Source organism: Pseudomonas canadensis, from assembly GCF_030980095.1.
In the GTDB taxonomy this organism is placed as follows: Bacteria; Pseudomonadota; Gammaproteobacteria; order Pseudomonadales; family Pseudomonadaceae; genus Aquipseudomonas; species Aquipseudomonas canadensis.
Map to the genome: position 1 here is coordinate 634,047 of NZ_CP133298.1, position 57,274 is coordinate 691,320.

The following is a 57,274-nucleotide window of genomic DNA, read 5'->3' on the forward strand; positions in this document are numbered from 1 at the left end:
GCTGACCCCGTGGGTGATCGCCGGGTTGATGGTGTACTTGGCGATGTAGCGTTTGGCGCGGAAGTTGTCGTTGCCCGGGCCGTCACCCTTCAGCGGGCCGCGCTGCTTTTTCATCTTGTCGGCGGTCTGCCAGGTGCGCGTGATCACCTCGCCGACGCGGCCCATGGCCTGGCTGTCGGAGCTGATCATCGAGAACGCGCCGAGGTCGTGCAGGATGTCTTCGGCGGCGATGGTCTCGCGGCGGATGCGGCTTTCGGCGAAGGCCACGTCTTCGGCAATGCTCGGATCGAGGTGATGGCAGACCATCAGCATGTCGAGGTGTTCGTCGATGGTGTTGCGGGTGAACGGCCGCGTCGGGTTGGTCGAACTTGGCAGCACGTTGGCAAAACCGCAGGCCTTGATGATGTCCGGCGCGTGGCCGCCACCAGCCCCTTCGGTGTGATAGGTGTGGATGGTGCGGCCCTTGAGCGCGGCGAGGGTGGTTTCGACGAAGCCCGATTCGTTGAGGGTGTCGCTGTGGATCGCCACCTGTACGTCGTATTCATCGGCGACGCTCAGGCAGTTGTCGATACTCGCCGGGGTGGTGCCCCAATCTTCATGCAGCTTCAAACCGATGGCGCCAGCCTTGACCTGCTCTATCAACGGCTCCGGCAGACTGGCGTTGCCTTTGCCGGTGAAGCCGATGTTCATCGGGAACGAATCGCTGGCCTGGAGCATGCGTGCCAGGTGCCACGGGCCGGAGGTACAGGTGGTGGCGTTGGTGCCGGTCGCAGGTCCCGTACCGCCGCCGATCATGGTGGTGACGCCGCTGGTCAGCGCCTCTTCGATTTGCTGCGGGCAGATGAAGTGCACGTGGCTGTCGATGCCACCGGCGGTGAGGATCATGCCTTCGCCCGCGATCACTTCGGTGCTGGCGCCGATGGCCATGGTCACACCGGGCTGGATGTCCGGGTTGCCCGCTTTGCCGATGGCGTGGATGCGGCCTTTCTTCAGACCGACGTCGGCTTTGACGATGCCCCAGTGGTCGATGATCAGCGCATTGGTGATCAGCGTGTCGACCACGTCATGGGCGAGCAACTGGCTTTGGCCCTGGCCATCACGGATGACTTTACCGCCGCCGAATTTGACTTCTTCGCCGTAGACCGTGAAGTCCTGTTCGACCTCGACAAACAGTTCGGTGTCGGCCAGGCGGACCTTGTCACCGACGGTGGGGCCGTACATGTCGGCGTAGGCTTGGCGGCTGATTTTCATGTGGTTGCCCTGATAAATATATGTTGAATGTGAATCCGCTTTCGCGAGCAAGCCCGCTCCCACATTTTGAAGTGCATTCTAAGTGTGGGAGCGGGCTTGCTCGCGAAGAGGGCCTAAAGATCACCCATAACTCGACCTGCAAACCCAAATACCCGTCTCCCACCGCTCAAGTCGACCAACTCGATTTCACGACTCTGCCCCGGCTCAAACCGCACCGCCGTGCCCGCCGGAATATTCAGGCGCATGCCACGGCTTGCAGCGCGATCAAACGTCAGCGCGTCATTGGTCTCGAAAAAATGGTAATGCGAGCCCACCTGGATCGGCCGGTCGCCGCTGTTGGCCACGCTGAGGATGACAGTACGGCGGCCGACGTTCAGTTCGATGTCGCCAGGCTGGATCTGATATTCACCAGGAATCATGCAGGTTGCCCCAGGGTCTTGAAGTAGATGGCGGTCGGGCTGTAGCGCCCGTCCGGGCTTTGGCAGTAGTCAGGCAATTCGCCGATCTTGGTGTAGCGCAGCGACTGGTAGAAGGCTTCGGCGGGTGAGCCGGCTTCGGTGTCCAGGTACAACAGGCCGCGCTTGTGCTGGCGGGCGGCGAGTTCCAGGGTGTTCATCAATTGCTGGCCGAGGCCATGGCGTCGTGCGCTGCTGTGCACCAGCAGCTTCTGCACTTCGGCGCGGTTGAGGCCGTTGGCTTTCTGGCACAGTGCTAACTGCACACTGGCGATCACTTGTTCATCACGCACCACCACCCATAGCAGCAGGCTGGCGTCTTCGATGCTGGCCTGCACGCCGCGCAGATACTCGCGGGCCTGGGCCTCGTCGAAGTCGGCCATGAAACCAACAGAGGCGCCATGCTTGACCGCGTCCAGCAACAGCTCGATCAAGCCCAGACGGTAATGGGCAAAACTTTCCGCATTGACTCGACGCAGTTGCGCGGCGTTCATCGACGTCACTCCTTGGGCGGTTCGGCGCCCGGGTTCAAGGTCAGTTGCATAAAGGTCAGGTCCAGCCAGCGGCCAAACTTGATGCCCACTTGGGGCATTTGCCCGGTGGTGATGAAGCCTTGGCGTTCATGCAAGCGGATCGAGGCCTGGTTGCCACTTTCGATGGCAGCGACCATGACGTGTTTGCCACAGCCACGTGCGCGTTCGATCAGGGCTTCCATCAGGCGTGGGCCCACGCCTTTGCCGCGCTGGTCGCTGCGCACGTACACCGAGTGCTCCACGCTGTAGCGGAAGCCTTCGAACGGGCGCCAATCGCCAAACGAGGCGTAGCCGGTGACTTCACCGTTTTCCACCGAGACGAGGATCGGATAGCCCTGGGCATGCCGCGCACTGAACCAGGCCTGGCGGTTGCCCAGGTCCACCGGTTGTTCGTTCCAGATCGCCGTGGTGTTCAGCACCGCGTCGTTGTAGATATCGCGGATCGCCGGCAAATCGTTTTGGGTTGCGTCACGAATCATTATCAGACCTCACGCAATCGGTTGGTGCACGGTGACCAGCTTGGTGCCGTCGGGGAAGGTGGCTTCCACCTGGATATCCGGGATCATTTCCGGGATTCCTTCCATCACTTGTTCGCGGCTGAGCAGGGTGGTGCCGAAGTGCATCAGGTCGGCCACGGTGCGGCCATCGCGAGCGCCTTCCATCAAGGCGGCGGAGATGTAGGCGATGGTTTCCGGGTAGTTGAGCTTCACCCCGCGTGCGAGGCGGCGTTCGGCCACAAGGCCTGCGGTGAAGATCAGCAGTTTGTCTTTTTCCCGTGGGGTCAGGTCCATGGTTCAAGTGCTCCAGATTCGGGGGGGGACGGCTTCACGGCCCAGTACTGCGGGGCGTAACAGGCGCCATAAATCGATCAGCCAAGCGCGAGCATGCAGCGCCTCGCTGGCCAGGCAGCGGGCGACCAGCAAGCCCGGCAATTGGGTCAGGTCGCCGCGCACCGCGTGGGGCAGGGCGCGGCAGGTTTCGAGTAATTCAGTGTCGATATCGCCCGTCAGCAGCAACGTGGCAAACACCGGTTGCCCGTCCAGGCCGATGGGCGAATCGAGCAAACCATCGGCGCCCACAATGCGCTGGCGCTCATGCCAGAGCAACTGGCCGTCGCGGCGGATATCCAGGTGCGATTGAAAATGGCCCAGGTCGAAGCGCTCGCCGCTGGCGGGGCGACCTAGAGCGACCACGTCCCAGTAGAACAACCGTGCATCACCCTGCAGATCGATACGCGTAGTGAGTTCGGCCTGGGCCGCGCTGAACACGATGGTTTCCTGGGGCAGCCATTCCAGCGTGGCGCCGGCTTCTACTGTCAGGTCGAGCTGTTGAAAAGCCGGCCCGCTGGCGCGATACCACTTGGCGGCGCCGGGGCTGGTCAGTTGCGCCCAGGCACCGGCGCCGACGTGGGCGCTGATGTCCAGGCGATCACCGCCGGCAATGCCTCCGGGCGGGTGCACGATGATGTGCTGGCACACCTCGGGGCCTTCGGCGTACAGGTGTTTTTGCACGCGCAACGGGCCGAGGTGGCGACGCATCACCGGCCGCGTGGTGTCGCCGAAGCGCGCATAGCCGAGTTCCAGCTCGGCGTGCCAGCTGGGGGTGAACAGGGCAGGAGTAACGGGCAGGTTCATGGCAGAGTATTTATCGTTAGGAGGCTACAGATTAGATGGTTACCAAGCCGCGCACACCTTCGCTTTCCATATTTTCACCACGGCCCTGCTGCACGATTTCACCACGGGACATCACCAGGTATTGGTCGGCCAGCTCGGCGGCAAAGTCGTAAAACTGCTCTACCAGCAGGATCGCCATGTCGCCACGCTCCGCCAGCTTCTTGATCACCGCACCGATCTCCTTGATCACCGACGGCTGGATGCCTTCGGTGGGTTCATCGAGGATCAGCAGTCGCGGTCGACTGGCCAGCGCGCGGCCGATCGCAAGCTGTTGCTGCTGCCCGCCGGACAGGTCACCGCCACGCCGGTGCTTCATCTGCAGCAACACCGGGAACAGCTCGTAGATGAACTCGGGCACTTCCTTGGCTTGCGAACCGGGGAAGCGCGAGAGCCCCATCAGCAGGTTTTCTTCCACCGTCAGCCGCCCGAAAATCTCCCGGCCCTGTGGCACGTAGGCGATGCCGGCATGCACACGCTGGTGCGGCTTGAACCCGGTGATGGTTTTGCCTTCCCAATTCACTGCGCCTTCTTTGGCTGGAAGCAAACCCATCAGGCATTTGAGCAAGGTAGTCTTGCCCACGCCGTTACGTCCGAGCAGGCAGGTGACTTCGCCGATCTTCACGTCAAACGACAGCCCGCGCAGGATGTGGCTACCGCCGTAGTACTGGTGCAACTTGTCGACTTGCAGCATGTTCAGCTCTCCTCAGCGACCGAGATAGACTTCGATCACCCGCTCATTTTCCTGCACCTGTTCCAGCGACCCTTCGGCCAGCACGCTGCCCTGGTGCAACACGGTGACGTGGTCGGCAATCGCGCCGACAAACCCCATGTCGTGTTCCACCACCATCAGCGAGTGCTTGCCCGCCAGGCGCTTGAACAGCTCGGCGGTGAATTCGGTTTCGGCGTCGGTCATGCCCGCCACTGGTTCATCCAGCAGCAACAATTGCGGGTCCTGCATCAGCAGCATGCCGATTTCCAGGAACTGCTTCTGACCGTGGGACAGCAACCCGGCCTGACGCTCTGCTGAGGCTGTCAGGCGGATGGTGTCGAGCACTTCGTCGATACGGTCTTTCTGCTCGCCACTCAAGCGTGCGCGCAGGCTGGCCCACACGGACTTGTCGGTCTTCTGCGCCAGCTCCAGGTTCTCGAACACGCTCAGGGCTTCGAACACCGTGGGTTTCTGGAACTTGCGGCCGATGCCGGCTTGGGCGATCTGCACTTCGCTCAGGCGGGTCAGGTCCAGGTTTTCACCAAACCAGGCGGTGCCGTGGCTGGGCCGGGTCTTGCCGGTAATCACGTCCATCAGCGTGGTCTTGCCCGCGCCGTTGGGGCCGATGATGCAGCGCAGTTCACCGACGCCGATATAGAGGTTGAGGTTGTTGAGCGCCTTGAAGCCATCAAAGCTGACGCTGATATCTTCCAGGGTCAGGATGGTGCCATGGCGCGTGTTGAGGCCCTTGCCGGCCACTTGGCCGAGGCCGATGGCATCGCGGCCGGCGCCTGCATCGAAAATAGGTTCAAGCATGACGTTCCTCATTTCTTCAGCAGGCCGATGACGCCCTTGGGCAGGTACAGGGTGACGATGATGAACAGCGCGCCGAGAAAGAACAGCCAGTATTCCGGAAAGGCCACGGTGAACCAGCTCTTCATGCCATTGACCACGCCAGCGCCGAGCAGCGGGCCGATCAAGGTCCCGCGCCCGCCAAGAGCAACCCACACGGCGGCTTCGATGGAGTTGGTCGGTGACATTTCGCTGGGGTTGATGATGCCCACCTGCGGCACGTACAACGCACCTGCCAAACCACATAGCACCGCGCTCAGTACCCACACGAACAGCTTGAAGCCGCGCGGATCGTAGCCGCAGAACATCAGGCGGTTTTCCGCATCACGCAGGGCGGTCAGCACTCGGCCGAACTTGCTGCGCGCCAGGCGCCAGCCGATGAACAGGCTCGCCATCAACAACAGCACCGTGGCCACAAACAACACCGCCCGTGTGCCTGGCTCGGTAATGCCGAAGCCGAGAATGCTGCGGAAATTGGTGAAGCCGTTATTGCCGCCAAAGCCGGTCTCGTTGCGAAAGAACAGCAGCATCCCGGCAAAGGTCAGGGCCTGGGTCATGATCGAGAAATACACGCCCTTGATACGCGAGCGGAAGGCAAAGAAGCCGAACACCAGCGCCAGCAAGCCTGGCGCCAACACCACCAGGCACAGCGCCCAGAGGAAGTGCTGGGTGCCGACCCAATACCAGGGCAATTCGGTCCACGACAGGAAGGTCATGAACGCCGGCAACTCATCGCCGGAGGCCTGGCGCATCAGGTACATGCCCATCGCGTAGCCACCGAGGGCGAAGAACAGGCCGTGGCCGAGGGACAACATCCCGGCGTAGCCCCACACCAGATCCAGCGCCAGGGCGACGATGGCGTAGCAGAGGATCTTGCCCACCAGGGTCAGGGTGTAGGCCGACACATGCAACGGGTTTTCCGGTGACAGCAGTGAACATAATGGCAACGCCAGCAGCAGCGCGAGAATCACCACGCCCACCGCAATCGTCACCTTAGGGCCAGCCTTTTGCGTGGCCGTCAGCATCAATGGTTGGTTCATCAGTCGATCACCCGTCCTTTCAGTGCGAAGAGTCCCTGCGGGCGTTTCTGGATAAACAGAATGATCAGCGCGAGGATCAGGATCTTGCCGAGTACGGCGCCGATCTGCGGTTCCAGGATCTTGTTGGCGATGCCTAGGCCAAAGGCGGCCATGACGCTACCGGCCAACTGGCCTACACCGCCAAGTACGACCACTAGGAAGGAATCGATGATGTAGCTCTGGCCCAGGTCCGGGCCGACGTTGCCGATCTGGCTCAGCGCCACGCCGCCCAACCCGGCGATACCTGAGCCCAGGCCAAACGCGAGCATGTCCACACGCCCGGTGGGCACGCCGCAGCAGGCCGCCATGTTGCGGTTCTGGGTGACGGCACGCACGTTGAGGCCCAAGCGGGTCTTGTTCAGCAGCAGCCAGGTCAGCACCACCACACACAGCGCGAAGGCGATGATCACGATGCGGTTGTACGGCAGCACCAGGTTGGGCAGCACTTGAATGCCACCGGACAACCACTCCGGGTTGGACACTTCGACGTTCTGCGCACCGAACAGCAATCGGACAAGCTGGATCAGCATCAGGCTGATGCCCCAGGTGGCGAGCAACGTTTCCAGTGGCCGACCGTAGAGGTGGCGAATCACCGTGCGCTCAAGGGCCATACCGATGGCGGCGGTGACAAAAAACGCCACGGGCAAGGCGATCAGCGGGTAGAACTCGATGGCTTGCGGCACGTAACGCTGCATCAGCAGTTGCACCACATACGTGGAGTAGGCGCCGAGCATCAGCATCTCGCCGTGGGCCATGTTGATCACGCCGAGAAGGCCGAAGGTGATTGCCAAACCCAGGGCTGCCAGCAGCAAAATCGAACCAAGGGACATACCGCTGAAGGCTTGCCCGAGGATTTCGCCGAGCATCAGCTTGCGTTTGACTTGGGCCAGGCTGGTTTCGGCGGCGGTGTGCACGGCTGCATCGGTCTCGACGCCGGGGGCGAGCAGCGCCTCAAGACGCGTGCGCGCCAGTGGATCACCGGTGCTGCCCAACAGGCGTACGGCGGCAAGACGAACGACGGGGTCGGGGTCGACCAGTTGCAGGTTGGCCAGGGCCAGACTGAGGGCGGTGTGCACGTCCTCGTTGGTCTCGGCGGCGACCTGCTGATCGAGGAATTTCAGTTGCGCCGGTTGTGCGCTTTTTTGCAGGGTCACCGCTGCGGCCAGGCGCACCTTGGGGTCGGCGGCGAGCAGTTGCTGGCTTGCTTGGACGTTGTCGATCAGGCTGCGCAGGCGGTTGTTCAGGCGCACGGTTTTGGTTTCACCGTTGAGCGTGAGTTGGCCTTGTGCAAGGGCGTCCACCAACTCGATGCGTGCCGGGTCGGGCTGGGTGGCCCAGTCCTGGAGCAGCTTCGCTTGTTGGCTGGGGTTGGCAGCCAGGAAGTCTTCGGCATCGCTGGCGTGTGCCGCCAAAGGCAGCAACAGCAGGGCCATAAGGATGAAGCGGTAAAAGGCAGTGGGCATAACAAAATGTCCTGATCATTCACGGACGGTGTGGGAGCTGGCTTGCCAGCGATGGCGATTTCAAGGACGCCATCGCCGACAAGCCGGCTCCTACAGAGATTTAGTTGCTCTTGACGGCATAGTCCGGCTTCTTGTCATTGCCGGGGATGTACGGACTCCACGGCTGTGCCCGGATCGGCTCCTGGGTCTGCCAGACCACCGAGAACTGCCCATCGGACTGGATCTCACCAATCATCACCGGCTTGTGCAGGTGGTGGTTGGTCTTGTCCATGGTCAGGGTGAAGCCCGAAGGCGCGGCGAACGTCTGCCCGGCCAGCGCTTCACGCACTTTTTCGACGTCGGTGGACTTGGCTTTTTCCGCCGCCTGCGCCCACATGTGGATGCCGACATAGGTGGCTTCCATCGGATCGTTGGTCACAGCTTTGTCGGCGCCTGGCAGGTTGTGTTTCTTGGCGTAGGCTTTCCAGTCGGCAACGAATTTCTTGTTGACCGGGTTCTCCACCGACTGGAAGTAGTTCCAGGCGGCGAGGTTGCCCACCAGCGGCTTGGTGTCGATGCCGCGCAGTTCTTCTTCACCTACGGAGAACGCCACCACCGGTACGTCGGTGGCTTTCAGGCCTTGGTTGGCCAGTTCTTTGTAGAACGGCACGTTGGAATCGCCGTTCACGGTGGAGATCACCGCGGTCTTGCCGCCGGCCGAGAACTTCTTGATGTTGGCGACGATGGTCTGGTAATCGGCGTGGCCGAACGGGGTGTAGACCTCTTCGATATCTTTATCCGCTACGCCTTTGGCATGCAGGAACGAACGCAGGATCTTGTTGGTGGTGCGCGGGTACACGTAGTCGGTGCCAAGGAGGAAGAAGCGCTTGGCGCTGCCGCCTTCTTCGCTCATCAGGTATTCCACGGCCGGGATCGCCTGCTGGTTCGGCGCCGCACCGGTATAGAACACGTTTGGCGACATCTCTTCGCCTTCGTATTGCACCGGGTAGAACAGCAGGCCGTTGAGTTCTTCGAACACGGGCAACACGGATTTACGCGACACCGAGGTCCAGCAACCGAACACCACCGCGACTTTGTCCTGGGTCAGCAATTGCCGGCCCTTTTCCGCGAACAGCGGCCAGTTCGACGCCGGGTCGACCACCACCGGCTCAAGCATCTTGCCGTTCACACCGCCTTTGGCGTTGATCTCGTCGATGGTCATCAGCGCCATGTCTTTGAGCGAGGTTTCGGAGATCGCCATGGTGCCGGACAACGAGTGCAGGATGCCGACCTTGATGGTCTCGGCGGCCTGGATCGTCCAGGTCATGCCCATGGCGGCAATGGACGCCGAAAGAGTGAAAGCCTTGATCAAGCTGCGACGCTTCATGGTGCGATCTCCGTGAACTCAAAATTGTTATGAGGGGGACAAAGTCGAGGAGGTGATTGCAAGCGCTGTGCCTAGTCGGGAAAGGGCATGAAATAGTCGCTTTGCCGCGTGTTGCGCGCGGGTTGCGCACCATCAAATGGCAGGGCGGGGTGCCAGGTGCATCGCGATGCGCTACAACGGGGCGCAGTCAGCGCTTGCGCATCAGTCCGATGAAAAACACCCCGCCAATCGCCGCCGTGGCCACGCCGATGGGCAGGTGTTCAGGGGCGATCAGCGTGCGCGCAGCCACGTCCAGCCATACCAGGCACAGCCCGGACGCAAGGCTACAGAAGGCCTCTGTGTTGGGCATCTCGCCGGTTTCATGCTGAACCCGAGGCAGATTCACGTTGCGCAAAAAAGCGCGACAGCACCAGGCGATCCAGTGCCCACACCGCAATCAAAGACGCGCCAACAAGAGGAAAAATGATCGCCAGGGCGAGCATGATCACCATCGCGGTTTTCCACTTTGGCAGGTCATGACGCAGCGGCGGAACGCCCAGGCCGCCTTGAGGCCGACGCTTCCACCAGATGACCACGCCGCTGACGGCGCTGAGCAGGATCATCAGGCAGATCAACAGCACGATCAGCTGATTGACCCAACCGAACATCTTGCCTTCGTGCAGCATCACGCCGGTCTCGGTGGCTCGCGCGACCAGGTTGTAATGTTCCCAACGCACATCGGCCAGCACCTTGCCGGTGTATTGGTCCACGTGCAGGGTGGCGTCATTGCGTGGGTCGTTGGCGAACACCGCGACGGTGAATACACCTTCGGCGGTGGTGGGGAAGGTGATGCTGTAGCCGGGCTCGACGTGGCGTGCGTTGGCCAAGTCGACCACTTGTTGCAAGCGCAAGGTGGGCGCCGCCGGAGCTGAATGCATAGCGCCGTGGTTCATGTGTTCGGCATGGTCGCCGGACACCGGCATCGGCGTGTTTTCGATGGCCCAGGGCACGGTCTGTTGGCTGGCCGTATTGAGCACGCGCGCCTGTTGGTCCGACTGCGGCACGTTGTTCCACATCGCCGCCGGGAAGGTGTTCCACAGGTCGGCATATTGCTTGCCCCAGAAGCCGGTCCAGGTCATGCCGCTCAGCAGCATCACCAGCAACAAGGACGCGCCCCAGAAACCGGTGACCGCATGCATATCGCGCCAAAGCACCCGGCCACGACTGTTGAAACGCGGCCACAGCACACCCGCCGAGGACTTGCCGCGTGGCCACCACAGGTACAGGCCCGACACCACCAGCATCACGCCCCAACCGGCGGCGAGTTCCACCAGGCGATCGCCGACGGTGCCTATCATCAGCTCGCCGTGCAGGGCGCGGGCGATGGCTTGCAGGTTGTATTTCGAGTCCTGCTCACCGAGGACCGTGCCGCGATAGGGGTCGACGAACACGGTTACTTCGCGGCCTCTGTCGTGCATCACGAATTGCGCGCTGCTGGTGCTGTCGGCAGGGGGCAGGTATTTGCTGATCGCGGCGTTGGGGTAGGCGGTTTTGGCGCGTTGCAGTTGCTCGTCGGCGCTCAGGGCGTGCTCGGCGGTTTGGACCTTGAGCAGGTCGCCGTACATCAGTGGGTCGAGTTGGGGTTTGAACAGGTAGATGATGCCGGTCAGGGCCAGTAGCACCATGAACGGGGCGACGAAGAGGCCGGCGTAGAAGTGCCAGCGCCAGGCCAGGTTGTAGAAGGAAATCTTTTGAGTGCTCATCAGGGGCTCCGCAAGGCTTTGAATTTTTTGTGTCAGGTAGGCCGTCATCGGGGGCAAGTCGCACCGCCCCCGATGCTTTTTAGAAGCTCATATCCACCTTGGTCCACAGGGTGCGACCAGGCTCCTTGATGGCCTGCGGGTCACTGGCCGGGTAGCCGAACCCGGCATTGCCGGCCAGGTTCAAGTGCTCGGCGTAGGCCTTGCCGAACAGGTTGTCGACGCCGGTACTGACCTTGAAGTGCTTGTTGATGCGATACGCCGCGTTCAGCGAGAACACGCCAAAGCCGCCGCTCTTGTCGAAGTCCTTGCCGACCACGTTGCCCTTGTTCTGGTCGATGCGGTTTTGTGCGGCGACCACACGCCACAGCGCGCCTGCGCTCCAGTCATCCTCGCTGTAGGTCAGGCCCAGGCGTGCGTCCAGCGGGGGCATTTGCGGCAGGGCTTTGCCGTCGCTGCTGTTCTTGCCCCAGGCGTAGGCGAGGGTGGCGTCGGCTTTCCAGTTGCTCGCCAGTTTGTACGCTGCGCCCAGTTCGCCGCCCATGATGCGGGCGTCGACGTTGCGGGCCTGGGAGGTGGTGCCCATCATTCCGGGTCGGTAGTCGAACAGGATGAAGTCCTGCACCCGACCGATGTAACCCGAAGCCCAGGCTTCCATGTCTTCGGCTTTGTACTGCGCGCCGAAATCGAGCTGGGTGGTTTTCTCTGGCTTCACGCCGTCGAAGGCATTTACCGAGCCGGCGGCGCCGGTGTTGGGCGAAAACAGCTCCCAGTAGTCGGGGAAACGCTCGGAGTGGCCCAGGCCTGCGTAGAGGGTGGTGGGGCTGTCGGCCAGGTCGTGTTCATAGCGCACGAAGCCCGAGGGCAAGGTGTCCGCGCGGGTGTTGTCAGCCGTCGGATTGGGGCGCTTCATCATGCCGGAACCGGTGCTCTGCCGGAAATCCTTGGCCGAGGCGCGGTCCAGGCGCGCGCCAGTGATCAGCCGTTCGCGGTCGGCGGCGTACCAGGTCAGTTCGCCAAACACACCATAGTTGTGGAAGTTGGCGTCCTTGACCCGTGGCAGGTCCTTGTAGGTATCGATGCCCATGCTGCTGCGCTGGCGGTGTTCGTTGGTCTGCGCATCCAGGCCGCTGATCAACTGCACATCGGCCCAGCGCCAGGTGGCCTTGATGCGCGCGCCGAGGGTGCGCCGGTCGACGTTGGATGCCATCGGCCCGGCCATCATGCCGGTGCCCGAGGGCGTGCGCAGGCTGTAGTTGTCCATCACATGGTCGGCGTAGTTGTAGTAGACCTGGGCTTCGACCTTGTCGAGGACTTCGCCAATGTTGGATTTTTCGAAACGCAGCCCCAGGCTTTCGCGCAGGAACTGCGAACCATCCATGCCGCGCCCGGCGTAGCGTGCTTCGCCATCGCCACGGCCGGCAGTGAGTTCCAGCAGGGTGTCGGCGTCGGGGGTGAAACCGACGGCCACGTCGCCGTTCCATTTGTCGTAGCGCGAGGCGACGGTGTCGTTGTTGCCGTCCTTATAGTCATCAGCGTGGGCCTGGTTGCCGATCACCCGCACATAGCCCAGCGGACCCCCGGCGGCGGCATCAATCACTTTGTCGAAACGCCCGTTGGAACCGGCCAGCACGCTAGCGTTGAGCCGCGTACCCAGCTCTCCGAATTGCTCAGGCTCACGCTCGAACAGCACCGTGCCGGCCGACGCGCCAGGACCCCAGAGCACGGTCTGCGGGCCTTTGATTACGGTGAGTTTGTCGTAGGTTTCCGGTGAGATGTACGAGGTGGGCGCATCCATGCGGCCCGGGCAGGCGCCAAGCATCATGCTGCCATTGGTGAGGATATTCAGGCGCGAGCCGAACATGCCGCGCAGTACCGGGTCGCCATTCGTGCCGCCATTGCGCACCAGGGCGAAGCCGGGGATGGTCTTGAGATAATCGCCGCCATCGCTGGCGGGCACCGGTTGGCGCGGGTCTTTCGGGTTGGTGATCACGGTCAGCGGTGAGCTGGGGGCGATTGCGGTAATGACGGTAGGGCTCAATTCATTTTCGTCGGCGTGAGCCATCGGAGCCAGCAGTGCGCCGCACAGAACGGCGAACACGGGAGTACATCCCAAACGGGTGTCAGCAGAAAACCTGGACATGACAAATTCCATCAATCAATCGTAAACAACACGGCCAGCAGCCTGCGGCTGTCTGTCTAAAGTCGGCCGGGGTGAAGTAACGCTGTGAAGTGCTTACGAAGCGATGGGCGGCGCGCGGCTGCGGGCGCCGGGGAAAATGCTTTGCCGGGCATGGCCCAGGCGCGTGGCGGGGGTGAGGGCGTTGGCGGGCGGCGGACTGCTCTGGGTGAAGGTTGAAACGCCGCCGGGCAAGGCGGGGCAGCTGTAGAGCAGGTCGCAATAGCCGCATTTGGACCAGAGGGCGTGGTGTTCGTCAGGGGTTTTCTTGTGATGGGAGTCGCCGTGGTCCATCGGCATGTCCATCGACATACCGGCGTGATGGTCCATCGGCATCGCTTGGGAAATCAGCGGACCGATAAAGATCATCAGCATGGCGAACAGGCTGATCCAACCGCCGCGCCTTACGCGGGCGTGTGGGGAGAGCCTGGCGCGAGGGGCGCCCATTACGTGTCAGTCTATTGCGGGTGCTTGTGTGCGTGGCCGGCCATCGGCGGTACTTTCTGTACCGACACTTGCACCGCGACCTTGCCGGCTTTTTCGAAGGTCAGGGTCAGCGGGAATTGCTTGCCGTCGGCCAACAGGCTGCGGTCTTTGAGGCCGAGCAGCATCACGTGGTAGGCCATGGGCGCGAAGGTCAGGTCACCCTTGGCCGGTACGGCGACGCTGGGCACTTGCTGCATCTTCATCAGGTCGCCCTGCATGACGTGTTCATGCAGCTCGGCCTTTTCCGCCACTGGCGTTTCGACGCTGAGCAGGCGGTCCGGGGATTCGCCGGTGTTATGAATCACAAAATAGGCAGCGACAGTCGGCGCATTCGGCGGCAACTCCTGGGACCAGGGTTCGCTGACCACTAGGTCACCGGACTTGTAGTCCTCGGCATTGGCAGCACTGAACACCGGCAGCAGCAACGCAGCCAGAAGCAGGGAAGATTTGAGCATGGCAGTTCTCCAGAACGGTTCTAAACGCAGTTCACTTGCGAAGAAAATCAGACCGTTGGAGAGGCGCGGGGGTTGAGGCTTGGCCATTGCTGGCGCGGGGTCGGGCTTTGCAGCCGGGGCGACGGCAAGCTCTGGGAGGTACTGAATTGAGTGAGATACAACTGCGGCACATGCCCCGGCAACGCCACCAACGGCGCCGAGCCCGAGCAACACCAGCAATGCTGCATGGTGGAATGATCGTCCTGCTGCGGCGCCGGAATCTCCAGCTTGCCCAGGGCGATGGTCTTGAGCGTAGCGCCATTGGAGGAGCAGAAACTGCCCCACAGCAACTGCTGCATCGGGTCCTGGGACTGTTGCATTGCGCTGGCCATCGGCATGGCAAAGGCGTTGAACAGCACTGCGAGGCAGGCGATCCAGGCGATTGCAAAGCGTTGACGGGCCATGGCGGACAATCCGTAGGGTTAAACGATCAGGGGGGTATTTAGCCTGATCGTAGGAGATAAGTAAAAACAGGGCATGTGGTTTGGTGTCGCAGTGCCAGTGGTTGAGGATAGACGGGAACTGAGAGGTTGCCGATATCAAGGACAACGCGGTGCTAAATGTGGGAGCGGGCTTGCTCGCGAATGCGGAGTGTCAGCCAATACATCGGGTGACTGACACACCGTCTTCGCGAGCAAGCCCGCTCCCACATTTTGGATTGCGCTCGGCTCGGATATGGAGTCATTCGACAGAAATATCCGACAAGCCTTTAAGGTGCCCCTAGGAAACTCAATCCCTGGTCTCCGTACATCGCTGCAAACTCAGCGGTCGGGCGTCGCGGCCCGGATTTCTCCAGACGCCGAAGCGTCATTGTCTCCTTTCAGTTGGCGTTTTTTTATCATCTACTGTGCGGCGCTATGGCGGCTGTGCGCGGGATACCTTCGGGTATGCCGGTGTTTTGGAGAATCGGTCCGCGAACCTGCGTACAGCTGCCACCCCCATCGCGTCGCGGCGATCAGTGGCAGCTCCTTTTTACTTCTCCGGAGCTTCACCATGATCAAACCCACTCCCAATCCCCCCGTCCGTCTCTTTACCGTTACCGACGGCATCAGCACCGAAGACCTGCTGGTCAACCTCAGCGAAACCCTCGCTTCAGCCAATGCGCTCAGCTGCGATCTTGCGTTTAACCTGGAAGGCTCGAAACGAGAGGAATTGCTCGGCGTTGCGCAGTTGATCGAGTTGGCGCAGTTGCTGGCGGACCGTTTGCACGCCGCATCTGCACTGTAGGAGCCGGCTTGCCGGCGATGAGGCTCTTGAGACTTGCGGTGAATCTGTGGGCCTCATCGCTGGCAAGCCAGCTCCAGGTCTGGTGTTGCACACTTTATGCTGTGGGAACTCCGTGGACCTGCATATCAACACCCAGGGCTTTTCTAATCACCGCAAAAATCGCCGCTAGATTATCCATGCTTGGATTGCCACTGGCTGACAGCATCCGGTGCAAGCTTTTACTCGGTTTTGACGTTTCTTTAGCAAGGCCCTCAAAGCCTACTGTGGCGTTGACCAGATCACGCAGAATGACACGTGAAACTTCTGGCTCACCATTGAGAAACAGCGTGGCAGCCTCATCGAGGAGAGCCTGGGCAAATTCAGGATCGCGCTGAGCGCGTTCGGCAATGGTGTGTTTGTAGCTGCGGGTAAGCGCCATGCTGGTTACCTCTGTTGTTTCAATTTCTTGTCACGCTGATGTTCATTGATCAGCGACTTCACGACTTTGATATCGCGCTTTTGACTGGATTTGTCGCCACCACCGAACAGTATGATTAGTCGGTGGGTTTCTCGTATCAGATAGATTCGCAGGCCCGGTCCCCAGTCGATGCGGTACTCGCCCAGCCCATCGAACCACTTGATGTTGCTGGTGTTGCCCATTTCGAGTCGAACCAAAGCGGTGGAAACTCGGGTGGCTGCCGGCACACTCAAAGATGAAAACCACTCATCGAAGGGGCTGGACTGGTTATCGCGTCGGTATTCTTCAATCTCAATCATTAGCCGTCCTGAAGGTAACAAATAGGTTACTAATCAAGCAAGCGAGCGATCCTGACTTATTGAATGAAATTTGCCAACGCGATGAGTGTTTCTTCAGGCGACAAGAGTTCCCGATCTACTTGCGCCAACACCGGCCGCTTCAACACCAACACCGGCACCCCACGCTCCCGCGCCACTTCCAACTTCGGCTCCGTTGCGGTACTACCGCTGTTCTTGCTGATCAGCACATCAATCCCGCGCCTTTCGAACAACGCGCGCTCATCCTCGATCAAAAACGGCCCCCGCGCGCCAATCACGTCACACCGCGCATTCCCCGGATACACATCCAGTGCACGCAGCGTCCAGAATTGCTCCGGCGGGATTTCATCCAAATGCTGCAACGGCTCGCGGCCCAAGGTGAATAGCGGGCGTTTGAACGGCTTCAACGCTTCAATCAACGACGCCCAATCACTGACCTCACGCCAGTCATCCACCGCCTGCGCCTGCCACGCCGGTCGGCGCAAGGCCCAGCAAGGGACGCCGCTCAACTGCGCAGCCTCGGCCGCATTGCGGCTGATCTGCGCCGCATACGGATGGGTCGCGTCGAGAATCAGGCTAATACCCTCATTCCGAACAAACTGCGCCAAGCCCTCGGGCCCGCCGTAACCGCCCACCCGCACTTGGCATATCAGGTCAGTCGGCACTCGGCCCACACCGGCCAAACTGTAGATATGTTCCGGGCCCAACGTACGGGCAATGGCCAGCGCTTCAGTCACGCCGCCCAACAACAGGATGCGTTTCATAGCGGCTTGACCACTTCCAGCAACGTGATCGGCAGCGCCTGTCGCCACGTATCGAATTCGCCCAGCGGCTGGGCCTGGGCGACATGGATACGCGTCAGTTCGCCGCCATAACGCGCACGCCAGTCCATCAAGGTCATTTCGCTTTGCAGGGTCACAGCATTGGCGACCAGCCGCCCGCCCGGCCGCAGGTGTTGCCAGCAGGTCTCGAGCACGCCGTCGCGTGTGACGCCGCCGCCGATGAAGATGGCGTCCGGTGCCTCCAGGCCGCTTAAAGCCTCGGGCGCTTTGCCGCGAACCAGTTGCAGGCCCGGCACGCCCAGGGCGTCGCGGTTGTGTTCGATCAGGCCTTGGCGACCTTCATCCGCTTCAATCGCCACTGCACGGCAACTCGGATGAGCGCGCATCCATTCAATACCAATGGAGCCACTGCCCGCGCCCACGTCCCACAGCAGTTCGCCGGGCATCGGCGCGAGGCGGGCGAGGGTCATGGCGCGTACATCGCGTTTGGTCAGTTGGCCGTCATGTTTGAAGGCTGAGTCCGGCAGGCCGGCCAGACGTGACAGGCGCACAGCCTGCGGGTCAGACACGCAGTCGATGGCAACCAGATTCAAATCGGCGATTGGCGCGTGCTGCCAATCAACAGCCAGCCCGTCGATGCGCCGCTCATCCGTGCCACCCAAATGTTCAAACACGCTCAAGCGGCTCGGCCCAAACCCGCACGAAGCCAACAAAGCGGCAATCAACGCCGGACTGCGACCGTCATTGCTCAACACCAACAAGCGCACGCCACTGGCCAGATGCGCATTCAGCGCCGCCAGCGGCCGGGCGACCACGGACAGCGTCACCACTTCCTGCAACGGCCAGCCCAACCGCGCTGCCGCCAACGACACCGACGACGGTGCGGGCAAGATCAGCAACTCTTCAGCGGCCACCTGCCGTGTCAGACTCGCGCCCACGCCATAGAACATCGGGTCCCCACTGGCCAACACACACACCGGTTCGCCGCGCCGCGCCAGCAGCGGTTCCAGGGAAAACGGGCTCGGCCATAACTCCCGCTCGCCGCGAATACACACCGGCAACAGGTCCAACTGGCGCTGAGCACCTATAATCCGCGTGGCGCGCAATAGGGCATGCCGGGCATTCCTGCCCAGCCCCTTGAAGCCGTCTTCACCGATGCCTACAACCGTCAGCCAGGGCGACATAACAATTCCTTGAACGACATCCGACGGGCAGGCTTTTCATGCCGCCGGACAAAGCAGGCATAATACCGCGCCTTTACCCATCAACCGGTAGCCCCGTGAACCCAACGCCCGCTGTGAATACCTTGCGCCCCTCGGCTTGTCCGGGGTTGCTGCGTATTGTCCAGGCGTTGGATGGCGGCATTTGCCGGATCAAATTGGCCGGAGGCTCGATCCGCGCCGACCAGGCCCACGCGGTGGCGGATGCCGCCCAGGCCTATGCCGGTGGGGTGATCGAGGCGACCAACCGCGCCAATCTGCAGATTCGCGGGATCGGCACTGAAGAACGCGCGCTGATTGCGATGCTGCTGGCAGCCGACCTCGGCCCCAGCAATGCCGCCGGCGACGACGTGCGCAACCTGATGCTCAGCCCGAGCGCCGGGATCGATCCGCAGATGCTCTTCGATACGCGCCCGCTGGCCGAACAGATCCTGAATACCCTGCAAAGCCACCCGCGTTTTCATGAGCTGTCGGCCAAGTTCGCCGTACAGTTGGATGGCGGTGAGGCGTTGGCGATGCTCGAACATCACCATGACCTGTGGCTGTCGGCGTTCGTACGTGGTGGCGAGACGCTTCTCGCCTTCGGCCTGGCGGGCTGTCCTGGGCTGGATGCGCCGCTGGCCGCCGTGCCATTGGACCAGGGCCATGCACTGGTGGTGGCCGTGCTGGAAGCATTTCTGGACATCGCCACTCCCGAGCAGACCCGCATGCGGCATTTGTCTGTGGATAACTTGCTGAGTCATCTCACGCTATCGCTGCTACCAGCCGATGGCTTCAAACGACCTCCCAGCGGCGCTTTGCTGCACCTGGGCACTTATCCACAGCATCAAAATAACAAGCTTTACGTCGCCGCCATCGCACCCTTGGGTCGCCTGGATGCGACGATGCTCAAGGGCGCCGCACAACTGGCCAGCGAATACGGCGACGGCACGCTGCGTTTCACCCCCTGGCAGGGCGTACTGCTGCCCAACGTCGAAAAACCGCACGCCGTTACCGAGCACTTGGCGCAGCTCGGCTTTCTTTGTTCCATCGACCAGCCCCTGGCGCGCATGACCGCCTGCACCGGCTCCAGCGGGTGCGGCAAGGCCCTGGCCGACACCAAGGCCGACGCCGTGCAACTCGCTGCGCTGGACACAGGGCACAACGTGCATCTGTCCGGCTGCCCACGCTCCTGCGCCGCCGCACATACCGCGCCGGTGACCTTGCTGGCGGTGAGCCCCGGCCACTACGACCTCTATTTTCGCGAGGCAGCCCACCCCGATTTCGGCCGGCTGCACGCACGCAACCTTTCTATTGAAGCGACGGGCGCCTTGCTGCGCGCCCGCCCACGGAGCAACACCGATGATTGATTACATCCGCGACGGTCAGGAGATCTATCGCAACTCCTTCGCCATTATTCGCGCGGAAGCCAAGTTGGACCGCATCCCGGCTGATTTGGAGAAACTCGCGGTGCGGGTCATTCATGCCTGCGGCATGGTCGACGCCATCGACGGCCTGCAGTTCTCCGAGGGCGCGGGCAAGGCCGGGCGCGATGCGCTCGCCGCTGGCGCGCCGATCCTGTGCGATGCGCGGATGGTTTCCGAAGGTGTGACCCGCGCGCGTTTGCCGGCCAATAACCCAGTGATCTGCACCCTGCGCGACGACAGCGTGCCGGAGCTGGCGCGCGAACTGGGCAACACCCGTTCCGCTGCCGCCCTTGAACTGTGGCGTCCGCACCTGGAAGGCAGCGTGGTGGTGATCGGCAATGCGCCGACCGCGTTGTTCTATCTGCTGGAAATGCTGGATGCGGGCGCGCCGAAACCGGCGTTGATCCTCGGTTTCCCGGTCGGTTTTGTCGGCGCCGCCGAGTCCAAGGCAATGCTTGCCGCCGACAGTCGTGGTGTGCCGTTCGTGATCATGCAGGGCCGACTGGGCGGTAGTGCCATGGCCGCCGCTGCGGTAAACGCCCTGGCCACGGAGGTCGAATAATGCAGGCACGCGGACGTTTGATCGGCCTGGGTGTGGGCCCCGGTGACCCGGAACTGATCACCCTCAAGGCCCTGCGCCTGCTGCGTGAGTCGCCCGTGGTGGCGTACTTCGTGGCCAAGGGCAAGAAGGGCAACGCCTTTGGCATCATCGAAGATCACCTGGTGCCGCAACAGACGCTGATGCCGCTGGTGTACCCGGTGACCACCGAAGTGTTGCCGGCGCCGATGTCCTACGAACAGGTGATCAGCGATTTCTACGACGCCGCCAGCGTTGACGTCGCCGCACATCTGGATGCCGGCCGTGACGTGGCGGTGATCTGCGAAGGTGACCCATTCTTCTATGGCTCTTACATGTACTTGCACGACCGCCTCGCCGAGCGCTATGACGCGCAGGTGATTCCTGGCGTGTGTTCGATGCTCGGCGGTGCCTCGGTGCTGGGTGCGCCGTTGGTGTATCGCAATCAGAGCCTGTCAGTTCTTTCGGGTGTATTGCCCCATGAAGACCTCAAGCGCCGCCTGGCGGATGCCGATGCGGCCGTGATCATGAAGCTGGGTCGCAACTTCCCGAAAGTGCGTCAGGTGCTGGAAGACCTTGGCCTGGCCGGGCGCGCGCTGTACGTGGAGCGCGCCACCATGGCGAACCAGAAGATCGTGCCGCTGGATCAGGTCGACCCGTCGTCGTCGCCGTACTTCTCGCTGATCATCGTGCCCGGTGAACGGTGGCAAGGTTGATGAGCCCGGCGATTGTCATTCTGGGCCAGGGCAGCCTGGCCACTGCGCGCAAGATCCAGCAGGTCTACCCCGGTGCGTTGATCCATGGCCTGGCCGGACGGGTCGACGGCGCGGACCAGACCTACAGTGAATTCGGCGCGACCCTGCGTCTGCTCTATCAGCAAGGCACGCCGCTGATTGCGCTGTGCGCGGCGGGTATCGTCATTCGTACCCTGGCGCCGCTGCTGTTGGAAAAAGGCGAAGAACCCGCCGTGCTGGCCGTGGCCGAAGACGGCAGCGCGGTGGTGCCGTTGCTCGGCGGCCTTGGCGGTGTGAACGTGATGGCGCGCGAAATCGCCGCTGCGTTGAACGTAGCCGCTGCGATCACTACCAGTGGCGAGCTGCGTTTTGGCACCTGCCTGCTCAACCCGCCTGCGGGTTATGAACTGGCCGACCTGGAGCTGGGCAAGCGTTTCGTCTCCGACCTGCTGGCCGGCGAAAGCGTGCGCATCGAAGGCGCCGCGCCGTGGCTGGACCAGGCCAACCTGCCCCAGGACCAACAGGCACGCCTGGCGATTCATGTGGGCAGTACCGAGCGCACGCCTGCCGCCAATGAATTGCTGATCTACCCGAAGAACATCAGCGTGACCTGCAAGCCAGGTGCGCAGTTGGCTGAGCGTGTGCGCACTGAGTTGCATGAGGCGGGCATCGCCGTGCAATCCCTGGCATGCCTGTTGGCCAGTGATACACAGATGGCCGAAGCGTCGTTGCATGAGGCAGCGTTGAAGCTGGGTGTACCGCTACGGTTTGCCAGCGTCACCCAGGACGTCGATATTGTCATCAACGTTGCCGAGCAACCCCTGGACCTGTCGCAAGTCGGCCGTGTGCGTGGCCGCTTGGCCGTGATCGGCCTGGGCCCCGGCGCCGCTGAGTTGATGGTGCCAGCGGTCAAGGCTGAACTGGCGCGCTGCACCGATGTGCTGGGTTACGAAACCTACGTGCGCATGGCCGGGCCCTTTCGTGACGACCAGGTGCAGCATTGCACCGACAACCGCGAAGAAATGCAGCGTGCCCGCCACGCCTTCGAACTGGCGGCCCAAGGTCGCTCGGTGGTTGTTGTGTCGTCCGGCGACCCCGGCGTGTTCGCCATGGCCGCTGCGGTAATCGAAGCCCTGCACGAATCCAGCGATCCAGCCTGGCATCAGGTCGACCTGGAAATCCTGCCGGGCGTTTCGGCCTCGCTCGCCACCGCCGCCCAGGCGGGCGCGCCGTTGGGCCATGACTTCTGCGTGATGTCGCTGTCGGACAACCTCAAACCCTGGTCGATCATCGAAAAGCGCTTGGATTTGGCCTCCCAGGCCGACTTGGCGCTGGCGTTCTACAACCCGATCTCGCGCTCGCGGCCGTGGCAGTTGGGGCGTGCCCTGGAAATTGTCGCGCTGCATCGCACGCCTGATACGCCGGTGGTGCTAGGCCGGGATATTGGTCGGCCGGGTCAGACCCTGCGCGTCACTACGTTGGGGCAACTGACGCCGGAGCAGGTGGACATGCGCACCATGGTGCTGATCGGCTCCACCACCACCGTCACCTTCCCGCGTGCCGGTGGCGGTGAATGGGTGTACACGCCGCGTTGGTACGGCGAGAAACCTGCTTCCTGAAAATGGCCCCTCGGGTGTCTGAAAACTCCGAATGACCCAGGGATTTTCCTGGCGTTGTCCGGGGTTTTTCTTTTTTCTGCGATGAAATCCGCAAGCCCGCCAGACACCGCCCCCGTTATTGCTGGGTTGCACGGTTTGACGGGGTGCGCCAAGGGATGTTTATCGTCTGGAAAACCCTGCAGCCAGTGGACTAGGGTGGACATAAGCCCCGAGTTGGGGTGCTTGTGGAGAACCAAGATGGAGCGACATCACAGAAGGATCAACAATAAAAAAAGGCGCAAGTTGATTGCCGCCTACAAACTACCGGGGGCGCCCGGAAAACGTGCGGCTTTACCGCCGGACACCGAGGACGACTTCAACGCGGCCGTGGTCAACAACAGCGTAATTTCGTTTGCTGAAGGCCTATCGAGTCTGAATCGGGAATACGTGCGTAAAAGTTATCTGCTGGCCAGCAGCTACGTCAGCGATGTATTGAAAGTGCACCGCGGTACCGAGGATTGGTACGACGAATTCATCAAAGTGATGGTCAGCCTGGGGTGGCTGCCGGTGCGCAGCCGTTTCGAGCGGGTTTCAGGTGCGGGCAAGGGCCTGACTGTGCAGTTGGCGGCGCTGAACATTATTGCCGCCGTGTTGGCGTCGAGTACGTTGTCCGGGCCGCTGCTGACAGCGTTGCCGAAACTGGCGGCCGATGCATTGGAGGCGTTGAAGCAGACGCCTGCGTCTTTCGAGCTGTTCAAACGCAACAGCTCTGTGCACCAGGGCGCTGACTTCGGCCTGGCATCCTGTGTGCAAACAGACGGCGAACTGATGATGGTGCTGGTGACCTACAGCAGCCATGGCGTGAGCAAACAGGTGGGTCTGCCTTTCCTGGAATGGGACAGCTCCTCGTTCGAGGCCTTCAGCGGGCAGACATGCCTGGTGCTGAATACCTCGGTGGTCAACGAAAAGACGATCCAACTGATGCGCGAGAGTGCGGGTGACAAGGTGCAGTTGGCGATCGCCAAATACCGGATCTAGGGCACCAGGTAACCGCGTACACCGGTGAAGATGATTTGCGCGGCCAGGGCACACACGAACAGTCCCATCAACCGGCTGACAATCTGCAAGCCTTGGTCGCCTAAGATGCGTTCGATCCGGTTGGACAGGTACAGCACCACGCCCACCGTAAGGCTGGCCAGGGCAATGCTGAGGATGGCGGTGAGCTTGTCGTCCCAGTGTGGCTGGCTCACGCCCATCACCAACAGTGCGCCGATGGTGCCGGGGCCGACGGTAAGGGGGATGGTCAGCGGCACGATGGTCACGTCTTGCTGCACGTTGTCGGTCTGCACCGCCGACTTGCCCTGGGCCATGCCCAGGGCGGAAATGAACAGCACGCTGCCGGCGCCGATGCGGAAGGCGTCGACGGTGATGCCAAACACGCTGAAAATTACGCGGCCGAACAGGTAGAGCAGCACGCTCGATACCAGGGTCGCCAACGCCACCTTCCACGCCAGGCGGCGCCGTTCTTTGCTCGAGTAGCCACGGGTGAGGCTGATAAAGCAGGACAGCACGAAGAACGGGCTGTAGAGCACCAGCATTTTCAGGTAGACGCTGAATAACACGTGGAGCATGTGAGTGGCTCGCGGGCGGAAAAAGTGTGGGCAGTCTATCAGGCGAAACAAATCAAATGTGGGAGCTGGCTTTTGTGGTGAGCGGGCTTGCCCCGCGCTGGGCTGCGAAGCGGCCCCAATAAGTACGCCGCGTTGTGTCAGGCAGTCCGCGGCGTAGGGTTTTAGGGCTGCTTCGCAGCCCAGCGCGGGGCAAGCCCGCTCACCACAGCAAGCCCGGTCCCACATGGGGATTGTGTTTCAGGTCAGGAGGGGGCGTGTTCGGGTCGTTGTTGACGCTGCGCCACCCAGAACTCCACCAGCTCGCGCAACTGTGACAACTCCACCGGCTTGGCCATATGCCCGTCCATCCCGGCCTGTCGTGCACGCTCTTTATGTTCCGACAGAATGTGCGCCGTCAGCGCCACTACCGGTGTGCGAATACGCTGGTGGCTGACTTCCCACGCGCGCAGTTGTTGGGTCGCCGAAAAACCATCGAGGATCGGCATTTCACAGTCCATCAGCACCAGGTCATAACGTTGGGCCTTCATCGCCTCCAGCGCCTCTTCGCCATTGCTGGCGGTGTCGGGGTTGAGGTTGAGCTTGCCGAGCATGCCACGGATCACCTTGGTGGAGATGCTGTTGTCTTCGGCCACCAGGATGCGGAAATCCGTCGGCACGGTGATGGCGGCCGGGGCATTGAGGACCGGGCGGGGTGGAACGTTGCCTTTGCTGCGCTGGGTCAGTTCGTCGGCCAGGGTGGTCTTGAGCGTGTAGCCCGCCACGGGTTTGGCGAGGATGCGCTTGATCCCGCAATTGCGCGCGATGATCTTGCTCGGCGCGTTGCTGATACCGGTGAGCATGATCAACAGGATGTCGTGGTTCAGGCTTGGGTCTTCCTTGATCTTCGCCGCCAGTTGCATGCCGGTCATGCCGGGCATGTTCTGGTCAAGCAGCACCACGTCGAAGTAATCGCGCAGGTGTGCCTTGGTGCGCAGCAATGCCAGGGCTTCCTTGCCCGATGGCACCGCGCTGACGTTGAGGCCCCAGGCCGAGCATTGCTGCACCAATACTTTGCGGCAGGTGTCGTTGTCGTCCACCACCAGCACCCGCGCGCCCTTGAGTGGGCCATCGAGGTCGGAGGTCGGGTGCTCCAGGCGTTCCGGGTCCAGCGGCAGGGTCAGCCACAAGGTGCTGCCCTGATGGCTGCCGCTCTTGATACCGAACTCGCCATTCATCAGCAGGATCAATTGGCGCGCGATGACCAGGCCCAGATGGCCGTTCAGGCGGGTGGCCGAGAAGAAATTCTTGCTGTGCAGTTCGCTGTGCAGCAGGGCGTCACGTTCGGCGGCTTCCATCGGCAGGCCGCTGTCCTGCACGGCAATGCGCAGACGCGGCTTGGTGCTGCGATCATCCAGCGCGACGACGATCAGCACTTCGCCTTCGTCGGTCTTCTGCAGGGCGTTTTCCAGCAGGCTCAACATGGCCTGGCGCAGGCGCGTCGGGTCGCCGCTGATCACACGGGGCACTTGGGGCTGGATAAAGCTGATCAGTTCGACGTTTTGCTGCTCGGCCTTGGCGCGGAAGATACTCAGGCAGTCTTCGATCAGCGCGTTGAGGTCGAACTGCACGTCATCCAATTCGATCTGGCCGGATTCCAGCTTGGAAATATCGAGGATTTCGTTGATCAGCGTGAGCAGTTCATTGCCAGCACTGTGGATGGTCTGCACGTAGTCGCGCTGTTTTACCGACAGCGGCGTGCCCAGCAGCAATTCGGTCATGCCCAGCACGCCGTTCATAGGCGTGCGGATTTCGTGGCTGATCTTGGCCAGGAACTCGGCCTTGGCGGCGATCTCGGCGTTGCTTGCCGCCAGGTCACGGCTGAGGCTGAAGCGCGCTTCGACAATCGCCCGCTGGCGTTCGCCCAGCGCCAGGCTCATCAACAGACCGCTGAGACAGATAAACGCCAGCAGCGTCACGATCAGGCCCTGGGGCGAGACCATCGTCAGGCCCAACAGCGCCGGCAGGATGATCAGCGTGCCGATGTTGAACACCACCATCGCCGCCACGAACAGGCGTGCCGGGCGGTAGCCTTTCTGCCAGTGATAGGCCGAGACAAACAGCATGCTCAAGCCAGCCAATGCCACCAGGGCATAGGTGATGATGTTCAGCGGCAGGGTGTTGACGAACAACAGCAGCAGGCCGCACAGCACGATAAACAGGATGTCGGCCATCAACAGCTTGTTCAGCGGGTGTGGGCCCAGCGGCATGAAGAACCGGTAGGCAAACATCAGCCCGCACGGCGCGGTCAGCAGCAGGGCCAGGTAGGCGCCCGGCGTCTGGATCGCGTGCCAGTTTGGCAGCCAGGGGCCGATCAGGTTGAGCAGCAGTGCGAGGCTGAGCATCAGCAGGATCTCGCAAGCCGCCAGCCACAGGCTGCTGCGCGAGCGGTGGTAGGCGAAACGGGTGATGTTATGCAGGATCAGCATCAGCAGACAGCCGAACAACAGGCCGTAGATCAGTGTCTGGGTCTGGTCGGCGGCGGCGAGCACGGCCGGTTCCAGGGTGATATAGGGGCGCAGTTCATGTTCCGAGACCAGGCGCAGGTAGACCTCTAAAGGTTTCTGGCTTTGGGGCATGGGCAGCATGAAGTCACTGCTGGGTAACGGGCGCTCGGCCTGGGGCTGGCGTGTGCCGGTACTTTGTTGCTCCACCAGGGTGTCGCCGTCGAGTACATAGAGGCTCAGGTGGGATAAATCCGGGGCAAAGACCCGAAGTACTTGTTCGTGCTTGCCGGGTTGCAGCTTGAAACGCACCCACAACGCACCGTCCGGTTCGGCGGCGGTAAGGCGGTCCAGTTCGATGGGGCTGAATTGATTGGTGTAGCGCGAGGAACGGATGTCGCTCAGTTGCAGGTCGGCCTGTTCATCAAGCAATACTGCCCAGCCACTGCCTTGCGCGGCGGCCTGGGCCGGGAACAAGCAGAGCAGTGTCAGCAGACTGACAGTGAAACCTATGGCGATCCTGAGCCAGCGCACGGCGAAATCCCTTCGTAGGTTGATGCACGGTTAACTATGCGCGGGTCGGCCGGCATACGGCAAGGGCCAGAGGCCCTTGCCTAGCCGAACGGATAGCAGCTTACTGGCTCTCGCCACGCTCCCGCGCAATGGCGCGATAGCCAATGTCCTTGCGGTAGAAGCAGCCATTCCAGTCGATTTTTGCAGCCAGCTTGTAAGCCTGTTGCTGCGCGGCGTCGACGCTGGCGCCCATGGCGGTAGCGCACAACACACGGCCACCGGCGGTCACGACCTGGCCATCCTTGAGCGCAGTGCCCGCATGGAACACTTTGCCTTCCAGCGTAGCAGCCGCGTCGAGACCTTCAATCACGTCGCCCTTGGCGTAGTCAGCAGGGTAGCCACCGGCCGCCAGCACAATACCGACACTCGGACGTGGATCCCACTGGGCTTCCACCTTGTCCAGGGCCTGGGCCAGGGCAGCTTCCACCAGCAGAACCAGGCTCGATTGCAGGCGCAGCATCACCGGTTGGGTTTCCGGGTCGCCGAAGCGGCAGTTGAACTCGATGACTTTCGGGTTACCGGCTTTGTCGATCATCAGGCCGGCATACAGGAAACCGGTGTACACATTGCCTTCGTCGGCCATGCCGCGCACGGTCGGCCAGATCACCAGGTCCATGACGCGCTGGTGCACGTCGGCGGTGACCACCGGGGCAGGGGAGTAGGCACCCATGCCACCGGTGTTCGGGCCGGTGTCACCGTCGCCGACGCGTTTGTGGTCCTGGCTGGTGGCCATTGGCAAGACGTTCTTGCCGTCGACCATCACGATGAAGCTGGCTTCTTCGCCGTCGAGGAATTCCTCGATCACCACGCGTGAACCAGCGTCACCAAAAGCGTTGCCAGCGAGCATGTCGCGCACCGCGTCTTCGGCTTCCTGCAGGGTCATGGCGACGATCACGCCTTTGCCGGCGGCCAGGCCATCGGCTTTGATCACAATCGGCGCACCTTTTTCACGCAGGTAAGCCAGGGCCGGCTCGATCTCGGTGAAGTTCTGGTAGTCGGCGGTCGGGATCTTGTGGCGCGCCAGGAAGTCCTTGGTGAATGCCTTGGAACCTTCCAGCTGGGCCGCGCCAGCGGTTGGGCCGAAGCAATCCAGGCCACGGCTGCGGAACAGGTCCACCACGCCGGCAACCAATGGCACTTCCGGACCGACGATGGTCAGGGATACATTCTTTTCAGCAAAGTCTGCCAGCTGCTCAAGGGCCAGCACGTCGATAGCGACGTTCTCGCACTTGGCTTCAGTGGCGGTACCGGCGTTGCCGGGGGCCACGAACACTTTCTGGACGCGCGGGTCCTGGGCAACTTTCCAGGCCAGGGCGTGTTCACGGCCACCGCTGCCAATGATCAAAACATTCATTTCAAAAACCTCGGATGACGCTGAATTCTTGGGAACACCACATTCTGTAGAAGCCGGCTTGCTGGCGATGACGGCCTCTGAATCACTACAAGCTTCAAGGGCCTCATCGCCGGCAAGCCGGCTCCTACAGTCGTGCTTTTAGTGGCGGAAGTGGCGCATACCGGTGAAGACCATAGCGATGCCAGCTTCATCAGCGGCAGCGATGACTTCAGCATCTCGCATCGAGCCACCCGGTTGGATCACGGCGGTAACACCGGCTTTCGCGGCGTTGTCCAGGCCGTCACGGAATGGGAAGAACGCATCGGAAGCCATTACCGAACCCACGACTTGCAAGCCAGCGTGTTCAGCCTTGATCGCGGCGATACGCGCCGAGTTCACGCGGCTCATCTGGCCGGCGCCGACACCAATGGTCTGGCGGTTCTTGGCGTAGACGATGGCGTTGGATTTAACGTACTTGGCCACTTTCCAGGCGAAGATCAGGTCGTTGATCTCTTGCTCGGTCGGCGCGCGTTTGGTCACGACTTTCAGGTCTTGGCTGCCGATCATGCCGATGTCGCGGCTCTGTACCAGCAAGCCGCCGTTGACGCGCTTGTAGTCCCAGGCAGCCGCACGCTCAGCCGACCACTCACCGCAGGCCAGCAGGCGTACGTTGGCTTTGGCCGCCACGATAGCGCGGGCTTCTTCGCTGACGCTTGGGGCGATGATCACTTCAACGAACTGACGCTCGACGATCGCCTTGGCGGTCTCGGCATCCAGTTCACGGTTGAAGGCGATGATGCCGCCAAACGCGGATTCGGTGTCGGTGGCGTAGGCCAGTTCGTACGCCTGGCGGATACCGCCCTCAGCGTCCGGGCTGACCGCCACGCCGCACGGGTTGGCGTGCTTGACGATCACGCAGGCCGGCTTGACGAAGCTCTTCACACATTCCAGCGCGGCGTCAGTGTCGGCCACGTTGTTGTAGGACAGCTCTTTGCCTTGCAGCTGGGTCGCGGTGGCGATGCCCACTTCGGCAGGCTTGGCTTCTACGTAGAACGCCGCGCTCTGGTGCGGGTTCTCGCCGTAGCGCATTTCCTGGGCCTTGATGAACTGGCTGTTGAAGGTGCGCGGGAACTGGCTGCGGCCTTCGGTGGACAGTGTTTCAGCAGCCTGGTTAACAGTGCCCATGTAGTTGGCGATCATGCCGTCGTAGGCGGCGGTGTGTTCGAAGGCCTTGAGCATCAGGTCGAAGCGCTGGGCGTAGGTCAGGCCACCGGCCTTCAGGCTTTCCAGCACGTTGGCGTAATCGCTGGCGTTGACCACGATGGCCACGTCTTTGTGGTTCTTGGCCGCCGAGCGCACCATGGTCGGGCCGCCGATATCGATGTTTTCGATGGCGGTCGGCAAGTCGCAGCCTGGCTTGTTGATGGTGGCTTCGAACGGGTAGAGGTTAACGGCCACCAGGTCGATCGGCTTGATGCCGTGTTCGGCCATGATCGCGTCGTCGGTGCCGCGACGGCCGAGGATGCCGCCGTGGATTTTCGGGTGCAGGGTCTTGACCCGACCGTCCATCATTTCTGCGAAACCGGTGTAGTCCGCCACTTCTACTGCGGCCACGCCGTTGTCCTGCAGCAGTTTGAAGGTCCCGCCCGTGGAGAGGATTTCCACGCCCAGGGCTTCCAGCTCCCGGGCAAATTCGAGGATCCCGGTCTTGTCGGAGACACTGATCAAGGCGCGGCGGATCGGCAGGCGGGTAGTCTGGTCGGTCATTTCAATTTCCATCAAAAGCAAAGGAAGTCAGCAAAAAAGGCGACCGTTTTTACGCGGGCGCCTTTCTGGTTTGATTGAATGCTTACAGCAAATCGTATTGCTTGAGCTTTTTGCGCAAGGTGCCACGGTTGAGGCCCAGCAGCTCACTGGCTTTGGTCTGGTTGCCCTTGACGTAGTTCATCACGCTTTCGAGCAAGGGCGCCTCGACTTCGGAGAGCACCAGGTTGTACACGTCCGTGACGGAAGCGCCCTCAAGGTGGGCGAAATAATTGTGCAGCGCCTTCTCGACACTCCCGCGAAGGGTCTGGCCTTCTTCGCTCGGCGTGTTGAGGTGCTGTTTCAAATTGACGTTGTCGCTCACGGGTGTTGTTCCACTCACTAAAGTCTCGGTCATCATCGTCATGCGGCCACCCCCTCTCCGTCCCCTGTCCCCAGGCTCTTGTAACGCTCGCTGAAGAACTCACGAACGTTGGCGCACTGTGCTTCCGTATCATCCAAACGATTGAAGTGGGCGCGAAACTCCCTGGCGCCCGGCAGGGTTGCGAGATACCAGCCGACATGCTTGCGAGCAATGCGTACTCCCATCACGTCCCCATAGAAGGCGTGCAGGGCGGCCAGATGCTCTAGCAGAATACGTTCCACCTCGATCAGCTCCGGTGCCGGCAACACTTCGCCAGTACGCAGAAAATGCTCGATCTCACGAAAAATCCACGGCCGCCCCTGGGCAGCCCGGCCAATCAACAAGCCATCGGCACCAGTCGCGTGCAGCACACGCCGGGCTTTCTCGGCGGAGTCGATATCGCCATTGGCAAACACCGGCATCGACACCGCCTGCTTGATCGCAGCGATGGTGTCGTACTCGGCTTCACCGGTGTAAAGGTCGGCGCGGGTTCGGCCATGCACCGCCAGCGCTGTAATGCCTGCCTGTTCAGCGATCTTCGCCACTGTCAGGCCGTTCTTGTTGTCCCGGTCCCAGCCGGTACGGATCTTCAGGGTGACCGGCACATCCACTGCGGCGACAACGGCCTGCAGGATCTCGGCAACCAATTGCTCATCTTTCAACAGTGCGGAACCGGCGGCCTTGTTGCAGACCTTCTTGGCCGGGCAGCCCATGTTGATGTCGATGATCTGCGCCCCCAACTCCACGTTGGCCCGGGCCGCATCCGCCAGCATCTGTGCATCGCCACCAGCGATCTGTACCGAGCGGGGCTCGGGATCACCTTCGTGGATCATGCGCATCCGCGATTTGCGGGTGTTCCACAAGCTCATGTCGCTGGTGACCATTTCCGAGACTACTAGACCCGCGCCCAATCGCTTGCACAGCTGACGAAAGGGCTGGTCGGTAACCCCCGCCATCGGGGCGAGGATCAAGCCGTTCTGCAATGTATATGGGCCGATGCGTACCGCCGACATAGGACTTCCCTGTTGTGGGGCCGGATCATTAGAGTTCGAAAAAGGGTTGGCATGATACCCGCTCTCGATGACTGGATAAAGGCTGAATTGGATAAAATCTGAACAGTTATTTCTTTATCGCCACCGGTTTGGTCGCGCCCGGGAAAGTCAATAACCTGCCGTCAAATCTCAACCCATGCACCGATTCACTCTGGCGAGTGAAAGCTCAGGCTGTAGTTCACGGCTTTATTGCCCGGATCGAGGATATCCAGCGAGATATGGATCGGGGTCTGCGATGGCATTTCGCTTACTCCGGCCAACTCACCGCTGAGGTATTCGGCGGGTTTGAAGCGACGACTGGCAATCAGGCTGCCGTTCAAATCGGCAAACCGCAGCTCCAGCAGTGGGAAGGGCTGGGAGAAGGTCGCACGGTTGTAGATGATCGCGTCCACCACCAGTGCTCCGGCGAAATCCGGATGGCTGCGCACCACCAGGTTGCTGCTCTTGATGTGGGCGATATCGACCCGTGATGGCACCGTGCAGCCCAGTGTGGGGCACAGTTGCTGGAACCACGGGCGATAGGCGTCCTGGCGGGCCAGTTCGTCGAATTGGTAGGCGATGTACTGGCCTGCGAGACCGGCGGCGGCGATCAGTACCAGCAATAGCCAGATCAGACGACGGCCCAGGCTGGCCGGACGCTTTTGCGCGTAAAGGTGCAGCGGGTCGTCTTCGAGATCCAGCAGTTGGTCGTCTTGCACGCTCGTTTCGGCGCGCGGGCGCTTGCGACGGGCTTTGGGGCGTTCTTCGGGTTCTACGTCATCGGCCGATTGGGTCAGTGGCGTGAACGGCGGTTCGATGTCGTCATCGTCTGGCGTTGAGTGCAGCGGCGGCTCATCGTCGATATCGTCGGTGTGGAACGACATGGACGGTTCTGTGCGCTGCCTCGTCGCAGGTTCGGGTGCGTCTTCAGTGACGTCGATGCGCTCTTCAGGCGGCTCGCTGAACAAGCTCGCTGCCCATTTTTCCTCTTCGGCCTTGACCGTGTCGCGGCTGGCGCTGAAGGATTCTTCCTTTTGGCGGCGGTCGATACCGGACTGGCGACGATCTGCACCGATCGGCAACGTGTGCTGAATCTCGCGGCGTTCTAGCTTGGCCAGTTCTTCGTCCAGGTCCAGATTGTCCAGGTCCAGCTCTTCGGCAGTCCACTGCTTCTGGCTGATGGCCCGCGCTGGTTCAGGCGTCAGCTCAACCGGCACGTCTGGCTCAGGTGCGGACGCCTGGTCGCGCTGCTCCAGCAACTGACGAGCGGCATTGAACACTTGCAGGCACGAACCACAGCGCACCACGCCGCGGGCCACGCTCAATTGAGCGTGGTTGACACGAAAGCGTGCTTGGCAATGCGGGCACTGGGTGACGAAACTGTCGGTCATGCGGCCATCCGATTCAGGCAAGCGCTCATTCTAGCGCCGACGACCGCTGATGCGTACCCAGCCATCGCGGTTGGCGATCGGATCCAGCTCGAAATCCTTCGCGTAGGCAGCGGCGACGTCTTCGCCCTGCTCGGCCAGGATGCCCGACAGCGCCAGGCGCCCGCCCGCCTTGACCAGGCTCGACAGCTGCGGCGCCAGCGAAACCAGTGGCCCGGCGAGGATGTTCGCGACCAACACGTCGGCCTGCACTTGGGGCAGTTGCTCCGGCAGGTAAAGCGGGAATTTGCCTTCAGGGATGTTGTTGCGCCCGGCGTTATCGCGGGAGGCTTCCAGCGCTTGGACGTCGATGTCGGTGCCGACGGCTTCTTTGGCGCCCAAGAGCAATGCGGCAATCGCCAGGATCCCAGAGCCGCAACCGAAGTCCAGCACATGGCTGTCGGTCAGGTCCTGGCCGTCCAGCCATTCCAGGCACAGCGCGGTAGTGGGGTGGGTGCCGGTGCCAAACGCGAGGCCCGGGTCCAGCAGCAGGTTGACGGCGTCTGGTTCAGGCGCGGCGTGCCAGCTTGGCACGATCCACAGGCGCTGGCCGAAACGCATCGGCTGGAAGTTGTCCATCCAGCTGCGTTCCCAATCCTGGTCTTCGATGACCTCGCTGTGATGCTCTGGCAGCGGGCCGCCGGTGAGCAATTCCATGTGGGCCAGTACGGCGGCGGCATCGGTGCCGTCCTCGAACAGGGCCAACAAATGGGTGTGGGACCACAGCGGGGTGGTGTTGAGTTCGGGTTCGAAGATTGGCTGGTCTTCGGCGTCCATGAAGGTCACCGACACGGCGCCGACTTCGAGAAACGCGTCTTCGTAGGTTTCGGCTTGTTCTGGGCTGATGGCGAGACGGACTTGCAGCCAAGGCATGGCGGGCACCTTTGAAAAAATGAGTGTGCAGCGGGGTAGGGCTGCGAAAGCGCGCAAGTTTACGCGAGCGGCGGGAGGGGTGTACACATAACAAATGTGGGAGCGGGCTTGCTCGCGAATGCGGTGAGTCAGTGAAGAGTATTTTAGCTTATGCACCGCATTCGCGAGCAAGCCCGCTCCCACAGGGTGATGTATCCATCCAGCAAAACCCAGGGCCCAGAAACAACAAAGCCGCCCGAAGGCGGCCTTGTTGGGTGGAGCACTTACTGGTTGGCCAGCTTGTGTTCCAGGTAGTGAATGTTCACACCACCTTCGCAGAAGCCTTCATCACGGACCAGGTCCCGATGCAGCGGGATGTTGGTCTTGATGCCGTCGACCACGATTTCGTCCAGGGCGTTGCGCATACGGGCCATGGCCTCGTCGCGGGTGGCGCCCCAGGTGATCAGCTTGCCGATCAGCGAGTCGTAGTTGGACGGAACCTTGTAGCCGCTGTACAGGTGCGAATCCACACGTACGCCGTTGCCGCCGGGCGCATGGAAATGCTTGACCAGGCCAGGGCTTGGGATAAAGGTTTTCGGGTCTTCGGCGTTGATGCGGCACTCCAGGGAGTGGCCGTGCATCTTCACGTCGTCCTGGGTGAAGGACAGCGGGTTGCCGGCGGCGATGCTGAGCATCTCCTTGACGATGTCGATGCCGGTGACCATCTCCGACACCGGGTGCTCTACCTGCACACGAGTGTTCATCTCGATGAAGTAGAAACGACCGTTCTCGTACAGGAACTCGAAAGTGCCCGCGCCACGGTAGTTGATGTCGATGCACGCCTTGACGCAACGAGCCAGTACTTCCTGGCGCGCTTTTTCGTCCAGGCCCGGTGCCGGCGCTTCTTCCAGAACCTTCTGGTGACGACGTTGCAGCGAGCAATCGCGGTCGCCCAGGTGGATGGCGTGGCCTTGGCCGTCGGACAGTACTTGCACTTCCACGTGACGTGGGTTGGTCAGGTACTTCTCCAGGTAGACCATCGGGTTGCCGAACCAGGCGCCCGCTTCGGAGCGAGTCTGCTTGGCAGCTTCGATCAGGTCTTCTTCCTTGTGCACCACGCGCATGCCGCGACCACCACCGCCACCGGCGGCCTTGATGATCACGGGGTAGCCGACTTCGCGACCAATGCGCAGAGCGGTTTCCTCGTCTTCCGGCAGCGGGCCGTCGGAACCTGGAACGGTTGGCACGCCAGCCGCGATCATGGCGTCCTTGGCCGACACCTTGTCACCCATCAGGCGAATGGTTTCGGCTTTCGGGCCGATGAAGGCAAACCCGGATTTTTCCACCTGTTCGGCGAAATCGGCGTTTTCCGCGAGGAAGCCGTAGCCAGGGTGGATGCCATCAGCGCCGGTCACTTCCGCGGCCGCGATGATGTTCGAGACTTTCAGGTACGAGTTCGTGGCCAGTGGCGGGCCGATGCAGATGCTTTCGTCCGCCAGTTTCACGTGCATCAATTCGGTATCGGCCGTCGAGTAAACAGCGACGGTCTTGATGCCCTCTTCCTTACAGGCGCGCAGGATACGCAGCGCGATCTCGCCGCGGTTGGCGATCAGGACTTTTTGCAGTTTCTTCGCAGGTTTCAACATCGAAGGCGCTCCGCGGTTCAAACGATGGTGAACAGCGGCTGGTCGTACTCAACCGGCTGACCGTTTTCTACCAGGATGGATTCGATGACGCCGGCTTTTTCAGCGGTGATGTGGTTCATCATCTTCATCGCTTCAACGATGCAGATGGTGTCGCCCACTTTCACGGTTGCGCCGACTTCAACGAAGGCTGGCGAGGTCGGTGCCGGGGTGCGGTAGAACGTACCGACCATTGGCGACTTGACCACGAAACCGTTCAGCGCAGGAGCCGCTGGAGCGGCAGGTGCAGCGGCGGCAGCCGGAGCGGCGGCTGGAGCAGCAGCCGGCGCCGGTGCTTGCATCTGTGGCGCGTAGAACTGCTGGGCCGGGGTCTTGCTGTGGCGGCTGATCCGTACGGACTCTTCGCCTTCCTTGATTTCCAGCTCGTCGATACCGGATTCTTCCAGCAGTTCGATCAGTTTCTTAACTTTACGGATATCCATGAATCATCAACTCCCAAGGGTCGGTCAGGGGCGCTTGGCCGGTTGTTCAAGTTGTTCCAGGGCGGCCTCCAGGGCCAGTCGGTAACCGCTGGCGCCAAGGCCGCAGATCACACCTACCGCTACGTCGGAGAAGTAGGAGTGATGGCGGAAAGCTTCGCGTTTGTGCACGTTCGACAAATGCACTTCGATGAATGGGATGCTCACCGCCAGCAACGCGTCACGTAATGCAACGCTTGTATGTGTAAAAGCGGCGGGATTGATCAGGATAAAGTCCACCCCTTCGCCGCGCGCGGCATGGATGCGATCAATCAATTCGTACTCGGCATTGCTTTGCAGGTAGAGCAGATGGTGGCCGGCTTCACGGGCCCTGCGCTCCAGGTCGAGGTTGATCTGGTCCAGGGTGACTGCCCCGTAGACGCCCGGTTCACGGGTGCCGAGCAGGTTCAGGTTGGGTCCGTGAAGAACCAGTAAGGTCGCCATCGGCTGTTCCTTGTTATTGATGTGGGTACGGCAGAACCCGGCGACTATGCCGCAAAGCCTTTGTGACTGTCCAGTTCTATGCAGTAGGCAGCACGATTAGCGAGGATAGCGCGAAATTTGTGACTGTGAGGCCGGATTCGGTCAGTGTAGGAGCGAGCTTGCTCGCGAAAAACGTCAACGATAACGCGGGGCGTCTGGATTAAAGCAGTGCCTGCGCGTTCTTCGCGAGCAAGCTCGCTCCTACAGTGGGTGTTCAGACGCGAAAGGCCTGCACAGCAGTATTGAGCTGCCCACCTAGCACCAACAGATGCTCACCTTGGCTGCGGCCCTGGCCGATTCGCAGCAAGTTATCTTCACCCAACTGGTGAATCCGCTCGCTGTTGTCGCGAATCTCACTGACGGCGCCACTCTGCTGTGCCGTCACATCGGCGATGCGCACGGCGGTGTCGGAAATGGTCTGGATAGCCCCGACGATTTCATCCAGCGCGCCGTCCGCTGCCTGGGCTTGCTGGGCGGTCGCCTCGGCGTGTTCGACCTGGGCGCGCATGCCTTGCACCGATTGATGGGCGGCGCTTTGCAGACCGGCGATCAAGGTCTGGATTTCTGCGGTGGCGCCGGCGGTGCGCTGGGCCAGGGAGCGGACTTCGTCGGCGACCACGGCAAAGCCACGGCCGGCCTCACCGGCGCGGGCAGCCTCGATGGCGGCGTTAAGGGCGAGCAGGTTGGTCTGGTCGGCAATCGAGCGGATCACCGTCAGCACGCCGCCGATGGTGGCGGATTCTTCCGCGAGTTTTTCGATCATCTGCGCATTCTGCTGCACTTCGCCGACCAGGGCATGCAGCCCGGTCAGGCTCAGGCCGATCACACGTTGGCCTTGCTCCACCGCCTGACCGGCACTGCGACTGGCGCCTGCCGCCTGGCTGGCATCGCCTGCGACTTGCTGGATGGTCGCTTCCAGTTCACCCAGCGAATCACGGATCTGCGCGGTATCCCCGGCCTGGCGTTCGGCGCCGTCGTGCAGGCCGCTGCTCAGTTCGGCCAGCGCACGGCTACTGCCGGCGACTTCCTCGGCATTGCCGCGAATCGTACCCACCAAATCCACCAGATAGGCGCGCAGGCGGTTCAAGGAGGCTTCAATGTCGTGCAGCTCGCGGTTGGTCTTACCCAGGGCAATCGGCTGGCTGAAATCGCCCTCGGCCCAGGTCGACAAGGCGGGTGCCAGATTGGTCAGCACCCGCGCCAGGCGGCGTTGCAGGGTGTCGATCAGCAGCGCGATCAGCAGGATCAGGCCGATCATTACCCCTTGCATCAGGCGCACTTCGCTCTGGATCTTGCCGTGCTGCGCGCGCACTACGGGCTCCAGGCCGGCGATGGCTTGTTGCACGGTGTCGATCTTCTGGTGGGTCTTGGCGGCCAGGTCGGTGCGTTGCTGGATCTGTTCGCGGGTGCGCTTGAGTTCGGCGGGGTAGCGGGTCAGCAGGCTGTTGAGTTCACGTTTGAGGTCGACGCCAGTGTCCTGGGATTCGGTTTTTTCGGTGTTCTCCAGGCCCATCAGTGCGGAAAAGTCGTTGGCGCTGGATTCGGCGCTGGCCTTCACGCCCAGCAATGGCAGTTGTTCCAGCGCATCGGCTTGGCTGCGGATGTTGCTGACTTCGCGCTCCACATCATCGGCCAGTTCCGCGCGCCCGCTGCTCACCAGTTTGTCGCGGGCCAGGGACAGTTTGCCCAGGTGCTGCGACGCAGCCAGCAAAGGCGGCAGATAGCGGGCGGCGTCAGGAGTAGTCACCCCGGTGGCGTACTGACTCAATTGCTCCAGGTTCGCACCTAATTCGCGCTCGGCCTGCAGCAACAAGGCTTGCGGGTCGCCGGCCAGCTTGCCGGCCGCCAGCAGGTCAGTCTTGCTGAGCGCATCCAGGTCAACCAGGCTCGGGCGCAGGTTTTGCGCGAGGTCCGCCGGCAACTCATCCAGATGCTGCAACAGGTTTTCCAAGCTCTGGCTGGCACTGCTCAAGCGCAGGGCGTCGCCGCTGGCGAGGTAGTCGTCGATATTACGCGCCGCTTGGTTCTGGAAGGCCTGGGACAGGCCCAGGTAGCGTTCCATCAGCAAATAAGGCCGTTCCAGCGCGCGCTGCGACCACCACAGGGTCGCGCCCAGCGCCAGGCACACGGCCACCAGAAGAAGGGTATTGAGATTGGTCAGCAGCTTCAGGCGCATGCGTGGTTTCAACCGACAGCAAAAGATAAGTGCCTGAAGTTATTGCGTTTTCATTACAAGGTTATGACCGAATCAGTCGATTCTGGTGAAAAGGTGGCACTTTGCTTTGATGTGCGCGCAGCCTGCACGCGGTTACGTCCGGCATCCTTGGCGCGGTACAGCGCCTCGTCGGCCTGGGCCGCCATCATCAGGCTGTCGGAACCGTCGCACAGCTCGACCAACCCGGCGCTGAAGGTACACCACAAATCCTGGGGCTGGGCGGGGTAGTGGATTTCGGCAAAGCGCCCACGGATTTCATCCAGCACTTTGCACGCCGATTCCAGGTCGGTATCCGGCATTACGATGGCGAATTCTTCACCGCCGTAGCGCCCGATATAGTCGGTCTTGCGCAAGCGTTGCTTGAGAAACAGCGCCAGGCTCTTGATCACACGGTCGCCCATGGGGTGGCCGTGGCTGTCGTTGACCCGCTTGAAGTGGTCGATATCCAGCATGGCAAAACTCAGCGGCTTGTTCTCGCGGCGCGCACGAAAGCTGCAGTCTTCGAGCAATTGCAGGATGTGAGTGTGGTTGTACAGGCCGGTCAGGCTGTCGCGCACCATCCGCGCCTTGAGGTTGCGCGCACGCGCCGCGCGATTGCGCACGGTGGTGATCAGGTGGCGCGGCTTGATCGGCTTGGTGAGGAAGTCGTCGCCGCCTTCGCTCATGGCGTCCAGTTGCTTGTCCAGGTCATCCTCGGCCGACAGGTAGATGATCGGCACGCTCACATAACGGTCGTTATGGCGGATGACCTTGGCCAGTTCGGTACCGGTACAGGCTGGCATATACATGTCGAGGATGATCAGGTCGGGCTGGAAATCCGCCAGCTCGGCCATGGCCTGGATCGGCTCGATCAGCGTGCGGGTGACGATGCCGGCGCTGTTGAGCAGGCGCTCGGTGTGCAGCGCCTGGGCCCGCGAGTCGTCGATGATCAGTACTTTATACGGTTCGTATTGGGCGACGCAGGTCAGTACCTCGATCTTCTCCAACAGGCTCGACGCTTCCAGCGTGCCGGTGAGGAACTCCTGGCCCCCAGCGCGCACGGCGGCCAGGCGGGTGGGGGTATCGGTTTCGTGCAGGCTGAAAAACAGCAGCGGCAGCTTTTGCTCCAGGCCTTCCTGGGCTTCGGCGGCGAGCTTGAGGCCCAGGCCGGCGCCGCAGAAATCCACGTCCATCACAATCGCCGAGGGCAGGCGCTCGGCCATCGACGCGCGAAACGCCGCCACGCTGTCGAGGGATTGGGCGCTCATGCCAAAGAATTCCAGCTGCTTGGCCAGGCGCTCGGCGCGGTCGTGATCGGCCAGCATCACGTAGATCGGCTTGCGCATGGGCGGCAGGAAAGTTTGTTCGAGCTGGTCGCCCTGGCGCAGGCCAGTACGCGACAGGCGCTGCATCAAGCGATTAAGTTCGGTGATCAAGTGGCTGCTCAGGCGGCCACGGTTTTCGTCCACCGCCTTGAGGGATTCGCCGATGTGTCGCGCCAACTGGCCGTGTTCCGGCTGTTCAAAACGTTCGGCAAAACGCAGCAGGCGCAAATTGGCCTCGCTGAGTTCGGAGAGGTCGGCGCCGGACCATTCGCTGCGTTGCAGGCGCTGCCAGATCTCAAGAATTTGACGTGCCTGATGAATTACCCGCTGGGCAAAATGCTGCTTGAGGCGCTCACGGCTGGGGTCTTCTGGCTCGGTCATATCCTGACTACTAGTTAGGGTGCATGCTGAGGTCGACTGATGGCTCTATGCTAGCACCTCTTTCCGATAGGATGAGTGTCATACGTCAATAAACTACGTGCCCGTCGCATTCAGTTGCTGACTGGATGGTCGCGCAGCGTAAAAAGCGTGCATCCTTTATAGTCGAACGTGCCCTGTGCGCCAGTTTGGCGAAAAGCCCCGCACGGGTTGGCACGATGGGGTAGGGTTGTGGTCGGAGTGTTTGAACGCACGCCATCAATTCAAGTGCATGAACTCAAGTGATTGAAAGGATATCGCCATGCTGGACTGGAAAAACCGTGCAGGCAGCGCCAAAGGCCCCGCGCCTGAGCCCAAGTCGGCCAACCGCGGCTATTTTCGTACCGTGCTGATGAGCCGCGCCGTGCTCAGCGTGCTCGGCCTGTACCTGTTGGTCACCGGCGCCCTGGGCTGGTACTGGAGCGAAGAGCCGGCGCTGTTTCCGGTGCAGCAGAATGCGCAGTTGGCCGCCGAGAAAGAAGGCAAGCAGATGGTGGTGGGCTACACCACGGTCGAAACCCTCAAGACCGTGGTCGGCACTTTGCTGAACAAACCCGGTGGCTACATTTCCAACGATCGCTTCCCGCCAGGCCTGTGGATGGACAACATGCCGAGCTGGGAATACGGCGTACTGGTGCAGGTGCGCGACCTGACCCGCGCCCTGCGTAAAGACTTCGCCCGCTCGCAGTCGCAGTCAGCCGAAGACGCGGATTTGGCCAAGGCCGAGCCACGCTTCAACTTCGACAACAAGAGCTGGGTGCTGCCGTCCAGTGAGTCGGAATATCAGGAAGGCATCAATTCCCTGAGCCGCTACGAAGCACGCCTGTCCGATCCGAACCAGCGCGGCGCGCTGTTCTATGCACGTGCCGACAACCTGAACAACTGGCTGGGTGACGTCGCCACTCGCCTTGGCTCGCTGTCGCAACGCCTGTCGGCCAGCGTCGGCCGGGTGAAACTGAACACCGCACTGAAAACCGAAGCCTTGGCGCCGGGTGAAGTGCCGCAGGTCGATGAAGAAGTGGTGGAAACCCCATGGATGCAGATCGACAACGTGTTCTACGAAGCCCGTGGCCAGGCTTGGGCGCTGTCGCACCTGCTGCGCGCCATCGAAGTCGACTTTGCCGACGTGCTGGCCAAGAAAAACGCCACCGTCAGCGTGCGCCAGATCATTCGTGAGCTGGAAGCCTCACAGGAGCCGGTTTGGAGTCCTATGATTCTCAACGGCAGTGGCTTCGGCGTGTTGGCGAACCACTCTCTGGTGATGGCCAACTATATTTCCCGGGCAAACGCTGCAGTGATCGACTTGCGTCAGCTACTCAACCAGGGTTGATGATGGACGCTACTCAAAAGGAGGCCGCACACCGCGCGGCTTCCGATGCTGAACTGATCTGCTGGGTCGACGAGCGGGACACCCTGCTCGGCACCCTCGTCAGGTCCGACCTGCGTCAGCGCGGCCTGATTGGCCGTTGCACTTTTATCTTCCTGTTCAACTCCCGTGGCGAGCTGTGTGTGCATCGGCGCACGCTGAGCAAAGCCACGTATCCAGGGTTCTGGGACACGGCGGCGGGTGGAATGGTTGCGGCGGGTGAATCCTATTCAATATCGGCCGCCCGCGAGCTGGAGGAAGAACTGGGCGTCAGCGGAGTGGAGTTGGTCGAGCACGACCATTTCTATTTCGAGGATGGCGACAGCCGGCTCTGGTGTAAATCCTACTCTGCCGTCTGGGATGGGCCACTGCGCCTGCAGCCGGAAGAGGTCATGGAAGCGCGCTTTTTACCTATCGAAACCGTCCTGCAGGAGGCCGAACAAAAGCCTTACTGCCCGGACGCCCAGGAAGGCTTGCGCCGCTATCTGGCCTCACGTCGCTAAAGTTGCATAAATTGGCGCCATTTGGCTCTTAGCAAGTCGGCTTTTTGTGGTTACACTGCGCGACTTTTCACCCGAACCGCCTTGGCGGTTCGGTAGCGCTGCCCCTGCCTGAGTGGGGCTTCGCGGTCGGTTCACCTCTTTGCGGGTGCCGATCAGTCTTCATCCTCCCAAGAGGATTGCCGGTGGCCAAAAAAGCCGCATCCTTCGCCGCCCTTGGTGGCCTGGTATTTTCCACCGACGCAGGTCGACACTGCCCGGACTGTCGTCAGCCCGTGGATTCGTGTACCTGCAAACAGACCCTGATCCCTGAAGGCGACGGTATTGCCCGCGTACGACGCGAGAGCAAGGGCCGTGGCGGCAAGACGGTGACCACCATCACCGGCGTGCCGCTGGCCGAAGACGCGCTGAAGGAACTCGCCACTGCGCTGAAAAAGCGCTGCGGCACTGGTGGTGCGTTGAAAGACGGTGTCATCGAGATCCAGGGCGATCACGTCGAGCTACTGTTGGCCGAGCTGATCAAGCTCGGGTACAAGGCCAAGAAGTCCGGCGGCTGAGAGCCTCTTCCCGACCTGTGTCTAAACTCTGTCCTGCGCGTGGGGTCCTACCTTGCACGCAGGCAAATCGTCATTTTCATTCTTTAGACTGCGCCAGCCTCAACCAGGGGCGGCGCTTTCGCCTTCATTTATAGGGGACTTCGATGTCCGTACGACGCACACGCAAAGACGATGGCAGCCAATGGACAGTTGCGGACAGCCGCAGTGTTTACGGGATTCGCCATTGGGGGGCCGGGTATTTCGCGATCAATGATGCCGGTCGCGTTGAAGTCCGTCCGAACGGCCCGAACAGCACGCCGGTCGACCTTTACGAACAAGTCGACGAGCTGCGCAAGAGCGGCCTGTCGTTGCCGCTGCTGGTGCGCTTCCCTGACATCCTGCAAGACCGTGTACGCCAGCTGACCGGTGCTTTCGACGCCAACATCGAGCGCCTGGAATACCAGAGCAAGTACACCGCGCTGTACCCGATCAAGGTGAACCAGCAGGAAGCGGTGATCGAGAACATCATCGCCACCCAGAACGTGTCGATCGGCCTGGAAGCCGGCTCCAAGCCTGAGCTGCTCGCCGTATTGGCGCTGGCGCCGAAGGGCGGCACCATCGTCTGCAATGGTTACAAGGACCGTGAGTTCATCCGCCTCGCGCTGATGGGCCAGAAACTCGGCCACAACGTGTTCATCGTGATCGAGAAAGAATCCGAAGTTGAACTGGTGATCGAAGAGGCCGCCAGTCTCAAGGTCAAGCCACAGGTCGGCCTGCGCGTACGTTTGTCGTCGCTGGCATCGAGCAAGTGGGCAGACACCGGCGGCGAGAAATCCAAGTTCGGCCTGTCGGCGGCGCAACTGCTGTCCGTGGTCGAGCGCTTCCGCGCGGCCGGCCTGGACCAGGGTATCCGCCTGCTGCACTTCCACATGGGCTCGCAAATCGCCAACCTGGCGGACTACCAGCACGGGTTCAAGGAAGCCATCCGTTACTACGGCGAACTGCGCAACCTCGGCCTGCCGGTGGATCACATCGACGTTGGCGGTGGCCTGGGCGTGGACTACGACGGTACGCACTCGCGTAACGCCAGCTCGATCAACTACGACATGGACGACTATGCAGGCGTGGTCGTGGGCATGCTCAAGGAATTCTGCGACGCGCAGAGCCTGCCGCACCCGAACATCTTCTCCGAAAGCGGCCGTTCCCTGACCGCCCACCACGCCATGCTGGTGGTGCAGGTGACCGACGTCGAGAAACACAACGACGAAATCCCGACCATCGAAAACAAGGAAAGCCTGCCGGAAACCGTGCAATGGCTGGTGGACCTGCTCGGCCCGACCGACATCGAGATGGTCACCGAAACCTACTGGCGCGCCACTCACTATATGAGCGACGTGGCCACCCAGTACGCCGACGGCAAACTGACCCTCGCCGAGAAAGCCCTCGCCGAACAGTGCTACTTCGCCGTGTGCCGCCGCCTGCACAACTCGCTCAAGGCCCGCCAGCGCTCGCACCGCCAGGTGCTGGACGAGCTCAACGACAAGCTGGCCGACAAGTACATCTGCAACTTCTCGGTGTTCCAGAGCCTGCCGGACACCTGGGCCATCGGCCAGGTACTGCCAATCCTGCCGCTGCACCGCCTCGACGAAGAGCCGCTGCGCCGTGCCGTACTGCAAGACCTGACCTGCGACTCCGACGGCAAGATCAAGCAGTACGTCGACGAGCAGTCGATCGAGACCAGCCTGCCGGTGCACGGTTTGAACGAAGGCGAGGACTACCTGCTGGGCATCTTCCTGGTGGGGGCTTACCAGGAAATCCTCGGCGACATGCACAACCTGTTTGGTGACACCGACTCGGTGAACATCTACCAGCGTGAAGACGGTTCGGTGTACAGCGCCGGGATCGAGACCCACGACACCATCGAAGACATGCTGCGCTACGTGCACTTGTCGCCGGAGGAGTTGATGACGCATTACCGTGACAAGTGTGCGAGCGCGAAGATCAGTGCCAGTGAGCGCACGCAGTTCCTGGACGCTTTGCGCCTGGGCCTGACACGGTCTTCGTACCTGTCCTCATAACCGCGTACAACGTGCTCTTTGTGGTGAGCGAGCTTGCCTCGCGCGGGGCAAGCCCGCTCACCACATAAGTCAGTCTTCACAGGTATAAGGGGTTGGCGATGTCGAGAGTATTCTTGCAAGCGTTTACCCTGGCCGTCGCGGCATTCCTCGCGGCCTGCTCTCCCATCAAAGTGCTCAATGCACTCACCCCCTCCAACACCTTCACCAAAACCTCGGCCATCGCCTACGGCGATGATCCCCGCCAGAAACTCGATATCTACCGGCCAGCTCCTGCTATCTCCAACGCCCCCGTGGTGGTGTTCTTCTACGGCGGTAGCTGGAACAGCGGCTCCAGGGACGACTATGGTTTCGTCGGCGAAGCCCTGGCCTCGCGCGGCATCGTGGTGGTGATCGCCGATTACCGGCTTTACCCTCAAGTGCGGTATCCCGCCTTCCTCCAAGACAACGCCCACGCCGTTGCCTGGACCTATCAACACATCGCCGAATACGGTGGTGATCCCCAACAGCTCTATGTAATGGGGCATAGCTCCGGCGCCTATAATGCGTCGATGCTGGCGCTGGATGCGCGTTGGCTGAAAGAGGTTGGCCTCACGCCGTCAATCTTCAAAGGCTGGATCGGTCTGGCCGGCCCTTATGACTTCCTGCCAATTGAAAACCCAGAGGTGAGGCCAGTGTTTTTCTTCCCTGATTCACCGCCGGATTCTCAGCCGATCAATCATGTCAGCCGTGAGGCACCCTCCAGCCTCTTGATCGCCTCGACGGACGACAAACTCGTTAATCCCAAGCGCAATACCGGCGGACTGGCAGAGCAATTACGGGCGGTGGGTGTGCCCGTGGAGGAGGTCTACTTCAGCAAGACCAACCATCAGACGCTGGTGGGTGCGATCGCCAAACCCTTGCGTTGGCTGGCACCGGTACTGGAGCGCGTCACAGCCTTTATCCGAGCCACTGGTCCTGCCGGTTCAAGCGCCAGGCAATCGCCCACAAAGTAAGGCTGCGCAGGGCCATGAACAGCAGGAAGGTTATCCACAGCCCGTGGTTACCCAAACCCTGCAACGCCCACGCGAAGGGCAGTGTCAACACGACCGTCAGCAGCATGCCATTGCGCATCTCCCGCGCGCGGGTGGCGCCGATGAACAAGCCGTCGAGCAAGTAACTCCACACCGCAATCAACGGCAGAACCGCCAGATAAGGCAGGTAGAGGTCGGCGGTTTCGCGCACGCTGGGGATGTCGGTCTGCATGGCGATAAACAGGTGGCCGCCGACGGTGAACAGCAGCGCAAAGCCAACGCTGGCGATCAATGACCAGCCGCCGGCCACCACCAATGAACGACGCAAGGCCTGGCGGTCATGGGCACCGATGGCGTGGCCGCACAGGGCTTCGACCGCATGGGCCAATCCATCCAAGGCATGGGCGGTCAGCAGCAGGCCGTTGAGCAGCAGTGCATTGGCCGCCACGGTGGCATCGCCCAGTCGCGCGCCTTGCACCGTGATCATGAAAAACACCGATTGCAGCGCGAGGCTGCGGATAAAAATGTCGCGGTTGACCGCCAGCAGCGGGCGCCAGCTTTCCCACAGCTTCAGCGCCGCCCAGGCGATATGACCAGGGTAGGCGCGCAGGGCTTTTTGCGTCATCGCCAGGCCGAGCAAGGCGCCGGTCCATTCCGCCACGACGGACGCACGCGCCGAACCGACCACACCCCAATCCAGGCCGAGTACGAACCACAGGTTCAGGGCGATGTTGACCAGGTTGGTGGTCAGCAGGATCGCCAGCGGCGCCCGCGCGTTCTGAGTACCGAGAAACCAGCCGACCAATGCGTAGCTGGCCAGGGCGGCCGGTAGGCCGAACAGGCGGGTGTGGAAAAAATCTTGAGTCAGTTGATTGAGTTCGGCAGAGGGCTGCATCCATTCCAGGGCCAGATGGCTCAGCGGAATGCCGACGGTGCCCAACAGCATTGCCAGGCCCAGTGCCAGCAGCAGGCCTTGCAGCAGGATTTGTCGCAGCGCCGCCCCGTCATTGCGTCCGGCAGCCTGGGCGGCGAAACCGGTGGACCCCATGCGCAGGAAACCCATGGCCCAGGCGAGGAAGGTGTACAGGCTGGCGCCGACCGCAACGGCACCCAGCTGGTGCGCGTGGGGCAGATGGCCGATGACCATGCTGTCCACCAGCGCCACCAACGGCACCGAGATATTCGACAGGATCATCGGCGCGGCCAGGGCCCAGACGCGGCGGTGTGTGGGGCGGTGGCGCCAGTCGGTGAGTAAGGTGGGCATGCAGGCTCCTTGGGGGAGCGGCATTGTAACTGGCGGCCCTTGGTTGTGGGATTTGACTTGATCAAGGATGACCTCAGAACCAAACCACCCTCCGTCGGTCAATGTGACCAGCACCGCATCGGCCCCCTGCGGGCTGATATATAGTTCACCTCTCGGACCCCCTCACAAACGAGTGCCCCATGCTTAACAAAGGACTGTTCCTTGCTTGCGCGCTGGCCCTGCTGAGCGCCTGCGATTCCTCCGATAAACCGGCAGCCCCGACCGCTCCCGCAGCGGCAACAGTGGCACCCAAACCGGCCAAGGCCGCGGTGGATGTGGCGGCGCTGAAGCAGCGCTACGCCGGGCGTGAGTTGAGTGTGGTGGACGTGTCCGAAGTGCAGCTCGACGGCGCCAGCACGCTTTCTGTGAGCTTTTCCATTCCACTGGATCCCGATCAGAAATTCGCCGACAAACTTCACCTGGTGGACAGCAAGTCCGGCAAGGTCGATGGCGCCTGGGAAATCTCCGATAACCTGATGGAATTGCGCCTGCGCCACCTGGAGCCACAGCGCAAGCTGGTGCTGACAGTCGACGCCGGTGTGAAGGCGGTCAACGACAACACGCTCGCCGCCGAATACACCGCCCGCCTGGAAACTCGCGACCTGCAAGCCACCGTCGGCTTTGCCAGCCGTGGCACCTTGCTGCCGACACGCCTGGCCGAAGGCCTGCCGGTGATCGCGTTGAACGTCGACAAGATCGATGTCGAATTCTTCCGCATCAAACCCGAATCCCTGCCTACCTTCCTCGCGCAGTGGGGCCGCAACACCAGCCTGCAAAGCTATGAATCCCGCGAACTGCTGCCCTTGGCCGACTTGGTCTACGGCGGCCGTTTCGACCTGAACCCAGCGCGCAACACCCGCGAAACCCTGTTGCTGCCCATCGCCGGCCTCAAGCAATTGCAGCAGCCGGGCGTGTACCTGGCGGTGATGCGGGCTTCGGGCACCTACAACTATTCCCAGCCGGCCACGCTGTTTACCTTGAGTGATATCGGCCTGTCAGTGCACCGCTACGCCAATCGCCTGGACGTGTTTACCCAGGCGCTGGAAGGCGGCAAGGCACTGGATGGCGTTGACCTCGAAGTGCTCGACGCCGAAGGTCGTGTGCTGGGCCAGGGCAAGACCGAGAAGGGCGGTCACGCCGAGTTGCCTTTGCCGAAAAAGGCTCAGGTGCTGTTGGCCAAGCAGGGCGAACAGACCAGTATGTTGCGCCTCGACAGTGCGGCGCTGGACCTGGCCGAGTTCGACATTGGCGGCCAACCCTCCCACCCTTTGCAGTTCTTTGTGTTTGGCCCGCGCGACCTGTATCGCCCTGGCGAAACCGTGCTGCTCAACGCCCTGCTGCGGGACAAGGACGGCAATGCCGTCAAGCCGCAGCCGGTGAGCGTCGAAGTACGTCGACCGGATGAGCAGGTCAGCCGCAAATTCGTGTGGGACGCCGATGCCTCTGGCCTCTATCAATATCAACTGCAACTGGCCGGCGAAGCACCGACCGGGCGTTGGCAGTTGGTGTTCGACCTGGGTGATGGCAAGCCGCAGCTGTATGAATTCCTTGTCGAAGACTTCCTGCCCGAGCGCCTGGCGCTGGAACTCAAGGGCAGCGACACCCCGTTGAAACCGGCGGATGACGCGGTGATTCAGGTCACCGGCCGTTACCTGTACGGCGCCCCCGCGTCGGGCAATCGTGTCAGCGGCCAAGTCTATGTGCGGCCGTTGCGCGAAGCGGTCAAAGCGCTGCCGGGCTATCAGTTCGGCTCCGTCACCGAAGAAGAACTGAGTCAGGATTTCGAACTGGAAGAAAGCGTGCTCGACGCCAAGGGCCAGGAAGCACTGACTCTGGAAAGCAAATGGGCCGAGGCCAAGTCGCCGCTGCAACTGATCGTGCAGGCCAGCCTGCAAGAGTCGGGTGGACGGCCGATCACCCGGCGCCTGGTGCAGCCGATCTGGCCGGCCGAGCAATTGCCGGGCCTGCGCGGGCTGTTTGACGGCAAGGAAACCAATGGCGACGGCCCGGCGGAATTCGAAGTGCTGCTGGCCAACCAGGACGGGCAGAAACTCGCCGCGCCCAACCTCAAGGTGCGCCTGGTGCGTGAGCGCCGCGACTACTACTGGAACTACTCCGAGAATGATGGCTGGAGCTATCACTTCAACGAGAAATTCCTCAACCTCGACGAACAGAACCTGAACATCAAGGCCGGCGATACCGCCAAGGTCAGCTTCCAGGTGGAGTGGGGTCCTTACCGCGTCGAGGTCGAAGACCCGCAAACCGGCTTGGTCAGCAGCCTGCGTTTCTGGGCCGGCTACCAGGCTCAGGACAACACTGAAGGCGGCGCCGTACGGCCTGATCAAGTCAAGCTGGCGCTGGATAAACCGGCCTATGGCGATGGCGATACGGCCAACGTGACCGTCACGCCGCCGGCGGCCGGTAAGGGCTACCTGCTGGTGGAGTCTGCGGAAGGCCCGTTGTGGTGGCAGGAAATCGACGTGCCGGCCGAGGGCAAAAGCTTCGCCGTGAAGCTCGATCCGAAATGGTCGCGCCATGATTTGTATGTCAGCGCCTTGGTGATCCGCCCCGGCGAGCGCAAAGCCAACATCACGCCTAAACGTGCGGTGGGCCTGCTGCACCTGCCGCTGGATCGCACCCAGCGCAAGCTTGGCGTGACCCTCAGCGCGCCGGAAAAAATGCGTCCCAAACAGCCGCTCACCGTAAAAATCGCCGCCAAGAATGCCGATGGCAGCGTGCCGAAACAGGTGCATGTGCTGGTTGCAGCGGTGGACGTGGGCATCCTGAATATCACCGAATACCCGACGCCGGATCCGTATTCCAGCCTGTTCGGTCGCAAAGCCTACGGCGTGGACCAATTCGATATCTACGGCCAGTTGATCGAAGCCGGCCAGGGCCGATTGGCCAGCCTGGCATTTGGTGGTGATGCGGCGCTGGCCAAAGGCGGCAAGCGCCCGGACACCAGTGTGACCATCGTCGCCCTGCAAAGCGCGCCGGTGACCTTGAATGAGCAAGGCGAGGGCGAAGTCAGCGTCAATATTCCCGACTTCAACGGCGAATTGCGCCTGATGGCCCAGGCCTGGAGCGACGATCGCTACGGCATGGCCGAAGCCAAGACGGTGATTGCCGCACCGCTGATTGCCGAGCTGTCGGCGCCGCGCTTCATGGCGGGCGGTGACCAGACCACGTTGGCGCTGGACCTGTCCAACCTGTCGGGCAAGCCGCAGAAACTCGATGTACAACTGAGCGCCGATGGGCAATTGGAGCTGGTCAGCAGCGGCGCGCAAAGCGTCGAACTCAAGCAAGGCCAGCGCACCACCCTGCGTATCCCGGTGAAAGCCTGGGGCGGGTTAGGGCAGGGTAAGGTCAAGGTGACGGTGAATGGCCTGGACCTGCCGGGCGAGAACCTGCCGCCGTTTACGCGCGAATGGACCTTGGGGGTGCGTCCGGCCTATCCGGCGCTGCTCAAGCACTATCGCGCGGTGCTGAAGGAGCAACCGTGGAGCTTGCCGCCGGGGACGCTGGATCAGTTCGACGCCTCGGGGCGCCAGGCGCTGCTGAGCCTGTCGAGTCGGCCGCCGTTGAACCTCGGCGCGCAGATCAGTGCACTCAAGGCCTACCCCTACGGTTGCCTGGAGCAGACCGCCAGCGGCCTGTATCCGTCGCTGTACGCCGATGATGCGCTGCTCAAGCGCCTGTCGATCAAAGGCGAGTCGGACAGCGAACGCAAACGCAAGATCGAGTTGGGCATCGAGCGCCTGTTGGGCATGCAGCGCTACAACGGCAGCTTCGGGTTGTGGGGCGCGGACGGTGAAGAAGAATACTGGCTGACGGCTTACGTCACCGACTTCCTGTTGCGCGCTCGCGATCAGGGTTTTGCCGTGCCCCCTGAAGCGTTGAAAAAGGCCAGCGAGCGTCTGCTGCGCTACGTGCAGGAACGCAACCTGATTGACGTCGATTACAGCGACAATGCCGACCACACCCGCTTTGCCGTGCAGGCCTACGCCGGTATGGTCCTGTCGCGCAGTCAGCAGGCGCCGTTGGGCGCGTTGCGCAGCATCTTCGAACGTCGTAGCGATGCGCGCTCTGGTCTGCCGCTGGTGCAGTTGGCCATCGCGTTGCAGAAGATGGGCGACCAGCCGCGTGCGGACCAAGCCTTGCTCGCTGGCCTGGCCGCGCAACGCAATGCCAATGAATGGCTGGCCGACTACGGCAGCCCGTTGCGCGACCAGGCGATGATCCTGGCCTTGCTGGAAGAGAACGACTTGGCCAAGGGCAAGCGTGAGGAGCGCTTGTTCACGCTGTCGGATCAACTGGCCGCCAGCCCGTACTTGTCGACCCAGGAGCGCAACTCGCTGTTCCTGGCCGGGGGTCTCGGGTTTGCCAAGCCTGATGCGAACTGGCAGGTGTCATTGACGGGCGGTGGCGGTGTGCAGGAACTGAACACTCAACAGTCGACGCTGGAGTTGGAAGGCAAGTGGCTGTCCAGTGATCTGACGTTGAGCAATCAGGGCGAGACGCCGGTGTACCAGCAACTGACGATTTCGGGTTATCCACAGGTGCCACCGGCACCGGGTGGCGACAACCTGAGCATCCGCCGCGAATACCTGGGCATGAGCGGCCAGCCGTTGAACCTGCGCAGTCTCAACAGTGGCGATCTGGTGTTGGTGCATTTGGCGGTGAGTGCCAAGCAGCGCGTGCCGGATGCGTTGGTGGTGGACCTGTTGCCAGCTGGCCTGGAACTGGAGAACCAGAACCTGGCACAAAGCGCTGCCAGCCTGGAAAACGCCAGCAGCCAAGTGAAGGAGTGGCGTGAGTCGATGCAGAACGCATCGCTCAAGCACCAGGAGTTCCGCGATGACCGCTACGTGGCGGCGATCAACCTCGAAGGCTCCGGCACTACGCACCTGCTGTACCTGGCGCGTGCCGTGACGCCGGGCACTTACCGCGTGCCACCGCCGCAGGTGGAGTCGATGTACCGGCCGAACTGGCAGGCGGTGGGGGAGACGCCGGCGGATCTGGTGATCAAGGGGCGGTGAAGGCCTCAATTTGAATTGGGATCAAATGTGGGAGCGGGCTTGCTCGCGAATGCGCTGGGTCAGTAATAGAGGCGCTAACTGACACTCCGCATTCGCGAGCAAGCCCCCTCCCACAGGGGATTTGTGGTGTTTTTGGGTTAGTGGACGACCCAGCTCAGTAGCCACAGGCCCAACAGCAACCAGATAATCCCCATGATGATCGACGCCCGCATGAAGGCGCGCACCGCCGAGTACAGCAGCATCAGGCCGATGATCAGGGTGATGATGCTGATGATCGAGGTGTCCATGCCCAAGGTGCGGGACAAGCCATCGATGAAGTTGCCGCCGGCATTGGTCAGTGCACCGAACAGGCCGCTGAGGCCGTCGACGATAAAACGGATGACGGAACCGAGCGCCTGGCCCAACCAGCCGAAAAAGCTTTCTACCTGCATATGTGTGTCCTGATGAGAAGGTGGGCGAATCTGTGCCTTTGGTTGTTATTGCAACAGGCTAGTTCCCTACCAGCATAGAGGTTTGCCCGTTTGAGTTTGCGTTTAGTTGCCCGTTGGACCTTGGCCAGCCTTTTGTTAGTGGTGGCCTTGCTGTGGCTGGCCGACCGCATCTGGCCTCTCCCGTTGCCCAAGGATGACCTGGCGCGTGTGGTACTGGCCGAGGATGGCACGCCGTTGTGGCGGTTTGCCGATGCCAATGGCGTGTGGCGCTACCCGGTGCAAACCAGCGAAGTGTCGCCGTATTACCTGGACGCGCTGCTGACTTATGAGGACCGTTGGTTCTACCAGCATCCCGGTGTGAATCCGCTGGCGCTGGCGCGTGCGACCTGGCAGAACCTTACGGGCACGCGGGTGGTATCGGGCGGCAGCACCTTGTCGATGCAGGTGGCGCGGTTGCTGGATCCGCATTCGCGCACCTTCCATGGCAAGTTGCGCCAGTTGTGGCGCACGGTGCAGTTGGAATGGCACCTGTCCAAGGCCGAAATCCTCAACCTCTACCTGAACCGCGCGCCGTTCGGAGGTACGTTGCAGGGCGTGGCGGCGGCCAGTTGGGCCTACCTGGGCAAATCCCCTGCGCAACTGACCCACGCCGAAGCCGCCTTGCTCGCCGTTCTGCCCCAGGCGCCCAGCCGTTTGCGCCCGGATCGCCATCCCCAGCGCGCCCAGGAAGCCCGCGACAAAGTCTTGCGCCGCCTCGCGGAGTTCCAGGTCTGGCCGCAGTCTGCCGTCGATGAAGCCCTGGAAGAACCGTTGCTGCTCGCCCCACGCCTGGAGCCGAGCTTGGCGCCGTTGCTCGCGCGGCGCCTGAATCGTCCCGACAGCCCGCCGCTGATCCGCACCACTCTGGATGCCACCTTGCAACGCCGTCTTGAAGACCTGCTGCTGGGGTGGCGCGCGCGGCTGCCGGAACATACCTCCGCTGCCATTCTTGTGGTGGAGGAGGAAAGCATGGCCGTGCGCGCTTACCTCGGCTCGGTGGACATCAACGATGCCAAGCGCTTCGGTCACGTGGACATGATCAGCGCCTTGCGTTCGCCGGGCTCCACGTTGAAACCGTTTCTCTATGGCATGGCCCTGGATGACGGCCTGATCCACTCCGAATCCCTGTTGCAGGACGTGCCCCGGCGTTATGGCGATTACCGGCCGGGCAACTTCTCCATGGGCTTTACCGGTGCGGTGCCGGCGAGTACGGCGCTGTCGAGTTCGCTCAACCTGCCGGCGGTGCAGTTGCTGGAAGCGTATGGGCCCAAGCGCTTTGCCGCCGAAATGCGCATCGGCGGCGTGCCTTTGACATTACCGGCGCTGGCCGAGCCAAACCTGGCACTGATCCTGGGCGGCGCAGGCAGTCGTCTCGAAGACCTGGTAAGCGGCTACAGCGCCTTCGCCCGGGACGGCAGGAGCGCCACGATCCGATTGCAGCCGGACGATACGCTCAGGGAGCGGCCGTTACTGTCCCCAGGGTCCGCCTGGATTGTGCGGCGTATCCTCAGCGGCCAGGCGCGGCCCGACCGTGACCCGCGTGCCGAGCTGGTGCAACGCCCGGTGCTGGCTTGGAAAACCGGCACCAGCTACGGTTTTCGCGATGCCTGGGCCATTGGCGTGGGCCCGCGTTATCTGATCGGCGTGTGGATCGGCCGCCCGGACGGCACGCCAGTGCCGGGCCAGTTCGGCCTGGCCTCGGCAGCGCCGTTGATGTTGCAGGTGCACGATGTGCTGACTAACCGCGACAGCCAGCGCGGTATCAGCGCCCCCGTGAAACCGGTGCCGGCCAATGTCGGCGTGGCGGCGATCTGTTGGCCGCTGGGCCAGCCCATGAGCCGCAGCGATCCCAATTGCCGCCGCCAGCGTTTTGCCTGGACCCTGGATCACACCACGCCGCCGACGTTGCAGGCACTGGATCAGCCGTTGAGCGTGGGCTTGATGGAAAGCGTCTGGGTCAATGCCAAGGGCTTGCGGGTCGACGCCCATTGCCCCGGCGCCGAGCCGAAAAACATCGCCTTGTGGCCCGCACCGCTGGAACCCTGGCTGCCACGGGCCGAACGCCGCGAAGCGCGCATCCCGGCCGCCGACCCCGATTGCCCGCCTCCGGCATTGGCCGCGTCGTCACCGCTGTCGATTGTCGGCGTGCGCGAAGGCGACCAATTGCGCCTGCCCGCCACCAGCCAACAGGCCCTGCGCCTGAAAATCTCCGCCTTGGGCGGCAGCGGCCGGCGCTGGTGGTTCCTTAATGGTGCGCCGTTGGGGGACAGCGCCAACCAGGACTTTATCAACGCCAGTTTCGAGCGCCTGGGCCGCTACCAGCTCAGCGTCCTCGATGAAGCCGGTCAAACGGCCCGGCTTGAGTTCAGCGTCGTCGATTGAATCGCCATCGTTGGCAAGCCGGCTCCTACAAGGGAACGCATTCCAAACCGTGGGAGCCGGATTGCCGGCGATAGCGGCCTAAAGGTTCACTTGCCTTCAAGGCTAATCCCCCCGAAGCTATCCACCTTCAGGAGTACCGCATGAACCTCGAACACCTCACCGAACGTCTGCACCGCATCCGCGATAACAACGACTGGAAGCAGTTCCACAGCCCGAAAAACCTGGCCATGGCCGCCAGCGTGGAAATGGCCGAGCTGGTGGAAATCTTCCAATGGCTGACCGAAGACCAGTCGCGCCAGTTGCCGGCCGACACACTCGCCCATGCCGGGCAGGAAGTCGGCGATATCGTGTTGTACCTGCTGTTGCTGTGCAGCGAGTTGGGTCTGGACATGAACGAGGTGGTGCGCGCCAAGTTGGCCGACAGTGAACGGCGGTTTGCCCATGAGTGATCGTCATTTCGACCAACTGGCTACGCGTTTCGCCGAAAAAATCTACGGCGGTGCCAAAGGCGCGATCCGCCTGGCGGTGCTCCAGGCCGACCTGACCGAAGCGCTGCCGAAACGCCCTTTGCGCGTGCTGGATATCGGCGCGGGCCTGGGCCATATGTCGCTGTGGTTGGCCGAACAAGGCCATGAGGTCACCCTGGCCGAGCCCGCTGAGCCGATGTTGGAAGGCGCCCGTCAACGTTTCGCGGATGCCGGGCAAACCGCCACCTTTATTCATGCGCCGTGGCAAGACCTGCTCGGCCAACTCACCGAACCCTATGACTTGGTGTTGTGCCATGCAGTACTGGAATGGCTGGCCGAGCCCCATGCAATCCTGCCGGTTTTGCACCAACTCACGGTACCTGGCGGCTGGCTGTCGCTGGCCTTCTACAACCGCGATGCGCTGATTTACCGCAACCTGCTCAAAGGCCACTTCCGCAAAATGCGCAAGAATGACATGGCCGGCGAAAAGCAGAGCCTGACGCCGCAACAACCCCTCGATCCCCGTGAGTTGGCGGCGCAACTCGAAGGCCTTTGGCAGGTCGAAAGCCAAAGCGGCGTGCGGGTGTTCCACGACTATATGCCGGTAGAATTCCAGGCCCGCGCCGATTTGCAGGACCTTTTGGAGATGGAACTCGCTCACCGTCGTCACCCAAGCTTTGCCGGACTTGGGCGTTATTTGCACTGGATTTGCCGTCCGGTTTAAGCGGCCCAGTCTGCGGAGGTCGAAATGCGTCGTCTCTGTTTGATCCTGTTGTCCCTGGGTTTGGGCGCGTGTTCCAGCCCAAACCCCTATGTTGCTGCTTCGGCGCCGATTCCTCCGGCGCCGCCCCAGGCGGCCAACACCTTTGATGCCAGCGCCTACCCGGCGCCCGTGCGCGACTACGGCGCCTACCGCAATTGGGCCTGGCGCAACGGCCAGTTGCCGGCGGGCACGGCCTGGGCGGATTCGGCGCAGATTGCCGAAGCGGTCAGCGGTGCCCTTGATCAACGCGGGCTGCGCCCGTTGCATGACAATCGCCCGGCAGACCTTTTTGTCAGCGCCGATGTGCGCCTGGAGAAGCGCCTCAAGCAGGTCCAGGATGACTACGGCTACGGTTATGGCGGCTACAACCGCTATGGCAATGGTTACGGCATGTACAACTCGGTGCCGATCGTGCGCACCTATGAAGTGCAGGTCGTGGTGGTTCGCGTCAATCTGTTCGATGCCCGCACCGGCCAGCCGGTGTGGAGTGCCAGTACGGAAACCGGCAGCCAGGGAAGCCTCAGTGAGCGGGGAGATGCCTTGCGCCAGGCGGTGCAAAAGGCAATGACGGCTTATCCTCCCAGTTAACAGCTATTCTCATCTTTAGCGCGGTCGCTCTTTGGAGAAAAACCATGTTTCGTCGTATCGCTACGCTTGCTCTTGTAGTGCTGCTGGGCGGTTGCCAGACC

The 57,274-nt window shown here is 61.9% G+C and carries 53 protein-coding genes (2 of these 53 only partly in view); 17 read left to right on the forward strand and 36 right to left on the reverse strand.

Features of this window, described 5'->3' with window-relative positions:
- From ureC to RB216_RS02845, 17 genes are all read right to left on the reverse strand, one after another.
- A protein-coding gene (gene ureC / locus RB216_RS02765; protein WP_308908291.1) for an urease subunit alpha crosses the window boundary here: on the reverse strand, positions 1–1,251 show its 5' portion. It extends 450 nt beyond the left edge of the window; only the first 1,251 of its 1,701 coding nucleotides appear in the window; the start codon lies at positions 1,249–1,251; its stop codon lies beyond the left edge, outside the window.
- Positions 1,252–1,364: 113 nt separating this feature from the next.
- Positions 1,365–1,670, reverse strand: coding sequence for an urease subunit beta (locus RB216_RS02770; protein WP_028615551.1), 306 nt, complete (start codon positions 1,668–1,670; stop codon positions 1,365–1,367).
- Positions 1,667–2,200: a GNAT family N-acetyltransferase gene (locus tag RB216_RS02775; RefSeq protein ID WP_068935298.1), complete on the reverse strand. Its 534-nt coding sequence runs from the start codon at positions 2,198–2,200 to the stop codon at positions 1,667–1,669. Before RB216_RS02775 ends, RB216_RS02770 begins: the two co-directional genes overlap by 4 nt.
- 5 nt (positions 2,201–2,205) lie before the next feature.
- A complete protein-coding gene (locus tag RB216_RS02780; RefSeq protein WP_028615553.1) occupies positions 2,206–2,718 on the reverse strand; it encodes a GNAT family N-acetyltransferase in 513 nt (170 codons plus the stop codon).
- Between the two features lie 9 nt (positions 2,719–2,727).
- Positions 2,728–3,030, reverse strand: coding sequence for an urease subunit gamma (locus RB216_RS02785; RefSeq protein ID WP_010213535.1), 303 nt, complete (start codon positions 3,028–3,030; stop codon positions 2,728–2,730).
- Between the two features lie 3 nt (positions 3,031–3,033).
- Positions 3,034–3,873, reverse strand: a complete 840-nt coding sequence (locus RB216_RS02790) for an urease accessory protein UreD (protein ID WP_028615554.1) — start codon at positions 3,871–3,873, stop codon at positions 3,034–3,036.
- 31 nt (positions 3,874–3,904) lie between these two features.
- On the reverse strand, positions 3,905–4,603 hold the full coding sequence (gene urtE / locus RB216_RS02795) for an urea ABC transporter ATP-binding subunit UrtE (RefSeq protein WP_028615555.1): 699 nt from the start codon (positions 4,601–4,603) through the stop codon (positions 3,905–3,907).
- Positions 4,604–4,615: 12 nt separating this feature from the next.
- Entirely contained in the window at positions 4,616–5,449 is an 834-nt protein-coding gene (gene urtD / locus RB216_RS02800; RefSeq protein WP_163002065.1) for an urea ABC transporter ATP-binding protein UrtD, read from the reverse strand.
- The gene (gene urtC, locus RB216_RS02805) at positions 5,446–6,513 is read right to left on the reverse strand and encodes an urea ABC transporter permease subunit UrtC (protein ID WP_028615557.1); all 1,068 of its coding nucleotides are present in this window, start codon (positions 6,511–6,513) and stop codon (positions 5,446–5,448) included. Before urtC ends, urtD begins: the two co-directional genes overlap by 4 nt.
- A complete protein-coding gene (urtB, locus tag RB216_RS02810; RefSeq protein WP_236317926.1) occupies positions 6,513–8,015 on the reverse strand; it encodes an urea ABC transporter permease subunit UrtB in 1,503 nt (500 codons plus the stop codon). Before urtB ends, urtC begins: the two co-directional genes overlap by 1 nt.
- Positions 8,016–8,115: 100 nt before the next feature.
- Positions 8,116–9,381 carry an urea ABC transporter substrate-binding protein gene (gene urtA, locus RB216_RS02815; RefSeq protein WP_308908293.1) on the reverse strand — a complete coding sequence of 422 codons (1,266 nt, stop codon included), beginning with the start codon at positions 9,379–9,381 and terminating at the stop codon, positions 8,116–8,118.
- Positions 9,382–9,568: 187 nt separating this feature from the next.
- Entirely contained in the window at positions 9,569–9,766 is a 198-nt protein-coding gene (locus RB216_RS02820) for an iron chelate uptake ABC transporter family permease subunit (RefSeq protein WP_372514749.1), read from the reverse strand.
- Positions 9,741–11,123, reverse strand: coding sequence for a PepSY-associated TM helix domain-containing protein (locus RB216_RS02825; protein WP_028615560.1), 1,383 nt, complete (start codon positions 11,121–11,123; stop codon positions 9,741–9,743). The genes RB216_RS02820 and RB216_RS02825 overlap by 26 nt, the downstream gene beginning before the upstream one ends.
- Positions 11,124–11,202: 79 nt before the next feature.
- Positions 11,203–13,263 carry a TonB-dependent copper receptor gene (locus tag RB216_RS02830; RefSeq protein ID WP_308908294.1) on the reverse strand — a complete coding sequence of 687 codons (2,061 nt, stop codon included), beginning with the start codon at positions 13,261–13,263 and terminating at the stop codon, positions 11,203–11,205.
- A gap of 93 nt (positions 13,264–13,356) precedes the next feature.
- Positions 13,357–13,746, reverse strand: coding sequence for a DUF2946 domain-containing protein (locus tag RB216_RS02835; protein ID WP_028615562.1), 390 nt, complete (start codon positions 13,744–13,746; stop codon positions 13,357–13,359).
- Between the two features lie 11 nt (positions 13,747–13,757).
- Positions 13,758–14,240 (reverse strand): copper chaperone PCu(A)C, encoded by a 483-nt coding sequence (locus tag RB216_RS02840; RefSeq protein ID WP_305383463.1) that lies wholly within the window; start codon positions 14,238–14,240, stop codon positions 13,758–13,760.
- Between the two features lie 47 nt (positions 14,241–14,287).
- Entirely contained in the window at positions 14,288–14,683 is a 396-nt protein-coding gene (locus RB216_RS02845) for a DUF2946 domain-containing protein (protein WP_308908295.1), read from the reverse strand.
- Between the two features lie 589 nt (positions 14,684–15,272).
- Here RB216_RS02845 and RB216_RS02850 point away from each other — a divergent pair.
- Positions 15,273–15,506, forward strand: coding sequence for a DUF6124 family protein (locus RB216_RS02850; RefSeq protein WP_028615565.1), 234 nt, complete (start codon positions 15,273–15,275; stop codon positions 15,504–15,506).
- A gap of 94 nt (positions 15,507–15,600) precedes the next feature.
- Here RB216_RS02850 and RB216_RS02855 read toward each other — a convergent pair whose 3' ends face one another.
- From RB216_RS02855 to RB216_RS02870, 4 genes are read right to left on the reverse strand one after another with little or no spacing between them, the layout of a single operon-like run.
- Positions 15,601–15,924, reverse strand: coding sequence for a helix-turn-helix domain-containing transcriptional regulator (locus RB216_RS02855; RefSeq protein WP_025859536.1), 324 nt, complete (start codon positions 15,922–15,924; stop codon positions 15,601–15,603).
- A 5-nt stretch (positions 15,925–15,929) separates the two neighbouring features.
- Entirely contained in the window at positions 15,930–16,262 is a 333-nt protein-coding gene (locus RB216_RS02860; protein WP_028615566.1) for a type II toxin-antitoxin system RelE/ParE family toxin, read from the reverse strand.
- A 56-nt stretch (positions 16,263–16,318) separates the two neighbouring features.
- Entirely contained in the window at positions 16,319–17,044 is a 726-nt protein-coding gene (locus RB216_RS02865; RefSeq protein WP_028615567.1) for a cobalt-precorrin-6A reductase, read from the reverse strand.
- Complete coding sequence (locus RB216_RS02870) at positions 17,041–18,246, reverse strand: bifunctional cobalt-precorrin-7 (C(5))-methyltransferase/cobalt-precorrin-6B (C(15))-methyltransferase (protein ID WP_028615568.1); 1,206 nt, start codon at positions 18,244–18,246, stop codon at positions 17,041–17,043. The genes RB216_RS02865 and RB216_RS02870 overlap by 4 nt, the downstream gene beginning before the upstream one ends.
- Before the next feature lie 38 nt (positions 18,247–18,284).
- Here RB216_RS02870 and cobG point away from each other — a divergent pair, with 38 nt between their 5' ends.
- The 5 genes from cobG (at position 18,285) to RB216_RS02895 (ending at position 23,635) form a co-directional block, all read left to right on the forward strand.
- On the forward strand, positions 18,285–19,631 hold the full coding sequence (gene cobG, locus RB216_RS02875) for a precorrin-3B synthase (RefSeq protein ID WP_068935316.1): 1,347 nt from the start codon (positions 18,285–18,287) through the stop codon (positions 19,629–19,631).
- Positions 19,624–20,250, forward strand: coding sequence for a precorrin-8X methylmutase (locus RB216_RS02880; protein ID WP_016976987.1), 627 nt, complete (start codon positions 19,624–19,626; stop codon positions 20,248–20,250). Before cobG ends, RB216_RS02880 begins: the two co-directional genes overlap by 8 nt.
- The gene (locus RB216_RS02885; RefSeq protein ID WP_068935318.1) at positions 20,250–20,981 is read left to right on the forward strand and encodes a precorrin-2 C(20)-methyltransferase; all 732 of its coding nucleotides are present in this window, start codon (positions 20,250–20,252) and stop codon (positions 20,979–20,981) included. Before RB216_RS02880 ends, RB216_RS02885 begins: the two co-directional genes overlap by 1 nt.
- Positions 20,981–22,618 (forward strand): precorrin-3B C(17)-methyltransferase, encoded by a 1,638-nt coding sequence (gene cobJ, locus RB216_RS02890; RefSeq protein ID WP_028615571.1) that lies wholly within the window; start codon positions 20,981–20,983, stop codon positions 22,616–22,618. Before RB216_RS02885 ends, cobJ begins: the two co-directional genes overlap by 1 nt.
- Before the next feature lie 237 nt (positions 22,619–22,855).
- Complete coding sequence (locus tag RB216_RS02895; protein ID WP_236317914.1) at positions 22,856–23,635, forward strand: hypothetical protein; 780 nt, start codon at positions 22,856–22,858, stop codon at positions 23,633–23,635.
- On the opposite strand, the gene tspR is transcribed toward RB216_RS02895, so the two are convergent.
- The 13 genes from tspR to RB216_RS02960 form a co-directional block, all read right to left on the reverse strand.
- A complete protein-coding gene (tspR, locus tag RB216_RS02900) occupies positions 23,632–24,228 on the reverse strand; it encodes a type III secretion system genes modulator TspR (protein ID WP_003171467.1) in 597 nt (198 codons plus the stop codon). The genes RB216_RS02895 and tspR overlap by 4 nt on opposite strands.
- Positions 24,229–24,470: 242 nt before the next feature.
- Positions 24,471–27,242 carry a hybrid sensor histidine kinase/response regulator gene (locus RB216_RS02905; RefSeq protein ID WP_028615573.1) on the reverse strand — a complete coding sequence of 924 codons (2,772 nt, stop codon included), beginning with the start codon at positions 27,240–27,242 and terminating at the stop codon, positions 24,471–24,473.
- Positions 27,243–27,342: 100 nt separating this feature from the next.
- On the reverse strand, positions 27,343–28,635 hold the full coding sequence (purD, locus tag RB216_RS02910) for a phosphoribosylamine--glycine ligase (RefSeq protein WP_028615574.1): 1,293 nt from the start codon (positions 28,633–28,635) through the stop codon (positions 27,343–27,345).
- Between the two features lie 138 nt (positions 28,636–28,773).
- Positions 28,774–30,381: a bifunctional phosphoribosylaminoimidazolecarboxamide formyltransferase/IMP cyclohydrolase gene (gene purH / locus RB216_RS02915; protein WP_122554725.1), complete on the reverse strand. Its 1,608-nt coding sequence runs from the start codon at positions 30,379–30,381 to the stop codon at positions 28,774–28,776.
- 82 nt (positions 30,382–30,463) lie between these two features.
- Positions 30,464–30,784: a DNA-binding transcriptional regulator Fis gene (gene fis / locus RB216_RS02920; protein WP_002555375.1), complete on the reverse strand. Its 321-nt coding sequence runs from the start codon at positions 30,782–30,784 to the stop codon at positions 30,464–30,466.
- Positions 30,781–31,794 carry a tRNA dihydrouridine synthase DusB gene (gene dusB / locus RB216_RS02925; RefSeq protein ID WP_016976994.1) on the reverse strand — a complete coding sequence of 338 codons (1,014 nt, stop codon included), beginning with the start codon at positions 31,792–31,794 and terminating at the stop codon, positions 30,781–30,783. The genes fis and dusB overlap by 4 nt, the downstream gene beginning before the upstream one ends.
- A 185-nt stretch (positions 31,795–31,979) precedes the next feature.
- On the reverse strand, positions 31,980–33,203 hold the full coding sequence (locus RB216_RS02930; RefSeq protein WP_028615576.1) for a DUF3426 domain-containing protein: 1,224 nt from the start codon (positions 33,201–33,203) through the stop codon (positions 31,980–31,982).
- 30 nt (positions 33,204–33,233) lie between these two features.
- Positions 33,234–34,112, reverse strand: a complete 879-nt coding sequence (gene prmA, locus RB216_RS02935; RefSeq protein WP_028615577.1) for a 50S ribosomal protein L11 methyltransferase — start codon at positions 34,110–34,112, stop codon at positions 33,234–33,236.
- Between the two features lie 263 nt (positions 34,113–34,375).
- Complete coding sequence (accC, locus tag RB216_RS02940) at positions 34,376–35,737, reverse strand: acetyl-CoA carboxylase biotin carboxylase subunit (RefSeq protein WP_010213490.1); 1,362 nt, start codon at positions 35,735–35,737, stop codon at positions 34,376–34,378.
- A gap of 17 nt (positions 35,738–35,754) precedes the next feature.
- Entirely contained in the window at positions 35,755–36,216 is a 462-nt protein-coding gene (gene accB, locus RB216_RS02945; protein WP_017136744.1) for an acetyl-CoA carboxylase biotin carboxyl carrier protein, read from the reverse strand.
- 24 nt (positions 36,217–36,240) lie between these two features.
- On the reverse strand, positions 36,241–36,696 hold the full coding sequence (aroQ, locus tag RB216_RS02950; RefSeq protein WP_010213488.1) for a type II 3-dehydroquinate dehydratase: 456 nt from the start codon (positions 36,694–36,696) through the stop codon (positions 36,241–36,243).
- Between the two features lie 253 nt (positions 36,697–36,949).
- On the reverse strand, positions 36,950–37,498 hold the full coding sequence (locus RB216_RS29955; RefSeq protein ID WP_405045891.1) for a methyl-accepting chemotaxis protein: 549 nt from the start codon (positions 37,496–37,498) through the stop codon (positions 36,950–36,952).
- A 1,466-nt stretch (positions 37,499–38,964) separates the two neighbouring features.
- The gene (locus RB216_RS02960; RefSeq protein ID WP_028615579.1) at positions 38,965–40,635 is read right to left on the reverse strand and encodes a response regulator; all 1,671 of its coding nucleotides are present in this window, start codon (positions 40,633–40,635) and stop codon (positions 38,965–38,967) included.
- A gap of 388 nt (positions 40,636–41,023) precedes the next feature.
- Here RB216_RS02960 and RB216_RS02965 point away from each other — a divergent pair, with 388 nt between their 5' ends.
- From RB216_RS02965 to RB216_RS02985, 5 genes are all read left to right on the forward strand, one after another.
- The gene (locus RB216_RS02965; protein WP_370468598.1) at positions 41,024–42,001 is read left to right on the forward strand and encodes a DUF2333 family protein; all 978 of its coding nucleotides are present in this window, start codon (positions 41,024–41,026) and stop codon (positions 41,999–42,001) included.
- 2 nt (positions 42,002–42,003) lie between these two features.
- Complete coding sequence (locus RB216_RS02970; RefSeq protein ID WP_308908297.1) at positions 42,004–42,540, forward strand: NUDIX hydrolase; 537 nt, start codon at positions 42,004–42,006, stop codon at positions 42,538–42,540.
- A gap of 182 nt (positions 42,541–42,722) precedes the next feature.
- On the forward strand, positions 42,723–43,094 hold the full coding sequence (locus RB216_RS02975; RefSeq protein WP_025857628.1) for a translation initiation factor Sui1: 372 nt from the start codon (positions 42,723–42,725) through the stop codon (positions 43,092–43,094).
- A gap of 143 nt (positions 43,095–43,237) precedes the next feature.
- A complete protein-coding gene (speA, locus tag RB216_RS02980) occupies positions 43,238–45,151 on the forward strand; it encodes an arginine decarboxylase (protein WP_028615582.1) in 1,914 nt (637 codons plus the stop codon).
- Between the two features lie 98 nt (positions 45,152–45,249).
- Positions 45,250–46,143, forward strand: coding sequence for an alpha/beta hydrolase (locus RB216_RS02985; protein ID WP_028615583.1), 894 nt, complete (start codon positions 45,250–45,252; stop codon positions 46,141–46,143).
- On the opposite strand, the gene RB216_RS02990 is transcribed toward RB216_RS02985, so the two are convergent.
- Complete coding sequence (locus RB216_RS02990) at positions 46,088–47,425, reverse strand: MATE family efflux transporter (protein ID WP_028615584.1); 1,338 nt, start codon at positions 47,423–47,425, stop codon at positions 46,088–46,090. The genes RB216_RS02985 and RB216_RS02990 overlap by 56 nt on opposite strands.
- 179 nt (positions 47,426–47,604) lie before the next feature.
- On the opposite strand from RB216_RS02990, the gene RB216_RS02995 reads away from it, so the two are divergent.
- Positions 47,605–52,503 (forward strand): alpha-2-macroglobulin, encoded by a 4,899-nt coding sequence (locus RB216_RS02995; protein ID WP_308908298.1) that lies wholly within the window; start codon positions 47,605–47,607, stop codon positions 52,501–52,503.
- A 137-nt stretch (positions 52,504–52,640) separates the two neighbouring features.
- Here the strand turns inward: RB216_RS02995 and RB216_RS03000 are convergent, their stop codons facing one another.
- Entirely contained in the window at positions 52,641–52,934 is a 294-nt protein-coding gene (locus tag RB216_RS03000) for a hypothetical protein (protein ID WP_012722009.1), read from the reverse strand.
- A gap of 90 nt (positions 52,935–53,024) precedes the next feature.
- On the opposite strand from RB216_RS03000, the gene pbpC reads away from it, so the two are divergent.
- The 5 genes from pbpC to RB216_RS03025 form a co-directional block, all read left to right on the forward strand.
- Positions 53,025–55,355, forward strand: coding sequence for a peptidoglycan glycosyltransferase PbpC (gene pbpC / locus RB216_RS03005; protein WP_308908299.1), 2,331 nt, complete (start codon positions 53,025–53,027; stop codon positions 55,353–55,355).
- A gap of 140 nt (positions 55,356–55,495) precedes the next feature.
- Complete coding sequence (locus RB216_RS03010) at positions 55,496–55,804, forward strand: MazG-like family protein (RefSeq protein ID WP_016977009.1); 309 nt, start codon at positions 55,496–55,498, stop codon at positions 55,802–55,804.
- Positions 55,797–56,546: a methyltransferase gene (locus tag RB216_RS03015; RefSeq protein WP_010213471.1), complete on the forward strand. Its 750-nt coding sequence runs from the start codon at positions 55,797–55,799 to the stop codon at positions 56,544–56,546. Before RB216_RS03010 ends, RB216_RS03015 begins: the two co-directional genes overlap by 8 nt.
- Before the next feature lie 24 nt (positions 56,547–56,570).
- Positions 56,571–57,173 carry a DUF4136 domain-containing protein gene (locus tag RB216_RS03020; protein ID WP_308908300.1) on the forward strand — a complete coding sequence of 201 codons (603 nt, stop codon included), beginning with the start codon at positions 56,571–56,573 and terminating at the stop codon, positions 57,171–57,173.
- Between the two features lie 44 nt (positions 57,174–57,217).
- A protein-coding gene (locus RB216_RS03025; RefSeq protein WP_028615587.1) for a DUF4136 domain-containing protein crosses the window boundary here: on the forward strand, positions 57,218–57,274 show its 5' portion. 501 nt of this gene lie beyond the right edge of the window; 57 of the gene's 558 nt are visible here — the first part of the coding sequence; its start codon is at positions 57,218–57,220; its stop codon lies off the right edge, out of view.

Coding starts and splice junctions, on each gene's coding strand:
- RB216_RS02770 (WP_028615551.1), bottom strand. CDS start 1,670: ATGATTCCTGGTGAATATCAGATCCAGCCTGGCGACATCGAACTGAAC.
- RB216_RS02775 (WP_068935298.1), bottom strand. CDS start 2,200: ATGAACGCCGCGCAACTGCGTCGAGTCAATGCGGAAAGTTTTGCCCAT.
- RB216_RS02780 (WP_028615553.1), bottom strand. CDS start 2,718: ATGATTCGTGACGCAACCCAAAACGATTTGCCGGCGATCCGCGATATC.
- RB216_RS02785 (WP_010213535.1), bottom strand. CDS start 3,030: ATGGACCTGACCCCACGGGAAAAAGACAAACTGCTGATCTTCACCGCA.
- RB216_RS02790 (WP_028615554.1), bottom strand. CDS start 3,873: ATGAACCTGCCCGTTACTCCTGCCCTGTTCACCCCCAGCTGGCACGCC.
- urtE (WP_028615555.1), bottom strand. CDS start 4,603: ATGCTGCAAGTCGACAAGTTGCACCAGTACTACGGCGGTAGCCACATC.
- urtD (WP_163002065.1), bottom strand. CDS start 5,449: ATGAGGAACGTCATGCTTGAACCTATTTTCGATGCAGGCGCCGGCCGC.
- urtC (WP_028615557.1), bottom strand. CDS start 6,513: ATGAACCAACCATTGATGCTGACGGCCACGCAAAAGGCTGGCCCTAAG.
- urtB (WP_236317926.1), bottom strand. CDS start 8,015: ATGCCCACTGCCTTTTACCGCTTCATCCTTATGGCCCTGCTGTTGCTG.
- urtA (WP_308908293.1), bottom strand. CDS start 9,381: ATGAAGCGTCGCAGCTTGATCAAGGCTTTCACTCTTTCGGCGTCCATT.
- RB216_RS02825 (WP_028615560.1), bottom strand. CDS start 11,123: ATGAGCACTCAAAAGATTTCCTTCTACAACCTGGCCTGGCGCTGGCAC.
- RB216_RS02830 (WP_308908294.1), bottom strand. CDS start 13,263: ATGTCCAGGTTTTCTGCTGACACCCGTTTGGGATGTACTCCCGTGTTC.
- RB216_RS02835 (WP_028615562.1), bottom strand. CDS start 13,746: ATGGGCGCCCCTCGCGCCAGGCTCTCCCCACACGCCCGCGTAAGGCGC.
- RB216_RS02840 (WP_305383463.1), bottom strand. CDS start 14,240: ATGCTCAAATCTTCCCTGCTTCTGGCTGCGTTGCTGCTGCCGGTGTTC.
- RB216_RS02845 (WP_308908295.1), bottom strand. CDS start 14,683: ATGGCCCGTCAACGCTTTGCAATCGCCTGGATCGCCTGCCTCGCAGTG.
- RB216_RS02850 (WP_028615565.1), top strand. CDS start 15,273: ATGATCAAACCCACTCCCAATCCCCCCGTCCGTCTCTTTACCGTTACC.
- RB216_RS02855 (WP_025859536.1), bottom strand. CDS start 15,924: ATGGCGCTTACCCGCAGCTACAAACACACCATTGCCGAACGCGCTCAG.
- RB216_RS02860 (WP_028615566.1), bottom strand. CDS start 16,262: ATGATTGAGATTGAAGAATACCGACGCGATAACCAGTCCAGCCCCTTC.
- RB216_RS02865 (WP_028615567.1), bottom strand. CDS start 17,044: ATGAAACGCATCCTGTTGTTGGGCGGCGTGACTGAAGCGCTGGCCATT.
- RB216_RS02870 (WP_028615568.1), bottom strand. CDS start 18,246: ATGTCGCCCTGGCTGACGGTTGTAGGCATCGGTGAAGACGGCTTCAAG.
- cobG (WP_068935316.1), top strand. CDS start 18,285: ATGCCGCCGGACAAAGCAGGCATAATACCGCGCCTTTACCCATCAACC.
- RB216_RS02880 (WP_016976987.1), top strand. CDS start 19,624: ATGATTGATTACATCCGCGACGGTCAGGAGATCTATCGCAACTCCTTC.
- RB216_RS02885 (WP_068935318.1), top strand. CDS start 20,250: ATGCAGGCACGCGGACGTTTGATCGGCCTGGGTGTGGGCCCCGGTGAC.
- cobJ (WP_028615571.1), top strand. CDS start 20,981: ATGAGCCCGGCGATTGTCATTCTGGGCCAGGGCAGCCTGGCCACTGCG.
- RB216_RS02895 (WP_236317914.1), top strand. CDS start 22,856: ATGGAGCGACATCACAGAAGGATCAACAATAAAAAAAGGCGCAAGTTG.
- tspR (WP_003171467.1), bottom strand. CDS start 24,228: ATGCTCCACGTGTTATTCAGCGTCTACCTGAAAATGCTGGTGCTCTAC.
- purD (WP_028615574.1), bottom strand. CDS start 28,635: ATGAATGTTTTGATCATTGGCAGCGGTGGCCGTGAACACGCCCTGGCC.
- purH (WP_122554725.1), bottom strand. CDS start 30,381: ATGACCGACCAGACTACCCGCCTGCCGATCCGCCGCGCCTTGATCAGT.
- fis (WP_002555375.1), bottom strand. CDS start 30,784: ATGACGATGATGACCGAGACTTTAGTGAGTGGAACAACACCCGTGAGC.
- dusB (WP_016976994.1), bottom strand. CDS start 31,794: ATGTCGGCGGTACGCATCGGCCCATATACATTGCAGAACGGCTTGATC.
- RB216_RS02930 (WP_028615576.1), bottom strand. CDS start 33,203: ATGACCGACAGTTTCGTCACCCAGTGCCCGCATTGCCAAGCACGCTTT.
- prmA (WP_028615577.1), bottom strand. CDS start 34,112: ATGCCTTGGCTGCAAGTCCGTCTCGCCATCAGCCCAGAACAAGCCGAA.
- accC (WP_010213490.1), bottom strand. CDS start 35,737: ATGTTGAAACCTGCGAAGAAACTGCAAAAAGTCCTGATCGCCAACCGC.
- accB (WP_017136744.1), bottom strand. CDS start 36,216: ATGGATATCCGTAAAGTTAAGAAACTGATCGAACTGCTGGAAGAATCC.
- aroQ (WP_010213488.1), bottom strand. CDS start 36,696: ATGGCGACCTTACTGGTTCTTCACGGACCCAACCTGAACCTGCTCGGC.
- RB216_RS29955 (WP_405045891.1), bottom strand. CDS start 37,498: ATGATCGAAAAACTCGCGGAAGAATCCGCCACCATCGGCGGCGTGCTG.
- RB216_RS02960 (WP_028615579.1), bottom strand. CDS start 40,635: ATGACCGAGCCAGAAGACCCCAGCCGTGAGCGCCTCAAGCAGCATTTT.
- RB216_RS02965 (WP_370468598.1), top strand. CDS start 41,024: ATGAGCCGCGCCGTGCTCAGCGTGCTCGGCCTGTACCTGTTGGTCACC.
- RB216_RS02970 (WP_308908297.1), top strand. CDS start 42,004: ATGGACGCTACTCAAAAGGAGGCCGCACACCGCGCGGCTTCCGATGCT.
- speA (WP_028615582.1), top strand. CDS start 43,238: ATGTCCGTACGACGCACACGCAAAGACGATGGCAGCCAATGGACAGTT.
- RB216_RS02985 (WP_028615583.1), top strand. CDS start 45,250: ATGTCGAGAGTATTCTTGCAAGCGTTTACCCTGGCCGTCGCGGCATTC.
- RB216_RS02990 (WP_028615584.1), bottom strand. CDS start 47,425: ATGCCCACCTTACTCACCGACTGGCGCCACCGCCCCACACACCGCCGC.
- RB216_RS02995 (WP_308908298.1), top strand. CDS start 47,605: ATGCTTAACAAAGGACTGTTCCTTGCTTGCGCGCTGGCCCTGCTGAGC.
- RB216_RS03000 (WP_012722009.1), bottom strand. CDS start 52,934: ATGCAGGTAGAAAGCTTTTTCGGCTGGTTGGGCCAGGCGCTCGGTTCC.
- RB216_RS03010 (WP_016977009.1), top strand. CDS start 55,496: ATGAACCTCGAACACCTCACCGAACGTCTGCACCGCATCCGCGATAAC.
- RB216_RS03015 (WP_010213471.1), top strand. CDS start 55,797: ATGAGTGATCGTCATTTCGACCAACTGGCTACGCGTTTCGCCGAAAAA.
- RB216_RS03020 (WP_308908300.1), top strand. CDS start 56,571: ATGCGTCGTCTCTGTTTGATCCTGTTGTCCCTGGGTTTGGGCGCGTGT.